At 37.6% G+C, this 44,499-nt stretch carries 40 protein-coding genes; 16 read left to right on the forward strand and 24 right to left on the reverse strand.

What is annotated here, in order from left to right:
* The first annotated feature begins 64 nt into the window (after positions 1 to 64).
* Together C9J34_RS02215 and C9J34_RS02220 are read left to right on the forward strand one after the other, a co-directional pair.
* The gene (locus tag C9J34_RS02215; RefSeq protein ID WP_107838224.1) at positions 65 to 910 is read left to right on the forward strand and encodes a polyphosphate kinase 2 family protein; all 846 of its coding nucleotides are present in this window, start codon (positions 65 to 67) and stop codon (positions 908 to 910) included.
* A gap of 336 nt (positions 911 to 1,246) precedes the next feature.
* Positions 1,247 to 1,792 carry a GNAT family N-acetyltransferase gene (locus tag C9J34_RS02220; RefSeq protein ID WP_411830060.1) on the forward strand — a complete coding sequence of 182 codons (546 nt, stop codon included), beginning with the start codon at positions 1,247 to 1,249 and terminating at the stop codon, positions 1,790 to 1,792.
* A 340-nt stretch (positions 1,793 to 2,132) separates the two neighbouring features.
* Here C9J34_RS02220 and C9J34_RS02225 read toward each other — a convergent pair whose 3' ends face one another.
* The 3 genes from C9J34_RS02225 to C9J34_RS02230 all read right to left on the reverse strand — a co-directional run bounded on the left by C9J34_RS02225 (position 2,133) and on the right by C9J34_RS02230 (position 4,381).
* Positions 2,133 to 2,699 (reverse strand): beta-class carbonic anhydrase, encoded by a 567-nt coding sequence (locus tag C9J34_RS02225; RefSeq protein ID WP_107838226.1) that lies wholly within the window; start codon positions 2,697 to 2,699, stop codon positions 2,133 to 2,135.
* Positions 2,700 to 2,857: 158 nt separating this feature from the next.
* The gene (locus tag C9J34_RS21780; protein WP_193768861.1) at positions 2,858 to 3,016 is read right to left on the reverse strand and encodes a hypothetical protein; all 159 of its coding nucleotides are present in this window, start codon (positions 3,014 to 3,016) and stop codon (positions 2,858 to 2,860) included.
* Positions 3,017 to 3,145: 129 nt separating this feature from the next.
* Complete coding sequence (locus C9J34_RS02230; RefSeq protein WP_107838227.1) at positions 3,146 to 4,381, reverse strand: aminopeptidase; 1,236 nt, start codon at positions 4,379 to 4,381, stop codon at positions 3,146 to 3,148.
* Between the two features lie 182 nt (positions 4,382 to 4,563).
* Here C9J34_RS02230 and motA point away from each other — a divergent pair, with 182 nt between their 5' ends.
* From motA to C9J34_RS02250, 4 genes are all read left to right on the forward strand, one after another.
* Entirely contained in the window at positions 4,564 to 5,364 is an 801-nt protein-coding gene (motA, locus tag C9J34_RS02235) for a flagellar motor stator protein MotA (RefSeq protein WP_107838228.1), read from the forward strand.
* Complete coding sequence (locus C9J34_RS02240) at positions 5,348 to 6,115, forward strand: flagellar motor protein MotB (protein ID WP_107838229.1); 768 nt, start codon at positions 5,348 to 5,350, stop codon at positions 6,113 to 6,115. The genes motA and C9J34_RS02240 overlap by 17 nt, the downstream gene beginning before the upstream one ends.
* Positions 6,116 to 6,275: 160 nt before the next feature.
* A complete protein-coding gene (locus tag C9J34_RS02245; protein ID WP_107838230.1) occupies positions 6,276 to 7,364 on the forward strand; it encodes a carbohydrate kinase in 1,089 nt (362 codons plus the stop codon).
* Entirely contained in the window at positions 7,361 to 8,275 is a 915-nt protein-coding gene (locus C9J34_RS02250; protein ID WP_107838231.1) for a pseudouridine-5'-phosphate glycosidase, read from the forward strand. The genes C9J34_RS02245 and C9J34_RS02250 overlap by 4 nt, the downstream gene beginning before the upstream one ends.
* 56 nt (positions 8,276 to 8,331) lie before the next feature.
* Here C9J34_RS02250 and C9J34_RS02255 read toward each other — a convergent pair whose 3' ends face one another.
* Together C9J34_RS02255 and C9J34_RS02260 are read right to left on the reverse strand one after the other, a co-directional pair.
* Entirely contained in the window at positions 8,332 to 9,030 is a 699-nt protein-coding gene (locus tag C9J34_RS02255; RefSeq protein WP_107838232.1) for a response regulator transcription factor, read from the reverse strand.
* 5 nt (positions 9,031 to 9,035) lie between these two features.
* Positions 9,036 to 12,050 (reverse strand): hybrid sensor histidine kinase/response regulator, encoded by a 3,015-nt coding sequence (locus C9J34_RS02260; RefSeq protein ID WP_238600538.1) that lies wholly within the window; start codon positions 12,048 to 12,050, stop codon positions 9,036 to 9,038.
* A gap of 150 nt (positions 12,051 to 12,200) precedes the next feature.
* Between C9J34_RS02260 and C9J34_RS02265 the strand changes: the two genes are divergently transcribed.
* A complete protein-coding gene (locus C9J34_RS02265; RefSeq protein WP_107838233.1) occupies positions 12,201 to 15,719 on the forward strand; it encodes a leucine-rich repeat protein in 3,519 nt (1,172 codons plus the stop codon).
* A gap of 378 nt (positions 15,720 to 16,097) precedes the next feature.
* Here the strand turns inward: C9J34_RS02265 and C9J34_RS22800 are convergent, their stop codons facing one another.
* A complete protein-coding gene (locus C9J34_RS22800; RefSeq protein ID WP_420799110.1) occupies positions 16,098 to 16,205 on the reverse strand; it encodes a putative holin-like toxin in 108 nt (35 codons plus the stop codon).
* A gap of 325 nt (positions 16,206 to 16,530) precedes the next feature.
* Here C9J34_RS22800 and C9J34_RS02270 point away from each other — a divergent pair, with 325 nt between their 5' ends.
* A complete protein-coding gene (locus tag C9J34_RS02270; RefSeq protein WP_107838234.1) occupies positions 16,531 to 16,923 on the forward strand; it encodes a hypothetical protein in 393 nt (130 codons plus the stop codon).
* 247 nt (positions 16,924 to 17,170) lie between these two features.
* On the opposite strand, the gene C9J34_RS02275 is transcribed toward C9J34_RS02270, so the two are convergent.
* Positions 17,171 to 17,392, reverse strand: coding sequence for a DUF1128 domain-containing protein (locus tag C9J34_RS02275; protein ID WP_107838235.1), 222 nt, complete (start codon positions 17,390 to 17,392; stop codon positions 17,171 to 17,173).
* A 176-nt stretch (positions 17,393 to 17,568) separates the two neighbouring features.
* On the opposite strand from C9J34_RS02275, the gene C9J34_RS02280 reads away from it, so the two are divergent.
* The gene (locus C9J34_RS02280; RefSeq protein ID WP_107838236.1) at positions 17,569 to 17,889 is read left to right on the forward strand and encodes a YtxH domain-containing protein; all 321 of its coding nucleotides are present in this window, start codon (positions 17,569 to 17,571) and stop codon (positions 17,887 to 17,889) included.
* A gap of 26 nt (positions 17,890 to 17,915) precedes the next feature.
* A complete protein-coding gene (locus C9J34_RS02285; RefSeq protein WP_338016180.1) occupies positions 17,916 to 18,854 on the forward strand; it encodes a YihY/virulence factor BrkB family protein in 939 nt (312 codons plus the stop codon).
* 38 nt (positions 18,855 to 18,892) lie between these two features.
* On the opposite strand, the gene C9J34_RS02290 is transcribed toward C9J34_RS02285, so the two are convergent.
* From C9J34_RS02290 to C9J34_RS02325, 7 genes are all read right to left on the reverse strand, one after another.
* The gene (locus C9J34_RS02290) at positions 18,893 to 20,791 is read right to left on the reverse strand and encodes a heavy metal translocating P-type ATPase (protein WP_107838237.1); all 1,899 of its coding nucleotides are present in this window, start codon (positions 20,789 to 20,791) and stop codon (positions 18,893 to 18,895) included.
* Between the two features lie 516 nt (positions 20,792 to 21,307).
* A complete protein-coding gene (locus C9J34_RS02300) occupies positions 21,308 to 22,855 on the reverse strand; it encodes a fumarate hydratase (protein WP_107838239.1) in 1,548 nt (515 codons plus the stop codon).
* Between the two features lie 118 nt (positions 22,856 to 22,973).
* Positions 22,974 to 23,165, reverse strand: a complete 192-nt coding sequence (locus C9J34_RS02305) for an SE1561 family protein (protein ID WP_107838240.1) — start codon at positions 23,163 to 23,165, stop codon at positions 22,974 to 22,976.
* Positions 23,166 to 23,360: 195 nt separating this feature from the next.
* A complete protein-coding gene (gene gnd, locus C9J34_RS02310) occupies positions 23,361 to 24,761 on the reverse strand; it encodes a decarboxylating NADP(+)-dependent phosphogluconate dehydrogenase (RefSeq protein ID WP_107838241.1) in 1,401 nt (466 codons plus the stop codon).
* A gap of 12 nt (positions 24,762 to 24,773) precedes the next feature.
* The gene (locus C9J34_RS02315; RefSeq protein ID WP_107838242.1) at positions 24,774 to 26,120 is read right to left on the reverse strand and encodes a GntP family permease; all 1,347 of its coding nucleotides are present in this window, start codon (positions 26,118 to 26,120) and stop codon (positions 24,774 to 24,776) included.
* Positions 26,121 to 26,138: 18 nt separating this feature from the next.
* On the reverse strand, positions 26,139 to 27,671 hold the full coding sequence (gene gntK / locus C9J34_RS02320; protein WP_107838243.1) for a gluconokinase: 1,533 nt from the start codon (positions 27,669 to 27,671) through the stop codon (positions 26,139 to 26,141).
* Entirely contained in the window at positions 27,664 to 28,395 is a 732-nt protein-coding gene (locus tag C9J34_RS02325; RefSeq protein ID WP_107838244.1) for a GntR family transcriptional regulator, read from the reverse strand. The genes gntK and C9J34_RS02325 overlap by 8 nt, the downstream gene beginning before the upstream one ends.
* A 472-nt stretch (positions 28,396 to 28,867) precedes the next feature.
* Between C9J34_RS02325 and C9J34_RS02330 the strand changes: the two genes are divergently transcribed.
* The 4 genes from C9J34_RS02330 to nagZ all read left to right on the forward strand — a co-directional run bounded on the left by C9J34_RS02330 (position 28,868) and on the right by nagZ (position 34,225).
* Complete coding sequence (locus C9J34_RS02330) at positions 28,868 to 30,055, forward strand: MFS transporter (RefSeq protein WP_107838245.1); 1,188 nt, start codon at positions 28,868 to 28,870, stop codon at positions 30,053 to 30,055.
* Positions 30,049 to 31,764 carry an ABC transporter ATP-binding protein gene (locus C9J34_RS02335; RefSeq protein ID WP_107838246.1) on the forward strand — a complete coding sequence of 572 codons (1,716 nt, stop codon included), beginning with the start codon at positions 30,049 to 30,051 and terminating at the stop codon, positions 31,762 to 31,764. Before C9J34_RS02330 ends, C9J34_RS02335 begins: the two co-directional genes overlap by 7 nt.
* A 166-nt stretch (positions 31,765 to 31,930) precedes the next feature.
* A complete protein-coding gene (locus C9J34_RS02340; protein ID WP_238600539.1) occupies positions 31,931 to 32,194 on the forward strand; it encodes a hypothetical protein in 264 nt (87 codons plus the stop codon).
* A gap of 372 nt (positions 32,195 to 32,566) precedes the next feature.
* Complete coding sequence (gene nagZ, locus C9J34_RS02345) at positions 32,567 to 34,225, forward strand: beta-N-acetylhexosaminidase (RefSeq protein WP_107838247.1); 1,659 nt, start codon at positions 32,567 to 32,569, stop codon at positions 34,223 to 34,225.
* A 91-nt stretch (positions 34,226 to 34,316) separates the two neighbouring features.
* Here the strand turns inward: nagZ and C9J34_RS02350 are convergent, their stop codons facing one another.
* The 8 genes from C9J34_RS02350 to C9J34_RS02385 form a co-directional block, all read right to left on the reverse strand.
* Positions 34,317 to 34,784 carry an NUDIX hydrolase gene (locus C9J34_RS02350; protein ID WP_107838248.1) on the reverse strand — a complete coding sequence of 156 codons (468 nt, stop codon included), beginning with the start codon at positions 34,782 to 34,784 and terminating at the stop codon, positions 34,317 to 34,319.
* Entirely contained in the window at positions 34,777 to 35,403 is a 627-nt protein-coding gene (locus C9J34_RS02355; protein WP_107838249.1) for a histidine phosphatase family protein, read from the reverse strand. The genes C9J34_RS02350 and C9J34_RS02355 overlap by 8 nt, the downstream gene beginning before the upstream one ends.
* A 5-nt stretch (positions 35,404 to 35,408) precedes the next feature.
* The gene (locus C9J34_RS02360; protein ID WP_193768860.1) at positions 35,409 to 36,167 is read right to left on the reverse strand and encodes a class I SAM-dependent methyltransferase; all 759 of its coding nucleotides are present in this window, start codon (positions 36,165 to 36,167) and stop codon (positions 35,409 to 35,411) included.
* A gap of 63 nt (positions 36,168 to 36,230) precedes the next feature.
* The gene (locus tag C9J34_RS02365; protein WP_107838251.1) at positions 36,231 to 37,106 is read right to left on the reverse strand and encodes an ABC transporter permease; all 876 of its coding nucleotides are present in this window, start codon (positions 37,104 to 37,106) and stop codon (positions 36,231 to 36,233) included.
* Between the two features lie 4 nt (positions 37,107 to 37,110).
* The gene (locus C9J34_RS02370) at positions 37,111 to 38,025 is read right to left on the reverse strand and encodes an ABC transporter ATP-binding protein (RefSeq protein WP_107838252.1); all 915 of its coding nucleotides are present in this window, start codon (positions 38,023 to 38,025) and stop codon (positions 37,111 to 37,113) included.
* A 2-nt stretch (positions 38,026 to 38,027) separates the two neighbouring features.
* Positions 38,028 to 38,438, reverse strand: coding sequence for a DUF3021 domain-containing protein (locus C9J34_RS02375; RefSeq protein ID WP_107838253.1), 411 nt, complete (start codon positions 38,436 to 38,438; stop codon positions 38,028 to 38,030).
* A gap of 4 nt (positions 38,439 to 38,442) precedes the next feature.
* The gene (locus C9J34_RS02380; protein WP_107838254.1) at positions 38,443 to 38,898 is read right to left on the reverse strand and encodes a LytTR family DNA-binding domain-containing protein; all 456 of its coding nucleotides are present in this window, start codon (positions 38,896 to 38,898) and stop codon (positions 38,443 to 38,445) included.
* Between the two features lie 248 nt (positions 38,899 to 39,146).
* Positions 39,147 to 39,749 (reverse strand): class I SAM-dependent methyltransferase, encoded by a 603-nt coding sequence (locus tag C9J34_RS02385; RefSeq protein ID WP_107838255.1) that lies wholly within the window; start codon positions 39,747 to 39,749, stop codon positions 39,147 to 39,149.
* Between the two features lie 79 nt (positions 39,750 to 39,828).
* Between C9J34_RS02385 and C9J34_RS02390 the strand changes: the two genes are divergently transcribed.
* Positions 39,829 to 41,043, forward strand: a complete 1,215-nt coding sequence (locus tag C9J34_RS02390; protein WP_107838256.1) for a multidrug effflux MFS transporter — start codon at positions 39,829 to 39,831, stop codon at positions 41,041 to 41,043.
* Between the two features lie 79 nt (positions 41,044 to 41,122).
* Here the strand turns inward: C9J34_RS02390 and C9J34_RS02395 are convergent, their stop codons facing one another.
* Both C9J34_RS02395 and C9J34_RS02400 read right to left on the reverse strand, forming a co-directional pair.
* Positions 41,123 to 42,064 (reverse strand): alpha/beta hydrolase, encoded by a 942-nt coding sequence (locus C9J34_RS02395; RefSeq protein WP_107838257.1) that lies wholly within the window; start codon positions 42,062 to 42,064, stop codon positions 41,123 to 41,125.
* A gap of 349 nt (positions 42,065 to 42,413) precedes the next feature.
* Complete coding sequence (locus C9J34_RS02400) at positions 42,414 to 43,322, reverse strand: aminoglycoside phosphotransferase family protein (protein WP_107838258.1); 909 nt, start codon at positions 43,320 to 43,322, stop codon at positions 42,414 to 42,416.
* A 214-nt stretch (positions 43,323 to 43,536) separates the two neighbouring features.
* Between C9J34_RS02400 and C9J34_RS02405 the strand changes: the two genes are divergently transcribed.
* Complete coding sequence (locus C9J34_RS02405; RefSeq protein WP_107838259.1) at positions 43,537 to 44,430, forward strand: Fic family protein; 894 nt, start codon at positions 43,537 to 43,539, stop codon at positions 44,428 to 44,430.
* Positions 44,431 to 44,499: the final 69 nt, after the last annotated feature.

Below are 44,499 nucleotides of genomic sequence, written 5' to 3' on the forward strand. Positions count from 1 at the left end.
ATATATGATTGTCGTTCTAAATAGGATAAAATAATAATAATTTACTAATTAAGGAGTGGGAAAAATGAAAAAGTTAAGCGATTTAGATTTAACATTAAGCATGGACAAGAAAATGTATAAAAAGAAGTTAAAAGTACTGCAATATGAAATGCTCAATGCACAACAATTTTTATTTAATAATAAAATTGGCTTAATTTTTGTATTTGAAGGAATGGATGCTGCCGGTAAAGGTGGCGCAATTAAGCGATTAACCGAGCGAATCGATCCGCGCGGCTTAGTTGTACATCCCATTTCTGCTCCACAGCCACATGAGCTTCGCTATAATTATTTGCATCGCTTCTGGCGTAAATTACCACAGCATGGACAGATTGCAATATTTGACCGTTCTTGGTATGGACGAGTCTTGGTTGAGCGCTTAGAAGGCTTTGCAACGAAAGAAGAGTGGGATCGAGCATATGGAGAAATAAACAGTTTTGAAAAATTATTAACTGATGGCGATTATATCGTAATTAAGTTTTGGTTACATATCGATGAAGAAGAGCAACTAAGACGTTTTAATGATCGAGCTGCGGACCCTTACAAAGCTTGGAAGTTAACAGACGAGGATTGGCGCAACCGAGATAAATTCAAAGATTATATGGTAGCGGCTAATGATATCTTTGCTAAAACAGATAGCGAGAATGCTCCGTGGATTTTAATACCTGGAAATGATAAATTATATGCACGTGTGCAAGTATTAAAAGAAGCGCTTGCTCATATAGAAAAGGAAGCGGAAAGAAGAGGCCTGCATTTAACGAATCAATTTGTTGTACAGCCAGATGAAGAAGAAACAGAAGTGATTGAGCAAGTCAATGAAGAAGTAGCTAAACCGAAAAACGTAGTGAAAAGCAAAAGGAAGAAGCGTAAATAAAGTGAATCTTCAATCAGTAGGGGCTTCATCCTCCTCTGATTGGTGATAAAGGAGCACAAGCTAAGTGCTTCACATCCTGTGAAAACACTTATTTGACCAATATCATGTTGGCCGAAAGTAGGGTTTTTACAGGCTGTTGATCTCCCACTTAAACATTTTCGTTTCATCTTATATTTTGAAGTGGAAGCCATGTATCCTGCTGCTGACGCTATGTTTTTGGCACGTAAAAGATTGTTAATACGGGATAAATTTTTTGAGGAGAAGGCGCTTGAGTTGAGCGCTGTATAAAAAATGCTGAGAGATTTTTTTAGCTTATTTCAAAAGAAAGGTGATAAGGTGATTACTATTGCGTGTGATCGATGTGATTTACGAACTTTAGTAGAAGCAGATGCACCTAATTTGGCAGTGTTGCTATCTGAAAATAAATATTTTTGGTCAACATATGAGCCACTACATCATCCTAATTTTTATACAGTAGAAACACAACGTAAAAAAATTGTGGAAAGTTTATACTTGTTAGAAGAAAAGCGAGAGTTTTCGTTCGGGATATTTGTCAAAGGGACAAATCGCTTAATTGGGCATATTTCTTTATACGCGGTTAAAAGACTCCCATATTCAAGTGCATTTATTGGCTATTCAATGGATCAGCATTTTGTAGGAAAAGGCATTGCGACAGAGGCAGCAAAGATTGTAGCGAAATTTGCCTTTGAGCAAGTGGGGGTGCATCGTATTGAGGCATATGTAGCACCGACTAATACCCCTTCTATACGTGTATTAGAAAAGGTAGGCTTCCAGAAGGAAGGGCTCTTACGCAAGCTATTATTTATTAATGGTCAATGGGTAGATCATTATATGTTTGCACTGTTGATGGAGGATTTCTAAAGAGAGATTAAGCTAGCGAAATATCATTATCAACAAAGTGAACCTTCAATCAGTGGGAGTTTTCTTCATCTCCTACTGATTGTTAATAAAGGGATACAAGCTAAGCACTTCACGTCCTGTGAAAACGCTTGTGTGACCAATATCCTGTTGGCCTCAATCGGGTTTTTACAGACTGTTGATCCCCCACTTAAATATTTTGGCTTTACCCTATATTTTGAAGTAGGGGTCTTACAGTCTGTTAATACGGGATAACTTAAAATACGAACTATTATGAGGTTTTCATAGAAAATACCATAATAGTTCGTATTTTAGTTTGGCTGAAATTTTTTTGTCTCAGCCTTTATAAAAACTCGCTACCATCTTGAATTAAATCAAGACGTCCTGTGTTTGGATCAATGACAAGACCATGAACAGGTATTCCTTTTGGCATAAGTGGGTGTTGACGGACAAGCTCCACACTTTTTAAAACACTTGTCGTTACATCGCCAAAGCCACGCAGCCATTCGCGTAAATCAACACCTGAGTAGCTAATAATATCGAGTGTTTCTTGAGCAACACCGCGTTCTCTCATGCTATCAAGTACGTGGTCAGGGTCAACTGCACTCATACCACAATCATAGTGACCAATAACATACACTTCATCTGCTTGTAATGCATAAACCCCTACTAGCAAGCTACGCATAATGCCGCCGAACGGATGATTGACAATAGCTCCAGCACTTTTTACGATTTTGACATCCCCATTGCGAAAATTCATCGCTTTTGGCAATAACTCAACTAATCGCGTATCCATACAAGTAAGGATCACGATTCTTTTATCAGGATATTTAGTCGTAATATAAGGCTCATATTGTTTATGTGCTACGAAAAATTCATTGAAATTTAAAATTTCTTTTAATGAAGTCATATAATTGCCCCTTTCCTTTACAACTAAATTGTAAAGCAAAATAGAAAGAATGCCAAATAGTAAAATCACCAGCTTTTCCTTAAAAAATGACAATATTCGTATAGAAAAAGACTGTATCATAAGCCCATACTTATGAACACAGTCTTAAACTTACTTTATTATTTTTTAGCATCGATACGAGTAGAATCAGATGACTGTAAACCTACACGTAAGTAATGAATAAAGAACCATACAGAAAGTATAAGGACTACTGTAAACCCTAATACTGTTGTGTAGAAATAAGATGTCATTGGATGATGATGATCAAAAATAAACATTACTTCTATCTCCCTTCATACAATCATTATTTACTATTATACATGAAAAATTACTAGCAAAGTAGAGCTAATTCATATTATTCAAATTTAATAGTTGAACTTATGTCAACATTTTGAAGGAAATGTCCACTAAAATGCCCAATTCCCGTTGCGGAATACAGGCTCTTTTTGACCTTCAGCTGTAATGCCATCAATATTCATTTCACCAGAGCCGACCATAAAATCAACATGCGTAATGCTTTGATTTAAGCCATTTGCTAATAAATCTTCTGATGACATCGTTTTGCCGCCTTCTAGACAGAATGCATAGGCACTACCGATTGCAAAGTGATTCGATGCATTTTCATCAAATAATGTATTAAAGAATAAGAGACCAGATGCTGAAATTGGTGATTCGTGTGGAACAAGGGCAACCTCACCTAAATAATGTGCTCCCTCATCTGTTTCAACTAATTGTTTTAAAATTTCTTCGCCTTGCTCAGCTTCCACCTTCACAATGCGACCCTCTTCAAAAGTTAGCTTGAAGTTGTCAATAATATTACCGCCATAGCTTAACGGCTTTGTACTAGAAACATAGCCATTTACCCCTTTTTGATGCGGTACTGTAAATACTTCTTCAGTCGGCATATTTGCCATAAATTCATGACCACGCTCATTGACACTACCTGCACCACACCATAAATGACCTTTCGGCAATTCAATTGTTAAATCCGTACCAGGAGCTATATAGTGTAGCTTTGCATATTTTTTGTCATTTAAGTAATCAACCTTTGCATGTAATGCATCATCATGATTTTTCCATGCTTCAACAGGATTTGCTAAATCAGCACGAGTTGCTTTGAAAATAGCATTCCATAATGCATTTACTTGCTCGTCTGCTGATAATTCAGGGAATACTTTAGCTGCCCAATCTTGAGAGGCCGCAGCAACAACTGTCCAGCTAATCTTATCTGACTGTACATACTGGCGATATTTATTTAACGCTGTACCAGCTGCTTTTTGAGTTGCTGCAATTCGCTTCGTGTCAATACCTTTTAATAAATCTGGGCTTTGAGAAACAATTGACATAAATGCAGCGCCTTGTTCAGCTAACCATTCGCGCTCATGCTTTTTCCATTCAGGGAAAAATTCAAATGAATCTTCCGGTGCTAATTCATAGCGCAGACGTGCAATTTCATCATCCGTAAAATCGACAAATACTTGACGAGCGCCATTTTCATAAGCGACTTTTGTAATTAGACGAACAAATGGTGCTACTTCTGTAGAAGCTTGAATAAAAAGGAATTGGTCTTTTTGGATATTTACTCCTATTTTTACAGCGAGTTCAGCGTATTTTAATAAATTTTTTTCAAAAACTGTGCTCATTTTCTCATGTCCTCCATCATTTTTATAATAAAAAGCAATCGTATTGCTACCATCTAATCAAATATACCGAAATTCATAGAAAAATGCATTAATACATCGAAAAAAAATGTAAATAAGCTTATACTAAATGATAGAATATAATTATAAAATAAAAACAGTATAGGTTATTGGAGGTATACATAATGGATCTTTCCTCGTTAATAGGTATAGTTCTAGCATTTGTTTCATTAATTGTAGGTATGATACTTAAAGGGGTAGGCTTAAGCTCACTAGCGAACCCAGCGGCCATTTTAATTATTATTTTTGGTACTATTTCCGCAGTAGTAATCGCCTTTCCGATGAAGGAATTAAAACGAGTGCCAAAACTATTTAAAGTACTATTTACAGAAACGAAATTAACTAGCGACATAGAAATTATTAAAATGTTTTCTCAATGGGCTGATTTAGCACGTCGTGAAGGATTGTTAGCGCTTGAGAGTAAAGCAGCAGAAATTGAAGACCCATTTTTGAAAAATGGCTTAACGCTTGCAATTGATGGTCAAAATGCAGACTATATTCGCGATGTATTATCCGAAGAAGTTGAAGCGATGGAAGATCGTCATACAAGTGGAGCTTTAATTTTTACACAAGCAGGTACATATGCACCGACGTTAGGGGTATTAGGGGCCGTAATTGGTTTAATTGCTGCGTTAAAAGATTTAAGCGATGTTGAGGCATTAGGATATGCCATTTCTGCAGCGTTCGTTGCGACATTATTAGGGATTTTCACAGGTTACGTATTGTGGCATCCATTTGCTAATAAGCTGAAGCGAAAATCTTCTGTCGAGGCAAAGCAAAAGCGTATGATGGTTGAAGGGATTTTATCCGTTCTTGAAGGGGAAGCGCCACGTGTCATTGAACAAAAGCTAGCTTCTTACTTATCTTTAGAAGAACGTAAGCAAATCATGGAAAGCGGGGCGGGTGGCCTTGGCAAAGAAGCATAAAAAACATAAAAAGCACGAAGAGCATATTGATGAGTCTTGGTTAGTTCCATATGCTGACATATTGACATTATTATTGGCGCTGTTTATTGTACTATTTGCTTCTAGCTCAGTAGACCAAGAAAAGCTAGAAAGGGTATCTGAAGTATTTAGCGAAATATTTGATGGCGGTATCAGTGTAATGGACAACCCATCTGTAGTACCAGATCCAAATGCGATAAGTGATGAAGTGACGGATCAAGTAATGAAGTATGTAAGGGATCAAGAAGAGCTACAGGATACGTTAAGAAGAATAGAGGAGTTTATCGCTGTCAATGAGCTAGAAGAGCAGTTTGAAGTGATAAAGGTAGAAGATGGCGGTGTGCAAATTATCATTCGTGATAGCATACTTTTTGACCCAGGAAGAGCAGACATCAAGCCCGAGTATGAAGCCATCGCAGGGGAACTATCAACTATTTTATATTCGGATATACCACGTAGAATTATCATTAGAGGGCATACGGATAATGTACCAATGAATAATGCACAGTTTCACTCAAACTGGGATTTATCTGGGATGCGAGCAACTAGATTTTTAGATAGTATTCTTGAGAGTAACCCAGATTTAGACCCAAGTTATTTTAGTGCAATTGGCAAGAGTGAGTATGATCCAATTGCTGATAATGCAACACCAGAGGGTCGTGCAAAAAACCGTCGTGTTGAAGTATTAATTCAGCCATTAGTGGCAGAAGACGGCAGCGATATTGATGAATAATTGAAGATAGTAAGGCTGTAGGTAAAGCTTGTTTATGCAAGGTTTTTCCTACAGCCTTTTTTGCGTTTTTAATAAAGAAATTTTGCCAACGTCAAAATTTCTTTGACTTCCTCTAAACAAAAGTTTATAATTTAAACAAAAGTTCTTGGAGGGGATTGCAATGAATGACAAGGAGCAGCTTGTCCTACAATCGATTCGAGGAAATCCTTATTTATCACAGCAAGAAATGGCGGAGAAATTAAATATGTCACGCCCCGCTCTTGCCAATATTATTTCTGGTTTGATAAAAAAAGGAGAAATCGTCGGTCGGGCATATGTCTTACCAACAAAGCAAACTATACTTGCGATAGGTGGGGCAAATGTTGACAGGAAACTTTATATTACAAATAAAGTTCAGTTAGCAACATCGAACCCTGTAACAGCCAATGAAAGTGTCGGCGGTGTTGCCCGCAATATTGCAGAAAATCTAGGGCGCCTAGGTAATCAAGTAAAATTGCTAACGACACTTGGGCAAGATGCAGATGCACAAATGATTGAACAAGCGAGTCGCGCTTTTATTGAGCTAGATGTAATAGAAAAGCTGGTGGAGGAGCAAACAGGTTCCTATACAGCCATATTAGATCAACATGGCGATCTTGTTATCGCATTAGCGAATATGGCCATTTATGATGCACTCACGCCAAGTCTTCTCGAAAAGCATATCGCAACATTAATAAACGCTTCAGCAATTGTGATTGATTTAAACTGCCCGAAGGAAACGGTTACGTATGTGCAGCAGCTTGCGAAGGAGCGAGATATTCCATTAGCTATTATCCCTGTTTCATCACCTAAAATGAATCGAATGCCTGATGATTTACAAGGTGTCACTTATTTTATTTGTAATCGAGATGAAGCGGAAACATACTTGCATATGACATTTACAGATGACGCTGGTTATGAAGAAGCAGTAAAAGCATTGCTACAAAAAGGGGCAAAGCATGTTGTTCTCACTTTAGGTGAACAAGGTGTGCTAGTTGGAGATGAGGCAGGCTTACAGCATTATGCCGCATATGAAATAGAAGATGTGAAAGATGTAACAGGCGCGGGAGATGCCTTTGTTAGCGCTACTTTACATGGTGTGATGCAAGGAGACACTCTACATGAAGCGGTGCAATTTGCACTTTATCACGCCGCGAAAACATTGCAAGCAAATACGACGGTACGTCAAGTGACACAAAACGAATATAATAATTGGAGGAATTCACAATGAAACAATATTTATCTTATTCACAAGAGGTTTTAGAGGCAATGGAAAAAGGTTTACCAATCGTTGCATTAGAATCAACAATTATCTCTCACGGTATGCCTTATCCACAAAATGTACAAACAGCGCGTGAAGTAGAGCAAATTATTCGCGACAATGGTGCAGTACCAGCAACGATTGCTTTAATTGATGGACAAATTAAAATCGGTTTATCTGATGATGAGTTAGAAATGTTTGGTAACGCACAAGGTGTAGCAAAAGCTTCTCGCCGTGATTTAGGCTATTTACTTGCGACAAAAAAATTAGGTGCGACAACAGTAGCAGCAACGATGATTTGTGCAGAGCTTGCAGACATCGAACTATTTGTAACAGGTGGTATCGGTGGTGTACATCGTGGTGCTGAAACAACAATGGATATTTCAGCAGACTTAGAAGAGCTTGCAATGACAAATGTAGCCGTTGTTTGCGCAGGAGCAAAATCAATTTTAGATATTGGCTTAACATTAGAATACTTAGAAACAAAAGGTGTACCTGTGATTGGTTATGAAACAGATGTCTTACCAGCATTCTTTACGAGAGAAAGTGAATTTGCTGTAAACTTCCGTGGTAACTCAGCAGAGGAAGTAGCGGCAATGATGCGTGCGAAGTGGAATTTAGGTTTACGTGGTGGAGCAATCATTGCGAATCCGATTCCTGTAGAGCATTCAATGGAAGCAAGTTTCATTAACGGCATTATTGCAGGTGCATTAGAAGAAGCAACTCAAAAAGGCATCGCTGGTAAGGATGTAACACCATTCTTACTAGGCAAAGTAAAAGAGCTAACAGAAGGCAAATCATTAGATGCAAATATTGCATTAGTTAAACATAACGCGAAAATTGGTGCAGGAATTGCTGTAGCTTTAACGGCAAATAAATAATAGAAAATGTCCCCTAGCTGTCCTTGCAATGTGAAAGGATACTAGGGGCATTTTGTTTATTCATCCTCAAAAACTAAGCTGTATCCTTGTCCACGTGTCATAGCAATTTTAGTGTTGTGGTTAGGGACGGCTTCTAACTTTTTCCGCAAATTGCTAATGTGCACTCTTAAAGACTGTGTTTGTCCCATGCTATCCTCACCCCAAATAAGCTGGTAAAGTTCAGAGGCGGGGAATAGTTGACCAGCATGTTGTGCTAAAAAGTATAAAATTTGAAATTCCTTTGTTGCTAATGTCAGCATCGTATCATTGATTGATACTTTTCCAGAGTGAAGATGGAAGTGCAATGAATGGATCGTTTTATGCTCAGTAGATGTTTTAGTACTTGGCGAAAGCTTTTTCCGCTGTCTGATGCGATCAATCGTTTTGAATAATCGATTTTTATCTAAGGGCTTTAAAATATAGTCCGTCGCCTGTACATTAAATGCTTCTAGCGCATAATGCTCATAGGCTGTGACAAAAACGATATCAAAGGTCTGTTCCGTTTGCTCAAGTACAGTAGCAAGCTCAATACCATTCATTTCTGCCATATCGATATCTAAAAATAAAATATCAGGCTTTACAATCGGGATATGTTCTAATGCTTCTAAAGGGTTTAAAAATTTCCCCACAATCTGAACGAGTTCACTTTCCTGTAAAAGTGCTTCTAATAAAGTAATGGCTAAAATTTCATCATCCACAATGAATACTGTTAACATTCAGCTCACTCCTTTCGATTAAAATAAAACGGGAACACAATTTCAAGAGTAGTTCCTTTATTCATCTCGCTATTAATTGTAATTGAGGCATGCTCATACTTCTTCAAACGCTTTGTAATATTGCGCAAACCGACACTTTGACTATGTCCTACCTCATCTCCTAAAAGATGCTCACACTGTTCTTTCTCCATGCCAATCCCATTATCACTTATAATAAAATGAACAGCTTGCTGTTTTTTTTCAATCTGAATTAATAGCTTGCCATCCTCTTTTTTTGTTTTTAAGCCGTGAAGTAAGGCATTTTCTACTAAAGGTTGAAGCAATAGTGGTGGAATCACACAGTTTGTGGCTGCAGGATCTACTTGTATATCAAAATCTAGCTGCGATGGGAACCTTGTTTGATGAATATTTACATACGCTTGTATAAGATCCAGCTCTTTATTAAGTGGTACAAGGCTATTCGTATTTTCAAATGAAAAGCTGTTGCGTAAAAAAGTAGCGAAATTTGTAATCATGGCACGCGCTTGCTCTAAATCGATATAGCTTAGCGACAAAATCGAATTGAGCACATTATAAATAAAATGTGGTTTAATTTGCGCTTGTAAAAATGCTGTTTCCATTGTAACTGCAGTTTCAGCTGATTCCTTTAATAAAACGAGATTGCGCACACGTGTCTTCAGCTCAATGATATCGAGTGGTTTATGCAAGAAGTCATTGGCTCCCGATTGAAAGGCCGCTATCATATCCTCTGGACGAATCGCCGCTGTTAACATTAAAATAGGCAACTCAACGGATGTGTAGCTTTGGCGAACCTGCTGGCAAATCTCATAACCTGAAATATTCGGCATCATAATATCTAAAATTAGTAAATCAATATCGGGATGCTGCCCCAGTTGTTCAAAAACTTGCTGCCCATTATCAATGGCAATCACAGAATAGTTTTCCTGCTCCAAAATATCAATTAACACTTTCAAATTAACTGCATCATCATCCACAATTAACACTTTTTTCATCCCTTTTCTTTCGATGATATAAGGGAATGTTAAAAAAGGTTGTTGATATGTTGGTATTGGTAGAGGAGAAGACTCTTCGTTAATGTGTTGCGCCTTTAATAATTTGACAGAGAAGGTTGTTCCTTGTCCAACGACAGACGTAACATGGATTTGTCCTCCTTGTCGTTCGACAAGCTCCTTTGTAATATGTAGACCTAAGCCTGTCCCACCTATCGAATGCTCAGATTGCTGAAAAGCACCAAAAATATTTTTTAGCTCCTCTTGTGCGATACCATGACCAGTATCTTGAATATTAATGACTAAAAATTCTTTTTCTTCATAACAAGTAATCTCAATTTTTCCTTCATTCGTATATGTCACGGCATTATGAATTAAGTTATATAAAATTTGACGAAGCCTGTCTTCATCAGCTTGGACAAAAGTACCACGTGCAATACGATTATGGATTTTAACGTTTTTAGTAATCGTATAAGACAGCACCTCAACGGTCATATGTGTCACCGAAAATAAATCAACGGATGTCATACGCAATGTTAATTCATTTTCCTTGAGCTTTGAAAAATCAAGTATATCGTTCACTAAATAGGAGAGGCGTTTCGCAATATTAAAAATCAGCGCCATTTTTTCTTCCTGCTCTGGCGTATTTTGTGTATTAAGCATCGATTGTGAAATCCCCATGATGCCATGCAAAGGCGTTCGGAATTCATGCGATGTTTTTGCTAAAAACTCATCCTTTAATTGATCGACGCGAAGCAGTGCCTCTGTCAGCTTCCCTTTTTCTAAATAAGAGTCCGCAAAACGATGCGAAATATATAAAGAAAGCATTGTCAAACAAATAAATGGAAGTAGTGGTGGTAAAGCATTTAACTCTAAGCTAATATGCGTGTTTAAAGTAGCGACAATAAAATAAAGCAAAATCGTTAATGAGCTTAAGGCTAAATACAATATCCCCGTTGCACGATGGTAAATGGCGATAAGTTCTGCATAGAAAATATAAATAAGGTTAGTAAAAATATATAATGAATTGATATTTTGAAATTTCGAGTTAATAGGTGCTGGCAATAGCATGACTAGCAGGAGCAAAATACCAAAAGCACATAGCACTCTTACTACCTGCAGGTTCATGTATTTGTGTAAGACGGTGTAAAAATACAATAATAGAAAAAGGCCAATCAAAACGCTCGACATCATCTGTATTTTTTGAAACGGCACATAATCCATATTAATCAAGGCTAATAGAAACTTCTCTCCATGTGTTAGTGTGTACAATGCACAGGAAAAACAAAATAAGGAAAAATAAAGCTGCTCAATTCCTAATCTTGAATAAAGATATGAGCCTAGAAAGTAAATGAATACGGTTAAGAAGGCAGCCGTTGTAATTAAGTCATAGAAAAGTGCCCCTTCACGAAGCTTTGCAATACTATGCTGATTTCCAAGAAAAATTGAGCGAATAATCCCACCACCAGGTGCATAATCAAAATTTGTCACATGTACAATCAAATCTAACTCCTGTTGATTTGATGGAAAATAAGCTGCATAGGGTGTATTATGTGGGGCATAGCTAGAATCCTCAGCAGGCTCACCGCTATTTCCTACACGCTTCCCATTGATATATATCGCATTCGACATGCGAATCATACTCGTTTTAATCCCTAAAATTTCCTCATCGTCATCGATTAAAATTTTTAATCGATATGTACCACTTGCAAGGGCGGGTAGTGGCTGTCCATCGACCGTATATTTCATCCAAAGAGAAGGGACATCAACAATATAGCTTTGATGGGAATCGAATGTCGAACTATCGACTAATTTATTTGGAATAAATACCCATTCCCCGTCCAATTGAATTGGCGTATGATCTTGAAACTTATGATGTCGTAAATCCATTACACCATCAACTGCTTGGAAATCAGATGAACGAGGTTGTGTAAAGAAAAATGTAACGCCTGCGATTAACATCGAACCAATCAAAATAACGAACAATATCGATAGTTTTTTGATTTCCATCCCTCACTTTATATCGTTTTAGTTGGATTATACAAGATAACTATCTTTATTAATAGATAGAGTTTGAACATTAAGAAATCTTAACGCCATGATGCGACATAATTCTTTTATACTAGATAAAACAATATGTAAAGAAGAGGAGATTTATAGATGATAAAAAAGTGGGGTAGTATTTTCGTCATTATGGTACTTATTTGGTCACAGTTGGGGTTGGTATCTGCAAAGGCTGCGGATGGATTCACAACAAGCTTGAATGTAGATGATACATTAACGATTACTGGTTGGAATGGAGTAGCTCCAACAGGAGAACTGGAAATTCCTCATACACTGTTTCATAGTGGTGTTGAAAAAACGGTAACGATAATAGGGCAACAAGCATTTTTTCTAAAAGAATTGAAAAGTGTAAAGATTCCTTCTACTATTAAAAAGATAGGGCAACATGCTTTTGCTCACAATAGTGAATTAACAGAGATTATTTTTGAGCCATCATCTGAGCTTGAAGAAATAGGAGTAGCTGCTTTTCAAAGCAATGCACTAACAACTGTTACAATTCCTGCTTCGGTTACAAAGATAGATACTGGTGCTTTTGAACAAAATAAACTAATATCTGTAAATTTTAAGCCAGCATCTAACTTAATTGAAATAGGAGATAATGCTTTTGTGAATTATTCGGGGGGAGATAGGAATCAATTAACAACTATTACAATTCCTTCGAGCGTTCAAAAGATAGGGGACTACGCCTTTTCTAATAATAAACTAAAGACAGTAATATTTGAACAAGGGAGTCAACTTGAAAGTATAGGAACAACTGCATTTGGATCTAATGAATTAGAAAGTATTTCATTTCCAGCTAGTATAAAAGTGATAAAAAATAATGCATTTCAATCAAATATATTGAAGAAAATTGAATTTGCAGCACCAGCAAATCCACCTATAACAGTTGGTGCTAGTGCTTTTAAATTCCAAAATGGTATTATAGAAACGCTTTGGTATCAAAATGGAAATGAATTAACGCCTTGGGATCAACTAACTGTAACAACAGCCTTAACAGCTTACTCTGAACCACAAACACTACCATCTGCGCCAACAAATGTAACCGCAGTAGCAGGGAATGGAGAGGCAACAGTGAGCTTCATTTCAACTGAGGATAGTGCAAGTGTAGTTACAGGTGATAGTGCAAACGTGATTACAGGCTATAAAGTAAAGGTTTATGTAAATGGACAGGAACAATCAGCCTTTCAGGTGGCAGGTGTGCAAAGTCCAATTATAGTGGCAGGTTTAACAAACGGTACAACCTATACTTTTAAAGTAGTAGCGACGAGCGGTCTAGTAGATAGTTTGGACTCAGAGGTATCAAATGCAGTTACACCAACAGCTCCAGCATCAAAGCCGTCTGCACCCACAATTCACAGTGTGTCAGCAATATTTGGAGCTGCGATAGTAAACTTCTATCCACCATTAAGTAACGGAGGAAGTGCAATTACAGGTTATAAGGTGAAAGTCTATGAAGCTGGCATAGAAAAGCCAGCATTAGAAACAACCACAACGAATATTACACCAACTATAGCAAACACGTTGACGATGCTAGTACCAAATTTAACAAACGGTCAACCTTATACCTTTAAAGTGGTAGCAACAAATGACGCAGGCGATAGCGAGGAATCAGCAGAATCGAATCCTCCTGTTATTCCGATAGCACCAATCTTTCCACCAATTACACCGACAATACCAACGGCGCCAACAAATGTGACAGCGGTGGCAGGGAATGGACAAGCAAGTGTAAGCTTTGTTGTACCTATCCACATAGGATCTCCGATTCTAGGTTATAAAGTGAAGGTTTATGAGACGGGAGTAGAGAAGCCAGCCTTGCAAGCAACGGGTTCAATGAGTCCAATCACAGTGACAGGTTTAACAAATGGTACAGAATATACTTTTAAAGTAGTGGCATGGAACAGTACAGGCAATAGTGCGGACTCCATAGAATCTAATCCTGTTATACCAAATGCAGACGCTTTGACAGATGACCAAGCTGTGACACAAGCTGAGCTTGCCCTAGAGGTTGGATATACAACAGGAGATAGCGCGGCACATGTTACAAAAAATCTGCACTTACCAACAAGCGGATTATTTGAGACGACAATCAGTTGGTCAACTAATCATCCACTTATTATCAAGTCAAACGGTGAGGTGATACGACCATCTGGCGGCGATAGCATAGTTACTTTAATAGCGACGATTACAAAAGGTAACACGATTAAAACGAAAACATTTATGATAACAGTAAAAGGTATAAGTACAAATATAGCGCCACCGTCTACTGGTGAAGGAACATCAAATAATGACAACGTGACGAGTAATAACGATAATACGAATGCAACAACTGAACAATTAGTGGTGGATGTTCAGGATGGAGATGGTCATGAGGTAGCAAAAACCATCGTGAATCGTACAACGAATACAGATGGTACAGTACAAGATCGTGTCACATTAACTGTACAAAGCACAACAGAGGCATTGGCAAAACTGCAAGAACAAAATTCAGATACAATGCGTATCATTTTGCCAACGGACAATCGTGCCCAGCAAACAGATATTGTCATACCATCAACAGTATTAACGATGTTAAAAGAAGGGCAAGTTCAATTAGAAATTGCGGCGGCTGACGCAAAAATTGCCATTCCACAAAGCTCATTACAGTCCTTTGAAGAAGAATTGTATTTCCGTGTTGTACCAGTGAAAGCACAAGAAACGCAACAACAGCTAGAGGAACGCGCAAAAACAGAGCAAGCGGTACAGCAGCTAACAAGTACAACGGTGACACTACTAGGACAACCAATGACAATTGAAACAAATATGCAAAAACGTCCTGTGACATTAACATTGCCATTACCAGCAGACATCACACAGGAACAATTAGATAGTTTAGTAATTTATATCGAGCATAGCGATGGCACGAAAGAAGTCGTACGTGGTCAAATTGTAGACTTTAAGGAAAGTACAAAAGGCATTCAATTTGAAGTGACGAAATTTTCAACATTCTCGATTTTATATGTGCCACAAGATAAAGTAGTAGAACAGCCAAATATAGAGCAACCAGTGCCTACTTCTGTACCATATATCCAAGGTTATACAGATGGCACATTCCGCCCGAATACACCAGTAACAAGAGCACAAATGGCAAGCATGTTGGCACGTTATTTAACAAACGATGACATTCCAACAGTACAAGCTAGCTTCCAAGATACAACAAAGCATGGTGCAAAAGATGCAATTGAATATGTAAAAGCACAAGGGTTATTCCAAGGAACAACAGCCACAACGTTCAATCCAAACGGTATGATCACGCGTGCACAAATGGCAGCAGTAGTGGTACGTTGGCTAGAGGAGCAAGGTGAAGAGTTAACGGTTGATACAACCTTAGTCTTCACAGATGTTAACCCAACACACTGGGCAGCAGAAGCGATTGCGAAAGTCAATGCACTTGGCATGATGACAGGTACAAGCAATACAACTTTCAATCCAGAAGGAGCATTAACGAGGGCACAAGCAGTTAAAGTGTTAAACCAATTGTTTGAGCGCGAGGTACAAGCGGGTACACAAACACCATTATTCATAGATGTGACACCAGCATATTGGGCGTTTGATGAGATTCAAGCGGCAGCACAATAAAGTGAAACTTCAATCAGTGGAGGTTTTTCTCATCCTCACTGATTGTTGATAAAGGAACACAAGCTAAGAACTTCACATTCTGTGAAAACGCTTGTATACCAACATCATGTTGGCCGAAAGTAGGGCTTTTACGGACAGTTATCGCTCACCTCTCCATTTTGTTTTACTCAAGTCTTGAGGTGGGCGGATAGAAGGGATAGTATTAGTATCTCAACTACACTTGGCTTCAATGTATAAGCATGTTATACTAGTCGTATACTAAAAAAGAGACTAGATGCGCGAACATCTAGTCAATGGCAACATACATGCCGCATAATAGCGGCTGACCGATTTTATTTCATAAAGAAATAGTCACCTAACATTGGTCGTGGGAGGTGGCTATTTCTTTTTGTTTAGATAAACGATAATTGTCACAATAAAAGTTAATAACGCTAGTAACATTAAAGTAAATTGCGCCATCAAACTAAATGCTTCATATACCGTCACCTTGCCTCACCCCCTTTCTACAAGGGAGTTCAGCCGTCACCTACTTATGTATGCTACTACCACTAGTTTAACATATAGAGGACTACTAAATACACACGATTATTCCCAAGTTGCTATAGGACATTTGAAGAAATTCAAGCAATATCATAACAATTAATAAATGACTGAATGTTAAGAAATTTTAACGCTGCTCAATGTCGATTTTTGTAGAATTTATATTGAAGGCTTTTTATAATGGATATATAGTACTACGGAATAAGTTGAATTCAAAATAGTTTAATTGTACTTTGATACAAAAGTAATTTCAAAGGGAGGTATGGTAGTTATGGCATGGACTTTTTATATAGGAATTACAAATGATAAGAAACCAGGTTTAGAGGTGATGGAATCACAACTGTATTGGGGGTACTGGGATACAGATAGTAAAGAAGACAAAGGTTTACAATCTATTAAAGTTGGAGAGGCAATACGAGCATTTAATGTGAAATCGGCTTTTGGACCAAATGGCTATAAATTTTCATGTTTATGGAAGGATGCTAATCAAACGAGTAAAATTCTATATGGAGGTGTCAGTCTTTATACGAATATGTCATACAATGCCTCCATGGAATCTTCACAATTCCTAACGAACGAGAGCGATGTAAATGAAAAATGGTCTACGAGTGAAGGCTCTATTTACATTAGTAGCAATGGTACTTTTTATTATTCAACTTGTTAAGACTAGAACAGGAATTACAATTGGGGATAGTTCTGTTATGGCTGGTATTATTAGAGGATTATGTGTACATCGTTAATATAGCGGTATAGTTTATTATGAAGTATGACAAATCTTCAAGGTTACCTGCATGTAAATAGAAAAGATTTTATGAGTAGCCGTTGTGAGGATAAAAGATAAAAAAACTCTCTGAAAAGGGTTTGTACAAGCATAGCTGTGTGCAAACCCTTTTGTTCTGTCTATCTCGCAATTACTTACGCAAAGACCCTAATTCTGCAACAATCGCATTCATTTCGCTAGGGCTGAAGGAATCGCGTTTCATAACCATTTCGTATAAATAGCATAAATCCTCGTAGTGTTTTTCATCAAAATGCTCTGATTTCATTGCATCGACGTTAACCATGCGTAGCTTTTCTTTAATTTGCTCTACCATATAAATCACATTTTCCTGAGAGGGTATTGTTAAATCCATTGTTAGCCTACCTTTCAAAATAAACGAATTAATTCGACCTATTATAACATATAGAATGTACAACAGCGAGTGTAGGGAAGCTTTCAAAAATAGAGAAATTTCGTTACAATAATAGTAAGTAACGTTTTACTTTGAAGTGACTTGGGAATAATACATGAAAGAGTGGAGGAAAAGTAATGAAAAGCAAATTAGTACCAGCAATTATTTTAGGCGCATTAGCAGGAGCTGCACTTAGTATGCTAGATAAACAAACGCGCCAGCATACAATGGAAACATCTAAAAAGGTGAAGGACACTTTTGCTTATTATTCACAAAATCGTGATGAATTACAGGAGTTAATTGAAACGAAAATGGAGCAGGCACAATCATTATATGCCAATGTGACCAATAATATTGGCTCTATTATGGAGCATGTGGATGATGCCAAAACATTACCGAGCACAGTAAAAAGCTTAGTAACGGAAACAAAAGATGCCTTTTCAAAGAGTAATTCATAAAACAGCAAAGAAGGAGGGATTGCTTGGTGAAAGAGCTTAAAAAGAATGCATCAAGCATGCTAGCCTTCTGGAAATCCTTTGTTGCACCTGCAGAGGCTGATATTGATGTCACAACAACAAAAGGCTTTTTTCAAGATATATTTGTACGTGTGAAGCGTGCGGATATATCAGGTATGGGTGCACAGCTAGCCTATTTTTTTCTGCTATCCTTTTTTCCATTACTTATATTTTTAGTAACATTGCTGCCGTATTTAAACTTACAGCGCCATCAAGTGTTTGAGTTTATGGCAGATATTATGCCAGAGGAAGTATATGTATTGACTGAAAATATTGTAGGCGAGATTTTAACGACTTCAAATAGCGGACTATTATCACTTGGTATTATCGGGACGATTTGGTCTGCTTCACGGGGGATTGACGCATTAATTAAAGGCTTGAATCGCGCGTATGATGTAGAGGGAAGGTCGGGTGTAGTAAATCGCTTATGGGCGCTTCTTTTTACATTAGCTTTTATTGCTCTTATATTAATCGCATTAGTCTTTCCTGTTTTCGGTAAGCAAATTGGTAGCTTCGTATTTTCTTATATTGGCATAGAAAGTTCATTTGAATCAATGTGGACATTGCTACGATGGCTTATGCCAAACGTGATTATTTTTGCCGTCTTAACATTAATGTATTGGGTTATACCAAATACGGAACCAAGATTAACATTGATTAGCATTATTCCAGGTGCCATTTTAGCAACGGCAGGTTGGCTCGCATTATCGTACGGCTTCTCATTTTATGTAGGGAATTTCAGCAATTTTGGTGCGACATATGGTAGTATTGCTGGGGTTATTGTGCTCATGTTATGGCTTTATTTAACAGGCATGATTTTAATTTTAGGCGGTCTATTAAATGCCGCTTTGCAAAATCGTCATCTTGCTAAAAAAGCAAAGCAGGATCAAAAAATATTCCTAGTTTAATCAAAAAGGCTGTCAGGATTTTCTGACAGCCTTTTAATCTATACATTTTTCAACATTCTTAGGCCATTTAAAATGACTAAAATTGTACTTCCTTCATGACCGAGAACCCCGAGAGGTAGGTCGATTACTTGGAAAAAGTTCGAGGCAATTAACAAAACGATAACGCTTAATGAAAATATAATGTTTTGCTTGACGATACGCTGCATTTTGCGCGATAGCTTAACAGCATAGGCAATTTTTGATAAATCATTTTTCATTAATACAACATCAGCTGTTTCAAGGGCAACATCTGTACCACCGCCCATTGCAATACCTACTGTTGCGGTAGCAAGTGCTGGTGCGTCATTAATCCCGTCACCAACCATGCCGACTGCTTTATATTTTGTGAGATAATCTTTAATATAATTTACTTTTACCTCTGGCAAACACTCCGCAATATAAGCATTAACACCAGATTGGGCAGCGATCGCTTTCGCCGTTTTTTCATTATCTCCTGTTAGCATCATTACGTCGATACCTAGCTCCTGTAGTAAGGCCACTGCTTTTTTTGCCTCCTCACGAACAGTATCCTGCATTGCAACAAGTGCTACAATTCCTTCGTGATCCTTTAAGAAGATAACCGTTTTTCCTTGTGAAGCAAGTTTTTCGGCCGCGTGATTAGCAAAGCTTTGTGACTCGCTATAGCCGACAAATTCGGGTTTACCGACTAAGTATTGTTTATTATTAATCATTGCTTTTATACCAAAGCCAGGTACATCTTCAATAGTAGCCTCTATTTTTTCTACTTGTTGCTCATTAGCAAAGGCAGTAATTGCGTGTGCGAGTGGATGATTGGCGTGTGCTTCAATAGCAGCCAAAATGGTTAATGTATGCATGCGCTTTTCCTCATCACGTACGATGAAATCTGTCACAATAGGTGTGCCTTGCGTTAATGTTCCTGTTTTATCAACTGCCAAAGCGCGCAATGCACTCAAATGCTCTAAATGTAAACCACCTTTGAATAAAATTCCATTTCTTGCTCCATTCGAAATAGCAGCTAGTGTTGCAGGCATAATGGCAGCAACTAAGGCACACGGTGAGGCAACAACGAGTAGCACCATTGCGCGGTAAAACGTTGTCGTCCAATCCCAGCCTAATAAAAAGTGGGGGAGAAACATCATGAATGCGACTGCTGTTAATACGCCTTTTACATAGACACCTTCAAAGCGCTCGATAAATTGCTGAGAAGGAGATTTTTCACTTTGTGCAGATTGAACAAGTGTAATAATTTTTTGAAATAAAGTTTCTGAACTTGTTTTAGCTACTTTAATTGTTAAGACACCATTTAAATTCATTGTTCCAGCAAAAACGGCACTCTCCATATTTTTCGTTACTGGCATAGACTCTCCAGTAATCGCTGCCTCATCAACAGCAGATACGCCTTTAAAAACAGTTCCATCCGCTGGAATGCGTTCACCTGGCTTTACTAAAATATAATCGCCAACTTTTAAAGAGGCAACGGGAACATGAATTGGTTCAAGGCCATCACGTATTAGCCATGCTTCCTCAGGCTGTAATGCCATAAGTGAGGATATTTCTTTATGACTTTTATTCATTGCATATGTTTCTAAAGCACCACTTACCGCAAAAATAAAAATTAAGATAGCACCTTCTGTCCAATAACCAATAATCGCAGAACCGATAGCAGCTAAAATCATTAAAATTTCCACATTCAATGCTTTATTTTCGATTGTATCCTCAATACCTTCCTTTGCTTTTGCATAACCACCAATAGCAAAGGCACTTAAGTAAGCGATAATGGCAGCCGTTAATTGACCGTTCTGATCCATGCGCCAAGCAAGAATGATAATTAAACCAGCAACAAGTGCAGCAATCAATTCCTTATGTTCATATATTTTCTCATTTAAAGATGTGTTTTCTCGATTAATCATATTCATATGAGCCCTCCTTGATAATGAATTTCACTTTCATCTAACAAATAATTAGCTATTTGATAATGTTTTTCATTTAGGTTAGTTTTATTTCTAAATTAGAATTATTATAATTAAAGTATAAGGGGAGCTAACCAAGAATGCAATAAAAAAAACTTGCGAAGAGAAATTTTTTCGTAAGTTTAAGGGATATGTATTATTTTTTATTATGATTATATTATTGCTAATTGTATTACATTGTTCTCAGTCCTTTGTTTTTATTTATGTTATTTTAATTGATTTGGCATTACTTCTTCTTGTAGCCAATGTTCACTTGTTTGAACATGTTGTGGTCGTCCAGTATGATAAATTATTAAAAAATGTTGAAGCGAGTGTTTGGGAATTTTTTAGTTCGAAAGTAATAATTCGCCCGCAAGATCTCCAAATTCGCCCGTTAAACAGTGAAGTTCGCCCGCAAGATACCTAAATTCGCCCGCAAAAAAAGGGCGTATCGGACTTTTCCGATACTGCCCCCTCAAATAATTAAAATACGCGTTCTGCGTGTTGTGCTAATTTATCAAGTGAAGATTTTTCAACGTCAGCGTGTAGCGAATTGCCATGTGAATCCATTGTGACAACTGCTGTGAAGCCTTCCACATTTAAGTGCCACATTGCTTCTGGAATACCGAATTCGATTAAATCAACGCCGTCAACGCCTTTAATGCAATCTGCATAGTATTGCGCTGCACCACCGATTGCGTTTAAGTAAACGCCGCCGTGCTCTTGTAATGCTTTTAGTGTTTTTGGACCCATGCCGCCTTTACCCATAACAGCGCGAATACCGAATTTTTTCATGATATCGCCTTGGTATGGCTCCTCACGAATAGAAGTTGTCGGACCAGCCGCTTTTACTACCCAATTGTCTGCTTCGTCTTTTGCCATAACCGGACCACAGTGATAAATGATTTGCCCGTTTAAGTCAACAGGTGCTTCTACACCTTCACCGATTAGGTGGTGGTGAATTGCGTCACGACCTGTGTACATGCGACCAGTAATTTTCACTACGTCACCAACTTTAAGTGAGCGAATTTTTTCCTCTGTAATTGGTGCAACTAATTCGACTACTTGGCTGTCGCTATCAGTTGTTGCCGCTGTTTGCACTTCGTCTTTGAACGTGATTTTTTCACCTTCTTGATAATGCCAATTAATGATTTCACCTGTTGCAGGATTGATATCAATTGCCATACGACGGTATGCCCAGCAGTTATAAGCTACTGATACAAAGAATGAAGCAGGCAAGCGATCCATTACGCCGATTTTACAGCCTAACAATGTTGCCTCACCACCGAAGCCCATTGTGCCAACGCCAAATGTGTTTGATGTTTTCACGATATACTCTTCTAATTTTGCTAAGTCTTCGATTGGGTTGACATCATCTACATGACGGAATAATTGCTCTTTTGCAAGGTCATAGCCTGCTGAGCGGTCGCCACCGATACCCACACCGATGAAGCCTGCTGAACAGCCTTGTCCTTGTGCTTGCCAAACAGAATGTAAAATACATTTGCGAATTCCATCTAAATCACGACCAGCACGACCTAAACCTTCTAATTCTGCTGGTAAAGAGTATTGAATATTTTTATTTTCACAGCCGCCACCTTTTAGGATCAGCTTTACTGTAATATAATCATTTTCCCATTGCTCGAATTTGACAACTGGAAGACCAGCTCCGATGTTTGTACCAGAGTTTTTCCCAGTTAATGAATCTACTGAGTTTGGGCGTAATTTTGCATCAGCCGTTGCAGAAGCAATTGCTGTTTGAATCGCTTTTTTAATTTCAAGTTGGTTGACACCTACTGGAGTGTATACTTTAAATGTTGGCAAACCAGTATCCTGACAAATCGGTGATACATTGTCTTCAGCCATTACGATATTTGTTGTAATTGTATCTAAGCTCATTGCAGCTCGCGTACCAGCGTTTTCTGCTTCTTTGGCTTTTTTAATCGCACGGCGAACATCTTTTGGTAAGTTTGTCGATGTTTCTGTTACTAAATTGTACAGGCTTTTCTCCAAAGTTTCTAAATATGCCATGTTATTTTCCCCCCGAAAAATAGTAATGAATTTGAATTCCGTACTTATTATACTCCTTTCAAACCACTAAAAAAAGGGGAGTGTCTTAAGTGACAAATTTCCCCTTCAAATTGAATCATTATTGTTCATTATCGGTGCGTTGTTGAAATTGCTCCATTTTATCTTCTAAATCATCCATCATTTGGATAAGGCGGTCGATATCGTCAAGCTCTGTCGTTTCTGGATCAATCGCATCCAACACTTCAAGAAAGATTTCTAAGCGTTCTTTTAAATATGTGACTTGCTGTTCTTTGTTTGTAATAGGTTTCATTGCATTCTCCTGTATTGTAGGTTATTACATTGTTATTATACAGCGTTTTGACAGAAAAATCTTTTAAAATTCTAGTTCAAAAGTAATGATTCGATCAACGAACAGCGAAATTTGCTCATTGAAACGTGGTTTTCGCTCAACCACTAGCAAAATTCGCTCAACCATCGCCTGAATTCGCTCAACGAAATAGGGCTATCACCACTCCGTATGGAATGTGCCTTCCATATCATTGCGCTTGTATGTGTGTGCACCAAAATAATCACGCTGTGCTTGTAAAATGTTGGCGTTGGATGCACCTGTGCGATAGCTATCATAATATGCTAATGATGAACTCAAGCATGGCAATGCAACACCTGATTGAATGCCTTCGCAAACGATATTGCGTAAACTTTGCTGATAGCTTGCTGTTTTATCAACGAAATACGGAGCAATCAATAAGTTCGCTAAATCTGCTTTTTCGTCATAAGCTTCACTAATGACATTTAAAAATTCTGCGCGGATAATGCAGCCGCTGCGGAAAATTAAGGCGATATCCTTTAATGGCAAGTTCCAATTATAAATTTCAGACGTCATTTTATATTGCGTAAAGCCTTGCGCATAGGCACAAATTTTACCCATATATAGTGCTTGGCGCACATATTCAATCCACTGCTCTTTCTCTAAGTTTTGCGTGCGCTTGTTAGGGCCTGCTAAAATCGGCTGTGCTTGTACGCGCTCCTCTTTTAAAGCAGATAAATAACGAGCAAACAATGCCTCTGTAATGATGGATGTTGGAATACCATTATCGATTGCTTGTAAGCTTGTCCATTTCCCTGTGCCTTTTTGTCCAGCTTGGTCTAAAATGACATCAACAAGCGGCAAGCCTGTCACAGCATCTTTTTTACGTAAAATTTCAGCCGTAATTTCGATTAAATAGCTTTTTAATTCGCCTGCATTCCACGTTTCAAAAATATCGGCGATTTCTTCAACAGTTAAGCCTAAATTGCCACGTAAAAATGTATAAGCTTCAGCAATTAACTGCATATCTGCGTATTCAATGCCGTTATGCACCATTTTCACAAAATGACCCGCACCCTTTGGACCGATATATGTACAGCAAGGTTCGCCATCTGCTTTTGCTGCAATTTTTGTTAAAATAGGGGCTACTTCATTGTAAAAATGTAAATCACCGCCAGGCATAATGGAAGGGCCTGTTAATGCACCAACTTCGCCACCTGAGACACCGATACCTAAGTAGCCGATGCCATGTGCTTTCAATTCATCATAGCGACGTGCTGTATCTTCATAATGGGAGTTCCCACCGTCCATAACAATATCGCCCTCTTGTAGCAATGGAATTAATGATTGAATCACTGAATCGATTGCTGCACCAGCCGTCACCATCAGGAAAATTTTACGTGGAGCTGCTAAAGATTGCACGAATGCTTCTAGCTCATAATAGGGTGTAAGGATTTGTCCTTCTAACTTCGCCATTAACTTCTCTGTTAAATCACTTGTATAATTATAAACAGCCACTTGCTCACCATTGTTTGCCATGTTTAATGCAATATTGCTGCCCATTACGCCTAAGCCGATTACACCAATTGTATTGACCATCTTTTTCACTCCTTAAATAAATAAGCTTAATAATAGGACGAATCCTAAACCTGCGATAGAAATAATTGTTTCAAGTAATGTCCATGTTGCAAATGTCTCTTTCATGCTTAAGCCGAAATACTCTTTGAACATCCAGAAACCTGCATCGTTTACGTGTGAAGCAACTAAACTACCTGCACCTGTAGCAAGTACAACTAATGCGAGATTCACATCTGATTGCCCAAGCATTGGGATAACGAGCCCTGCTGTTGTTAAGGCTGCAACTGTTGCGGAGCCTAATGAAATACGTAAAATCGCAGCGATAATCCACGCTAGTAAAATAGGGGATAGGTTCGTACCATCGAATAGCTCCGCTACGTAGTCACCAACACCACCGTTAATCAAAACTTGCTTGAATGCACCGCCACCGCCGATAATTAACAGCATCATACCAATATGAGAAATCGCTGTTGTACAGGAGTCCATCACCGTTTTAATTGGAATTTTGCGAGCAATTCCCATTGTATAAACGGCAACTAGTAAGGAAATTAACATCGCTGTCCCCGCATCACCAATAAAGCGAATGATGGCTAAAAAGGTATTGTCCTCAAAGCCCATTGTTTTTTGCAGCAATGTAATAATCGTTGCAATGGACATTAAAATGACAGGTAATAATGCAGTGAAAACACTAATGCCAAAGCTTGGTGTGTCTTCAAGCTTAAATGTTTTTTGTTCACCTAATGAAGCGATGTCGCCTGATTTTGTGAAGGATTCAGGTACTAATTTTTGCGCAATTTTTGTGAAGATAGGCCCTGCGATAATAACGGTCGGTATCGCAATAATAAAGCCGTATAATAGCACCTCACCAATATTTGCCCCAAACTCACCGGCGATAACAGTAGGCCCTGGATGTGGTGGCAGGAAGCCATGCGTCACAGATAAGGCTGCTGTCATTGGAATTCCCAAATATAAAATTGAAACTTTTAATTGTCTTGAAATCGCAAAAACAATCGGAATTAATAAAACTAAGCCAACTTCAAAGAACAGTGCGACACCAATAATAAATGAAGCAACAACAACAGCCCATTGAATGCGTTTTTCACCAAACTTATCAACTAATGTCATGGCGATACGTTGTGCACCGCCTGCATCCGCAATTAATTTACCGAGCATTGCACCAAGCCCGAAGATGAGAGCTAAATGCCCAAGCGTGCCGCCTAAGCCTGCTTCAATCGTTTTTACGATTTCCTCCATTGGCATACCTAATGCTAGTGCGACACCGAAGGATACGATAATAAGTGAAATAAATGTATTGAGCTTAAACGCCATGATTAATATTAATAACGCAATAATCCCAATCCCAACAATAACTAATGGCATATAAAATCCCTCCTAAAATTAAATTAAGCTGCGCTGATAAGCAGCGATGGCTGTGTAATCTTGCTCTAAAGTGCGTGATAAATGGATGAAAATAGGGAGTAGCTGACGATATTCTTGCATAGCTTCTTCCTTTGGTGTGTGTTTATATGTCTCACCGACCATATTCGCTACTACATGTAAAGAGTCAACTTGCTTTGTCGCATATAGTCCTAAAATACAAGCGCCTAGGCATGAGCTTTCATGACTTTCAGGCACTGTAACCTCCGATTCAAAAATATCTGCCATCATTTGACGCCAAGTTTCGGAGCGTGCAAAACCACCTGTTGCTTGTATGCGTGTTACAGGGCCATCCATACATTCACGCAAAGCTAAATAAACCGTGTATAAATTGTAAATAACACCTTCAAGTGCAGCGCGAATCATATGCTCCTTTTTATGTGCCATCGTTAAGCCGAAAAATGACCCACGCACATCTGGATTCCATAAAGGAGCGCGCTCTCCTGCTAAATAAGGGTGGAAAAGCAAACCGTCTGCTCCAGGACGAATGCGCTCCGCAATTTTCGTTAACACCTCATACGGGTCGATGCCTAAACGTTTTGCAGTTTCGATTTCAGAAGAAGCGAACTCATCACGAATCCAACGTAGCACCATACCGCCATTGTTGACAGGCCCGCCGATGACCCAATGATTTTCTGTTAAGGCATAGCAGAAAATCCGTCCTTTATTATCCGTTTGCGGTTTATCAATGACCGTGCGAATTGCGCCACTTGTACCGATTGTTACGGCAACTTCGCCTTTACCAATCGCATTAACGCCTAAATTAGAGAGCATACCGTCACCTGCCCCGATAATAAACGGTGTTTGTGGATCAATGCCCATTTGGTGTGCTAATTGTTCATCGCAGCCTTGGAAGCATTGCGTTGTCGCTACAAGTGTTGACAGCTGTTCTTTTGAAATGCCTGCAATTTGTAATGCTTCTTCATCCCACTCTAATTTTTGTAAATTCATTAATCCCATCGCAGAGGCTAATGAGTGATCAACAACATATTTATCAAAGAGCTTTTTAAAAATATATTCCTTAATACCGATATATTTTTTCGCTTTTTTGGCAATAGCAGGATGCTCATGTGTAAGCCATGCAATTTTACACAATGGCGACATCGGGTGAATGGGTGTACCTGTGCGTAAATAAACCTCATGTCCATTTAGCTCATTTTTAATTTTACGTGCCCAGCCCTCACTTCGATTATCTGCCCATGTAATAACAGGCGTTAAAGGCTGGTCGTTTTCATCTATCGCAATGACGCTATGCAAGGCACTGCTAAAAGAAATAAAGGCAAGCTTTTTGTCAGCATGCTTTGCCATAATAGTTGAAACTGCTCGTAGCACAGCTTGCCATATTTCTTGTGGATCTTGCTGGGCTGTTGAAATATCAGGTGTGTGTAAAGGATAGCCGATATTTGCTTGCTCAATTATCGCCCCTTGAACTGTAAATAAGACGGCTTTTGTGCTAGTCGTTCCAATATCGACACCTAGCATATATTCAGTCATTTTGCTGTTCCACTCCTTTTACTAGCATTTGTTGAGATCTCCATAAATCCTCTACCTTTCCTTGCACATCATCAAAATTATCATGTAACGATTGAACCATTAGCTTTCGATCTTTTGCTTGAATAGCGGCAATGTAGAGCTCATGATTTTTTACGATACGTGGAAAATCCTCATATTTCTCTTGAAAGCGCATGCGCATGGATAAAAGAATAAGCCCCTCCATAACAGGTTTTAAATTATTCCAAATCATTAAAATATAAGAATGGCCAACGGAGCGAATAATCGTTTCGTGAAATAAAACATCTTGATAAGAAAATTCATCAGCATCTTGATATTTGATGGCAATTTTCATCATTTCTACAATTTTGCTTAGCTCCATTGTTAATTCAGTTGTTTCCATTTTTAATAGTCGCTCAAACACAAATGTCTCGATCAATAAGCGGACATCGTAAATTTCTTCAATTTCTTTATCTGTTAAGCCAAGTACAACAGCCCCCATACGCTCCAATCGAATCAAATTTTCAGAGGCTAATGTTTTTAATGCTTCACGAATAGGTGAGCGGCTAACAGAAAACTCCGCTGCTAATTTATTTTCAGAAAGAATGGTACCGCTTTCAATCAAGCCCGAAATGATACGCAATCTTAGCTCAGAAGTTACTTTTTCACCAGTAGAAGCTTTAATAAGCCATTTTTGAGGGTATAGAAAATCTTTGAATTCAGTCATTCTATCATGCTCCCTTTCAGATAAGTATACTTGTATACAAGTATTATAAATGCAAATGACAATAATGCAAGCGCTTTTAAATGATAGACAATTTATAGTAAAGCGCTGAAAAGGCGTCTCTACTGGGAAATTAGGCGAAATAAAAAATTTTTTCCCGAAAATTTTTATTCTGAATATTTACATTATTCTTACTTTGTGTTAAAGTAATCTTAACAAATAAAAGAAAGGGTTGATCGGAAAAAACATGTAGCCAAAATTCGCAATGAATGGGAGGGAGTTTAAACATTTTCTAGCAGAAAGCTAGAGGATAGTTTATACAAAAATACGTGGAGATAAGTGAAATTTAAAACCCTAGTGAACTTTTAGAGATAAAGTTTGCTAGGGTTTTGTTATGCTTAAATTTACTTCGACTTCCGTAGAAAAAATGTTACAATAGTCAACATACTATGAAAATATTTCGGAGGCAACACGAATGGCAGCAACATATGCAAAGCAAAGATTTTGGATTTTAGTAATTATTGTTTCCATTTCAGGATTTTCACAAGGTATGTTATTACCATTAATTGCAGTAATCTTTGAGCAGGATGGTGTTGCTACAACATTAAATGGCTTGAATGCAACAGGCTTATACATAGGAACTTTATTAATTTCTCCTTTTATTGAACAGCCATTGCGAAAATTTGGCTACAAGCCTGTCATTATGGCTGGGGGAGCTTTAGTCTTTCTTTCACTTGCGACATTCCCATTATGGAAAAGTATATTGTTTTGGTTTTTCCTAAGACTGTTAATCGGTATTGGTGACCATGCATTACATTTTGGTACACAGACGTGGCTTACAGCTTCTACACCACAGCATAAATTAGGGCGCAGCATGGCGATTTATGGATTATCGTTTAGTCTAGGCTTTGCGGTAGGGCCATTGTTTGTGCCGCTAATTAAAATTTCACCAGCGCTACCCTTTATTGTTTCTTCAGTGCTTTGTTTAATCGCATGGTCACTTGTGTTCTTTGTACGCAATGAGCATCCAGAGGCTTTAAAAGGAGACAGGAAGCAAACGGGTAGTATGACTCGTTACAAGCTAGCGTTTCGTTATGCATGGATTGCTTTTTTACCACCATTTGTTTACGGGTTTCTAGAAACATCATTAAATGCCATCTTCCCCGTCTATGCATTGCGAAAAGATTTTGATGTGACGATGGTGTCTGTTGTCCTTGCTGCCTTTTCAATAGGAACAATTGTGTTACAGCTTCCCTTAGGTATGTTGGGAGACAAAATTGGTCGACGAAAAGTCATATTAGGTGGCTTGCTAGGGGGTTCGATTATTTTTGCAGCATGTAGCTTTGTGGAGCATTTACCGTGGGGTGTCGTTCTATTCTTTGCGCTAGCGGGAATGTGTGTGGGGACGATGTTTTCACTCGGCATTACCTATATGACAGATTTAACACCGAAAGAGTTATTGCCAACTGGGAATCTACTATGTGGTATTTTCTTTAGCCTTGGTAGTTTAGGAGGCCCGTTTTTCGGAGGTGCTTATTTACAATTAGTAGATAACATAAGCTTTTTACTATTGATTGCAGCTATGCTCGCAGTTATATTTATCATTATTTTATATTTTGGAAGAAATTTACATACGGGAAAAGAGAGGATCGAACAATGCTAGGAAAATTTTTCTCTTATTATAAGCCACATAGACGTTTGTTTATGATTGATTTTTCAAGCGCAATTTTTGTGGCGATTTTAGAGCTTGCCTTTCCACTTGCAGTGCAGTGGTTTATTGATGAACTGCTACCAACAGGCGAATGGGGCATGATTGTTAAAATTAGTGTATTGCTACTTTTAGTGTATGTCTTAAGCACATTTTTAAATTTTATCGTCAATTATTTAGGGCATAAGCTCGGCATTAATATTGAAACAGATATGCGTCAAGAGCTATTTAATCATGTGCAAAGGCAGTCATTCCGCTTTTTTGATAATACGAAAACAGGACATATTATGAGCCGTATTACGAATGATTTGTTTGATATTGGCGAATTTGCACATCACGGTCCTGAGGATTTCTTTATTGCGATTATGACATTTATCGGAGCGTTTGCGATTATGTTCAATGTCAATCCGACATTAGCTTGGATTGCACTTGTGATGGTTCCGTTTTTAACATGGCTTGTAACATTTAGCAATATTAAAATGAATAAAGCGTGGAAAAAGATGTATGGCGAAATTGCAGATGTCAATGCGCGTGTGGAGGATAGTGTATCAGGTTCACGCGTAGTAAAGTCGTTTACAAATGAAGAGTTTGAAATGACTCGTTTCCGCAAGCAAAATGGTTTGTTCCGTTCAGCCAAATTATATGCATATAAAGTAATGGCGGGTACACATTCGGGAATTTATATGATGACACGTCTATTGACTTTGGTTGTATTAGTCGTTGGTGCATGGTTAAGCTATAATGGTAAGCTCACACATGGGGAATTAGTCAGCTTTATTTTATATACGAATGTATTAATTAAGCCGATTGATAAAATTAGTGCATTGCTAGAGCTTTATCCAAAAGGAATGGCAGGCTTCAAGCGTTTCCGCGATTTAATCGAGCAGGAGCCTGAAATACAAGATCGACCGAATGCGGCTGATGTCCCTGTATTGAATGGGAATATTGCCTTTGATCATGTGAGCTTTAATTATGACAAATCCAAGCCCGTGTTAAACGATATTTCATTTTCTTTAAATGCTGGTGAAACAATTGCCTTTGTTGGGCCGAGTGGTGCTGGGAAAACAACGATTTGTTCATTAATCCCACGCTTCTATGATGTGAGTGGTGGGGAAATTACGATTGATGGAATGGATATTCGCGATATGACGCAAAAATCATTGCGCGAGCAAATCGGTATCGTACAGCAAGATGTTTTCTTATTTACAGGGACAATTCGAGAAAATATCGAATATGGTAAACTGGGCGCTTCCTTTGAAGAAATTCAAGCTGCTGCCGAACGTGCGCATTTAAAAGAATTTATTGCGAGTTTACCAGACGGCTATGAAACGCAAATTGGCGAGCGCGGTTTGAAATTATCTGGGGGGCAAAAGCAACGACTAGCCATTGCCCGTATGTTCTTGAAAAACCCACCGATTTTAATTTTAGATGAAGCAACATCTGCTTTAGATACAGAAACAGAAATGATTATCCAAGAGTCTTTGGCAGAGCTAGCTGAAAACCGTACAACGCTTGTTATTGCACACCGCCTTGCAACGATTCGCAATGCGGATCAAGTCTTGGTTGTGACACCAAATGGTATTGAGGAGCAAGGAACATATGACGAGCTTGTAGCAGCAGGCGGCGTTTTCGCGAACTTGCATCATATTCAGTTTAAAAAATAAAGTGTCAGGCACACACACAATTCTCACACAATTTAACAAGGTAGGTGAAAATATTGAATTTTAAGAACTTCACAAAGTCCATCATACCTTGCCTGTAATCATCTATAACACAGTCCTTGAGAGATGATTACAGGCGAGGTCCTAACTCAAGGAGTGTGATGGTCACATGAAACCATATCGAACAAATCGTAGTAGGGCGTATTATCGACATCATCGCAGACGAGCAATCCGACGCAAAATGAATATTGCAAAAGCGCGGCAATGGCAATGGAATCCGCCGATAGCTTTAGGGAAATGGTCAAAAGGGAAAATTCACTGCTCATGCTGGATGTGTGCTGTTAAAACAAAGAAAGATGGCTATTCACATAGTCAGTTCAAAAGGCTTTGTGCTTTACAATGTCAATTGAATGAGTATATAGAAAACAACTAACTAATAATCGAGGTGTCTAAAACGTAGCTTAATGTGCTACTTTTAGGCACCTATTTCTATGCATTCGTTTGAAAGATGGGGGCTGTATAGAAAGTAGTAGATAAATCTACTTTTTAGAAAGTAATTTTTATTTCTTGGATAAATTTTTATTCAATAAAACTGTATCTAGATGCATTATTTTCACGAAGACTTAAAAATTCCATCAACATACGGAGATAAATCAATGTGATTTCCTACATGCTCAACGAGAAACATTGTTGTTTTTTGTATGAGAAATATGGTATAGAAAAATTTCTGTGTATGGTATTTTGGGGTATGCTATATAAAAGGAGTTCAATCATTCAGAAATTAAAACGAAAGCAGGTTTTACACATGTCTAAAACAGGATGGGCTTTACTCTTAGTTGTTGTGCTTGGCATCTTGCTTTTTATCGCTATGATGATGATACAAAAACCTAAAAAATCCGAGCCAGAGCCAGTTCAAGAGGAGGAAACAGAAAGTTTGGAGTCAATCATGCAAAATATTGTTCGTTTAGCGGAAGCAGGAAAAGTACCAGATGTATCATTTACTGCGGGAGAAACAGAGCAGCAAGAGGTTCAACAACAATGGGGAGAGTCTCAAAATGTAGCGGAAATAGGTAATGAAAAATATGAAGATTATATAGCGCAGGATGTGACAATTGGCTATCAAAATGAACTAGCATTTGATATTCGTTCTTTTAAAGCGGATATACAGAGAATTCATTTAGCTGATATAAAAAGTAGTATGGGGGAGCCAACCGAAAGTCGTTATTATCAGGATGAAGCAACGAATCAAATCATTTTAGTTTATCAAGTAAATTCCACATATCAATTAAAATGGATAATACCAAAGCCAACAGAAACCGATTCAAACCCTAGCGTGCACCATATTTCAGTTTATGCAGAAATAAAAGATGAAGTGGCAGATATGATAAATCAAATGACATTGGATGAGAAAATTGGTCAAATGCTGTTTGCAGGTGTTTCAGGTACAGCATTACAGCAAGAAACATCTAATTTAATCCATGATTTTAAGGTTGGCGGGATGATTCTTTATGCCAATAATCTTCAAACACCAGCCCAAGCGATAACTTTGATTAACGACTTAATGGCGGCAAATACGGACAATCGCCTTCCACTTTTCATCGGAACCGATCAGGAAGGTGGAAATGTAGTTAGATTACCGGGAGCATTGAAAAATTTCCCCACAAACAAACGAATTGGGGCAATCAATGAGCCACAATTTTCATATGAAATTGGCAGCTTATTAGGGGAACAGCTCAAGGCATTTGGCTTTAATCTCGATTTTGCTCCTGTACTAGATGTCAACAGCAATCCTAGAAATCCCGTTATTGGCGACCGTGCATTTTCCGATAAACCTCATATCGTTAGTGAATTAGGAATTCAAACGATGAAGGGGCTGGAATCTCAGCAAGTGATTCCTGTTATTAAACATTTCCCAGGGCATGGCGATACATCAGTAGATTCCCATTTAGCGTTGCCAAAAGTCATGAAAAGCTTAGAGGAATTGAATAAGTTAGAACTTATTCCATTTAAAGCAGCGATTGAAAATGGAGCAGACGTGGTGATGGTTGCACATATTTTATTGCCAAAGATTGATGAAACATATCCTTCATCAATGTCAAAGGAAATCATTACAGGCATTTTAAGAGAGCAACTTGGATTTGATGGTGTTGTGATGACAGATGATATGACGATGGGCGCCATTGCGAACCATTTTGAAATGGGGCAAGCAGCTGTCGATGCAGTGAAGGCAGGAAATGACATTGTATTAATCGCGCATGGTTTTTCCAATATAACATCTGCAATCGAAGCTGTGAAAGCAGCTGTCAATAATGGAGAAATTACAGAAGACCGCATTAATGAAAGTGTCCGCCGAATTATTGAGCTTAAACAAAAATATCAGCTTGAAAATAAGCTAGTACCAGCAGTTGATATGGATAAGCTGAATGCAAATATTGAAAAGGTATTAAATACTTATATGAAATAATGAATATAGTTATGAAAAACGGCTGTTTGAAAGGGGGATACCTTTTCAAACAGCCTGTGTTTTTATGTTTAGTTAAGCAAAGTTGCTTGTTTTACGTGTGAAACATGCGCAATTTAATTTTCCCTGTCACTTTTTCGAAAAAGGTCTTTGTATCTTGATGTGTTAATCTTTCCAGTGTTTCATCAAGGCTTACAAACTCAATGTCGCTAATTTCATTGTCTTGTGGGCTTAAATCGTTGCGGTTTCCTGTATATTCAACAAGAAACATTGTTGTTTCTTGTTTGGTATAGCCTGTTTTTTGAGTAAAATCTTGTGAAAACGGAAAAGCAATTTTTTCATCTAATTGCTCTAGCACTTTATAGTGAAGAGAGCCTGTTTCCTCCGCAAGCTCTCTTAACAGAGCGGCTTCCAAATTTTTATCGCTTTGCTCAACGCCACCCTTTGGAAAATCCCATTCGCCTTGTATTTGTGTATCTTTGATTGTACTGATTTTAACTTTATGAACTAGCAATATTTCATTTTTATGAAATATGATGGCACCAACAGCATGTCTAATCATGAAGAAATTCCTCACTTCGATGGATGATATCACCCTCCATTGCGATATTTATATGGTCATTATCAATTTCAATAATGGATAAACTTGTATCATGTATAAAAGGAGGGGACCACAGTTGTTCAATAGAAAGCTTTTTGCAATGCATTAAGAAAGCTTTAATAAAGACAGTATGTGTAACGATTAATATATTTCCATCATTATGCTGTAAAAGTAGCTGATTTAAAAAATTTGTCACCCTTGTTTGGAGCTGCTCAAAGCTCTCTCCAGATACTGGTGCATATAAATGAGGCGTATGCCAAAACGCATGATATTCTTCTGGATGCTGTTGTTCTACTTCCTCATGTGTTTGACCTTCCCATTCACCTAAAAAGATTTCTCTTAAGTTTGACTCTTCAATAATAATTTGCTTGCGATTACCTTTAATAAGAGAAGCGGTTTGTAATGCGCGGTTACTCGGGCTAGTGTAAATAGCATTAAACTCTATGTCTTTTAATCGTTTGCCTAAAGCAAGAGCATTTTTGATTCCATTTTCCGTTAAATCAGAATCTTGCCAGCCTTGTAACCTTCCTTGCGTATTCCATATTGTTTCACCATGTCTAGTAATATAAAGCTTAAGCAAATCATTCAGCTCCTTGTTAATACATAGACAACAGCATCGCTATCTTGCTCTGCAAAAGGTGTTTTATTATAATCAATGAAGGAGCTTTCAATTTGTAATCCAGCTTTAGCTGCGAATGCTTCAAATTCATTAGGTTGATAGTATTTCACATAGAAATCTTCATTTTCACTTTTCGTTTTAATCCCATTTTCAAATAAATCATACGTCATTTTAGAATGGGTAACACCGTTTATAGGATTATAGGATGTTGAGCCAGTTAATTGGATTTCAATGCTTTGCTGTTGGACAGTTCTTGGTGTATCTACAGCCTCAGTTGGCTGTCCGTTCCGATATTCAATATTAGTGAAAACGGTAAGTGCGATTTTTCCGTTTGGCTGTAGCCAATTTTTCAAGTATGTTAAATATAATAATATTTGTTCATGATCAGTAATTAACGAAAAAGAGCCTGCTGCAATAAAAATGAAATCATACAATTTGTTTGGATGGAATGTTGAAAATTCGCATCTTTGTAAAATACCATTATAATGGTTACCTTCTAATTTTTCTTGAAATCTCGTAATCATTTCTTCGGATATATCAAAGCCATCGATATCATATCCATTTTGAATGAACTCTAACATAAATCGTCCAGAACCACACATCGGTTCTAAAATGGACATATCCTTATTGACATAAGACATATAAAAATTCAATTCATCTGTTGGAGCAGTGGGTTTACTAAGATCGTAAAATAAAGAACATAGGCTACCGTAGTAAGTATTCATATTCATTCCTCCTTATTACGGTAATTATACCATATTTCGTAATATTGAATATGCAAATTTATTTTATCGATGTTTTCGTTTGAAAATTGAAATCGCCAATACAGCTAGTATGACAATCGTGCATAAAATAAAAATATAGCTTGTAGCATGGCTTAGCATATTTCCATGTAGCTTATATGTGATGCCATAAATTAATTTATATTGTTCAATAGCTTCAGTAGGTGCATCTGCAAATACTTGGGAGAGCGAGTTTTCCATAAACGCATTGCGCAGCAGTAGCGTTGTATGGCTAACAGGGAAGTACATGACGATATTTTGTGCGAAGCTCGGAAGTACACCGACAGGCACATAAACACCGCATAAAAAGCCAAGCAATGTACCGACGATAGTGCTTAATGTGGCAAAGGAATTTTGTGTGTTAGCTAATAGTATAAAGAAAACATTCATAATGCTCGCTAACAATACGGATAAAGTTAATAACCCAATAACTTTTAGCGAAGAGGAAAAGCTTAATAAAGTACCACCTGTTATAACAATAAATATTTCACAGATGATAAAAGCAATGAAGGTGAAGATAAAGCCTATGATAACGGCATTCAGTACATAACTCATTTGAATTGTGGCACGTGAAATGGGCGCTGTTAAAAAATCAGCCGTTGCTTTGGATTCCATATCTTTTATAGCGATGCCAAATGCCGCAAGTGTTGTAGAAACGGCAATCATTGATAATAGCCCTGCTACGAACCATTCGTTCACCATTGTAATTAGTTCGGGCGTAGCCTCTGTTGTTTGTTTAAGTGAGTCAATTTGCATCTTCTGCAAAAATAATGCATAAAGCCCAATAACGATAATGACGGATAGTAAGGAAAAGAACACAGCTGTTTTATCACGTCTAAACACTTTATTATTGCGCCCTATTAAGCTGAATAATGCTTCCATATGATTACACCTCCTGCTCCATAATATGAATAAATACATCATCCATTGTCCCCTTTATTACTTCAAAGGAAGCAATGAGTGGTTCAATCTGCTTTAATAAGGCTAATGCATGTAATGTGGACTGTACGCGAATTGTAAAGATATTTTGCTTTTCTGTATAGTTAATATTATTTTCTTGAAGCCAATTTGCCCCCTCGGTAAAATCATAAAAAACGAGTGCTAGTTGATCATAGGCATATTGTGTTTTCAACGCATCAGGTGTACCTTCAGCAACAATTTCACCTTGCTTTAGTACAATAACTTTATCGGCCATTGCAGCCTCTTCCATATAATGAGTCGTCAAAAATACAGTCATATTTGTTTCTTCTTGTAACTGTTTAATGGTTTGCCAGACAAATTGACGCGTTTGTGGATCAAGCCCTGTAGTTGGCTCATCTAAAAATAATAGGGTAGGGCGGTGAATAAGTGCTTTTGCAATATCTGCCCGCCTTTTTTGCCCACCAGATAATGTGCCATACTTTTGTTTTTCAATATCGTTTAAATTTAAATAGGAGGATACAAATTGATAGTTATCTATTAGCTCCTGCTTTGATAAATTATACATCTTACCGCGATGGATAATGTTTTCATATACGGTCAAATGTTCATCCAGTAAGCTTTGTTGAAAGACAACACCGATTGATTTACGAATTTCAGCATTGTCATGACTGCTATCAAGCATGTAGCTATTCATATTTATAGTGCCGCTAGATTTTTTTAATAAAGTACATAAAATTTCTATTGTTGTTGACTTGCCCGCTCCATTCGCACCGAGAAAAGCGAAAAGAGTACCTTGTTCTACAGAAAATGAAATACCTTTAATTGCCTCATGCTGTCCATAGCTTTTACGTAAATTTTCTACTTGAATAATCGACTTCACGTTTACTGCTCCTTCCTTTTTTGAATGGCTGTATTAATTTGCTCAACATCCCTTTTCTGTAGTAAATACATCATGCTCCAAACAATGACATAAATAATTGCCTCAGATATGAGTACATTACCGACACCAAAATGTTTGAACCATTGACCGAAGTAACCAGCAATTAATACAAAGGAGGTTACACCCATTAAATGAAGGGCGAGTTGTAATAGAAATGATAGACGCTCCAATTCAAATAGAAGAGATAAAAGGCCAATGGCAGTACCTAGAATAGTAGCAATTAATATTTGGTTAAGCAGCTCCTCACCTGATATAAGGACATTTGCTTTAGGAAGTATGCTAATTGTTACTAAAATATAAGAGCTACTGAGTGCAATGAGTATACCAATAATAATCATGCGCAAAATTTTCATCGTATCAATCCTTTCCAATTCCAAGGTGGCGCTTTAAATCTTTTAAATATTTTCGACTGACAGGAATATTCGTATCGTTTTCTAACAACAATTGTGTAGTGCCGATTTTACCCATTTGAATGGAAGAAATTTTGTGAATATTGACAAGCGTTGATTTATTTACTCTGACAAAATCCTTTGCTAATTGTGCTTCAAGTTCGTACAGCTTTCTTTTGGACTCATATTCTTGCTCATCTGTTTGTAAATAAATTTTGGTACCTTCTGCGTAAATAGAAAAAATATCATTAATTTTGAGCAGATAAATTTCTTGCTGCAAATAACCATCTAATACGTTCATTTGCATGGTCTGCGAAGCTTGTAATTGCTTCATCAATTGCTCGATTTGCTCGTTATACACTTTTGCATGTATATGAATCTCTGTTTCTTCTAAGGCACTATTAATGGTTAAGTGAATTTTCAAGCGGAGGCCTCCTTAGCACGTTCTATCGAATTCGCTAGTAATACTGTAGCATAGAAAAATTTGGTCATGCACAATTTTTAAACAAGAGGTCGAATTTTCAATATGAGGAGTAGATTATATGGAGTAAGATGCATGGATAAGCAGTGAGATAAGTAAAATTGTAAAATACGAAAAAAGCGTTAATATTTCTAAAATGATAAAACGCCAACCTTTTCTGCTGAAGAATGTTGACGTTTTAACGTAATCGCTTATTTTTTGCCATCTAATATAAACATAGAAGCATCCTGTGCCATAAATATTTTTTCACCATGATAAAAGGTTTTCGATTGAATCTGTTGATAGCCGATTTTCGCTAAAAGCGCAGCTAGCTCTTTTTGCTCGAAGCCGTTGTGTACCATATCGGATATGACCTTTTCGTTTTTATCAAAATCGACGATAAGTAAATGTCCGCCTTCATTTAATAGTTCATATAGTTTGGATAGGGCGAATTCCGTATTGTCAATATGCAGCAATACTTGTGCCATAAAAATATAATCAGCACGTAAATTGTTTGTGCTTTCCTTTTCGATATTTACACATTGTGTAGAGGCATTTGTAATATTAAATGTTTCAATTTTTTGCTGTATTTCGTCCACCATATTTTGTGACGCATCTAAAAAAAGCACAGATTGAAAATCATCGAGTAAGTGCATCCCGACAAGTCCTGTACCACAGCCAAAATCAATAGCCGTTTTATTCGTTGCATCAACTAAACGCTCACGAATAGCATTTGCTGCGACTTGAGCAATGGTTATTCTTTCATTTGTATCATAGCTATCCGCCATCATTTCAAAAATATCGATATTTCCCATTAGATAGGCTCCTTTACTGTAAAAATTATGTTATTGTAGTCAAGAGAGTTTGGTGTTACTAGTATAATTCAAATGCTCTCTGAATGGGAAAGGATTGAATCAATTGCATACAAAGTCAGAAAAAATACATAGTAAGAAATTATGGTTTGTTTTAATTTTAGGGTCGCTTACAGCATTTGGTCCGTTATCGATGGATATGTATTTGCCCGCATTGCCGCTTGTCGCAAAAGATTTAGAAACGACAGCATCGCTTGTGCAAATGAGTATTACATCTTGCTTATTAGGGCTCGCATTTGGACAGCTAATTTTCGGTCCATTAAGCGATATTCATGGTCGACGTCGCCCGTTGTTATTTACACTACTTGTTTATGCAGTAGCGTCTTTATTATGTGCATTTAGCACATCCATTTGGATGTTTATTGCGCTTCGCTTTGTGCAAGGCTTTGCTGGGGCTGCGGGAATTGTTATTGCAAGGGCATCTGCAAGGGATATGTATTCAGGTAAAGAGCTGACAAAATTTGTAGCACTGCTGTCATTAGTGAACGGGGCAGCACCTATATTAGCGCCTATTTTCGGTGGTGCTGTACTGCGCTTTGTGACATGGCCCGCCGTGTTTGTGATTTTAAGCTTAATCGGTGTTGTGATGTTTTTAGCAGTTGCTTTGACATTGACAGAAACATTACCTAAAGAGAGCAGGGCAGAGGGCGGTATGCTTGCTACGGTGAAAACATTCCACCTGCTTTTGAAAGACCGCGTTTTCATGGGAATTGCGCTGTCACAGGCATTTGTTTCGATGAGTATGTTTGCCTATATCGCAGGCTCTCCATTTGTCTTGCAAAACATTTACGGTGCAACACCACAGCAATTTTCATTTATCTTTGCTGCAAATGGCGTTGGCATTATTATTGCAGCACAAGTAACGGGGAAACTAGCAAGTAGCATGGAAGAAAAGAAATTGCTACTCTATGGTACGATGATGTCATTTAGTGGAGCATTATTATTCTTGTTAGCAGTTTTGTTACAAGGCCCCCTTTGGTTAGTATTGTTTGCTTTATTTTTCGTCGTTTCGAGTGTTGGTATTGTAGGGACAACCGCGTTTTCATTGGCGATGGAAAGACAAGGAAGAGCGGCAGGAAGTGCATCTGCCTTTTTAGGTATTTTACCATTTGGCGGCGGTGCGCTCGTTTCACCATTAGTTGGTATTGGCGGAGATTTTACAGCCATTCCGATGGGGATTACCATTTTTGTATGTAGCTCACTGGCGATTATTATTTATAGTTTGATTAAAAGCTGAAGAGCGTCCTTCAGCTTTTAAATTCTTGGAAAGAGGCTTACTTGTTTTGAAATCAGCTAGCTCTTTTTCAACATATATTCTATGCTTGCCCAATTGGCATTTTCATCGTATTTTGAATTACCTTAATAACTAAATCGGGATTTTCTAAATGAATCGAGTGTTGGCAATTTGTTTTGATTTGTGTTGTATTTTTAGTTAATTGACTGAGCAAGTTTTGATGCTCCACCCAAGTGAGATCGGTATTGTTAGATGATAAAACAACCACTGGCATATCTGCTTTTAATGCTTGGGCATTTTTAACCTGTAAAGCCGATTTTTCACTATATAAAAATTCCTTATATGCCGTTTCATAAGATTTCGGGTGATAGCCTATATATTGAACATATTTCTGATAAGGCTCTGGTAAATATTTTCTTCCCACTGGTTGCTTTAGCAGTTTCGGAAGACCGATTCCAGAAGTTAGATAACCAAATCGAAACAGATTAAGATTTTTTTTATGTGAATTTTTTCGAATCGTATCCCATTCATTGCTCAAATATCTCTTTTCATGTACAGCATCAATCAAAATTAACGCCGCTACTTTTGCAGGGTATTTACTGGCGAATAGCCTCATATTCAAGCCACCAAAGGAATGACCGACTAAAATGTATGGAGGCTTTAGCTGCAAATTCTCAAGGATATACGTTAAATCACTTACAACATCTTCGCTTGTATAGGCTGTAGGGGTTGTTGAACTCCATCCATAGCCAGCTCGATCAAATGAAAGCACACTTGAAAATTTAGCTAGTTGTGGCTGAATATAGTGCCAATCTAAAGAGCAACAACTTAGTCCAGCATCCAATATGACGGTATACTCGCTGTTTTTTTCATCAGCAACAATTGTGTGAATGAAGCGATCTCCAATGTTAATCCTTTGACCAATTTCTTTTATATATCTACGTTTATTCAAATACATATTTGTTAATGTGAAAGGGAAACCAACGATTTCAATTGCCTGTTTCACTAGTTTATCAAAATTCAAGTATATCCACTCCTTCTATTTAAGTAAGAATCTACCTTCTATGACGCTCATGTTTAAGGAGAGGTTACCAAAAAAGGAAGGATATTAATGAACTACGATAGGGCAAGATAGAAGTTGTCCCAACAGTAGAAAATACCTTTGAATAATGAAAAACCTAGTTTTACTTATTCATGTTAAAAGAAAATACAAAGATGTTGAATCTAGTATTTTCAACATTTTAAAGAAGGCAATATGATACATAAATAATTGCTAGCACTAAGTTTACTATGAGGGGTGTGGAAAAGATATTAACTTTTCAGAGTATATATTAAATATTTGCGAAAAGTCTTGGGGTTTAGAAAAGAGCATATCATTTTTCAGATCTGCTCTTTTCTAAATACCATGTTGGTACAGGGTTATTCATATTATCGAACCATGACAGTATATCTTTTGCTTGATTTTTCATTGTCACAATTTCCTTTTCACCAAATGGAATTGCCCAATACATTGAAGAAAGCGTATTACTTGAAATATAAAATGCTAATAGTTTAAAAAACTCGATAGGGGGCTTGCCATCAAAATAGCCATTAAGCTGTCCAGTTGCAAAATGTGGGCTAGCTGCCGCACTCCACACAATTCGATTGAACTCCTCCCAAGGATCACCAAAATCAAAACGATTGAAATCAATGATTGACAGCGTATTATTCGGGGAAATAATCATGTTCCCAACATGATAATCCCCATGATGAAGAGACTGGGGTCTGTTCAACAATAGGTGGCGATTATTTTCGATATAATGAATGATTTGTTCATCGCCATCAAATTGAATTGGGCAGTCCTTATATGTTTTGATTTTATGGTTTGTTTTGCGATTGAAGCGGGTAGCCCAATCTTCCTGTTCTAGTGGGGCAGGAATAGAATGAATAAGCTTTAGCATTTCCCCAGATTTGATGCCAAGTTCATATTGTTGAATCTCTGTTAATTGTGGCAAAACGTCTTCCGCATCATTCCCATTGCACCAAGTAAAGAGGGAATAGACACTTTGTCCGTCATGACAAATGCCAAAATCCAGTGGCTGTGACATGGATACATCTAATGCGGCAACCTGTTTCATCGTGTCGAACTCAGCTTTTTTATTATTATACTCGGATATATTTGCGATACGGAGAAGTCTTTTTTCATTGTTTATTGTTTCAATATAGTATTTTTTATCGGTTGACCAACCTTTGTTGATTGCTTCGATTTTTTGGAATGTATTGTAGTCTTTAATGGCTTGCATGTTGTCACAACCTTTTTCGTAAGATTTATTTTAATGAAGGGATTATCTTATGGTGAAATGTAGAGATTCTGTTGGTAAATCAATTTTACATGTTGTTTGTTTTTTGTCAAATAAATGAAATTAATCATCGGCAATAATATTTGATATGTTTGTTTTATTTGTTATAATATTGCCGATAATAAGGTATAATATATCTATATCGGAGGTGTGTGATATGGAGTATATGACAGTTGCTGAAACGGCAAAAGAATGGAGGATATCTGAGCGTTCTGTTCGTAATTATGCAACAAATGGGCGTATTGAAGGGGCAAAACTTGACGGAAAAACTTGGTGGATTCCCATATCGGCAAAAAAACCTGAGCGTTTAAATAAGAAAATTCAGAAGCGAACTTTACTTGATATTTTAAAGGAAGAAAAGAAATCTAAGATCAAGGGTGGAATCTATCATAAAATTCAAATTGAGTTAACATACAACTCCAATCGTATCGAGGGCAGTAAGCTTACTCATGAGCAAACTCGTTATATTTTCGAAACGAACACAATCGGAATGGATACTGAACCTTTGAATGTAGATGATATTGTGGAAACAGCCAATCACTTCAATACGATTAATATAATCATCGAATATGCGAAACAACCTCTGAGTGAATCGTTAATTAAGCTACTGCATCAAACTTTGAAAAATGGAACAAGTGATTCAAGAAAAGAATGGTTTGCCGTTGGTGATTACAAAAAGCTACCAAATGAAGTTGGTGGAAAAGAAACAACATTACCAGAGGAAGTTCCAATTAAAATGAAGCAACTGCTAACGGAATACAATGAAAATAAGGTGAAGTCATTTGAAGAAATTATAGAATTTCATTATCAATTTGAATCGATTCATCCGTTTCAAGATGGCAATGGACGTGTGGGTCGATTAATTATGTTTAAAGAGTTACTCAAAAATAATATTGTACCATTTATTATTGACGATGAACTAAAGATATATTATTATCGCGGGCTATCTAAATGGGAACAGGAAAAAGGGTATTTACTAGATACTTGCTTTGCTTCACAGGATAAGTTTAAGAAGTATTTGGATTATTTTAGAGTACATTATGAAGGCTAGGGAGATTTATCCCGTATCAACAGCCTGTAAAAACCCGATTGAGGCCAACATGATGTTGGTCACACAAGC

The sequence above is a fragment of the Metasolibacillus meyeri genome (genome assembly GCF_003049505.1).
Lineage (GTDB): Bacteria > Bacillota > Bacilli > Bacillales_A > Planococcaceae > Metasolibacillus > Metasolibacillus meyeri.

Coding starts and splice junctions, on each gene's coding strand:
- C9J34_RS02215 (WP_107838224.1), top strand. CDS start 65: ATGAAAAAGTTAAGCGATTTAGATTTAACATTAAGCATGGACAAGAAA.
- C9J34_RS02225 (WP_107838226.1), bottom strand. CDS start 2,699: ATGACTTCATTAAAAGAAATTTTAAATTTCAATGAATTTTTCGTAGCA.
- C9J34_RS21780 (WP_193768861.1), bottom strand. CDS start 3,016: ATGTTTATTTTTGATCATCATCATCCAATGACATCTTATTTCTACACA.
- C9J34_RS02230 (WP_107838227.1), bottom strand. CDS start 4,381: ATGAGCACAGTTTTTGAAAAAAATTTATTAAAATACGCTGAACTCGCT.
- motA (WP_107838228.1), top strand. CDS start 4,564: ATGGATCTTTCCTCGTTAATAGGTATAGTTCTAGCATTTGTTTCATTA.
- C9J34_RS02245 (WP_107838230.1), top strand. CDS start 6,276: ATGAATGACAAGGAGCAGCTTGTCCTACAATCGATTCGAGGAAATCCT.
- C9J34_RS02250 (WP_107838231.1), top strand. CDS start 7,361: ATGAAACAATATTTATCTTATTCACAAGAGGTTTTAGAGGCAATGGAA.
- C9J34_RS02255 (WP_107838232.1), bottom strand. CDS start 9,030: ATGTTAACAGTATTCATTGTGGATGATGAAATTTTAGCCATTACTTTA.
- C9J34_RS02260 (WP_238600538.1), bottom strand. CDS start 12,050: ATGGAAATCAAAAAACTATCGATATTGTTCGTTATTTTGATTGGTTCG.
- C9J34_RS02265 (WP_107838233.1), top strand. CDS start 12,201: ATGATAAAAAAGTGGGGTAGTATTTTCGTCATTATGGTACTTATTTGG.
- C9J34_RS02270 (WP_107838234.1), top strand. CDS start 16,531: ATGGCATGGACTTTTTATATAGGAATTACAAATGATAAGAAACCAGGT.
- C9J34_RS02275 (WP_107838235.1), bottom strand. CDS start 17,392: ATGGATTTAACAATACCCTCTCAGGAAAATGTGATTTATATGGTAGAG.
- C9J34_RS02280 (WP_107838236.1), top strand. CDS start 17,569: ATGAAAAGCAAATTAGTACCAGCAATTATTTTAGGCGCATTAGCAGGA.
- C9J34_RS02290 (WP_107838237.1), bottom strand. CDS start 20,791: ATGAATATGATTAATCGAGAAAACACATCTTTAAATGAGAAAATATAT.
- C9J34_RS02300 (WP_107838239.1), bottom strand. CDS start 22,855: ATGGCATATTTAGAAACTTTGGAGAAAAGCCTGTACAATTTAGTAACA.
- C9J34_RS02305 (WP_107838240.1), bottom strand. CDS start 23,165: ATGAAACCTATTACAAACAAAGAACAGCAAGTCACATATTTAAAAGAA.
- gnd (WP_107838241.1), bottom strand. CDS start 24,761: ATGGTCAATACAATTGGTGTAATCGGCTTAGGCGTAATGGGCAGCAAT.
- C9J34_RS02315 (WP_107838242.1), bottom strand. CDS start 26,120: ATGCCATTAGTTATTGTTGGGATTGGGATTATTGCGTTATTAATATTA.
- gntK (WP_107838243.1), bottom strand. CDS start 27,671: ATGACTGAATATATGCTAGGTGTCGATATTGGAACGACTAGCACAAAA.
- C9J34_RS02325 (WP_107838244.1), bottom strand. CDS start 28,395: ATGACTGAATTCAAAGATTTTCTATACCCTCAAAAATGGCTTATTAAA.
- C9J34_RS02330 (WP_107838245.1), top strand. CDS start 28,868: ATGGCAGCAACATATGCAAAGCAAAGATTTTGGATTTTAGTAATTATT.
- C9J34_RS02335 (WP_107838246.1), top strand. CDS start 30,049: ATGCTAGGAAAATTTTTCTCTTATTATAAGCCACATAGACGTTTGTTT.
- C9J34_RS02340 (WP_238600539.1), top strand. CDS start 31,931: ATGAAACCATATCGAACAAATCGTAGTAGGGCGTATTATCGACATCAT.
- nagZ (WP_107838247.1), top strand. CDS start 32,567: ATGTCTAAAACAGGATGGGCTTTACTCTTAGTTGTTGTGCTTGGCATC.
- C9J34_RS02350 (WP_107838248.1), bottom strand. CDS start 34,784: ATGATTAGACATGCTGTTGGTGCCATCATATTTCATAAAAATGAAATA.
- C9J34_RS02360 (WP_193768860.1), bottom strand. CDS start 36,167: ATGAATACTTACTACGGTAGCCTATGTTCTTTATTTTACGATCTTAGT.
- C9J34_RS02365 (WP_107838251.1), bottom strand. CDS start 37,106: ATGGAAGCATTATTCAGCTTAATAGGGCGCAATAATAAAGTGTTTAGA.
- C9J34_RS02375 (WP_107838253.1), bottom strand. CDS start 38,438: ATGAAAATTTTGCGCATGATTATTATTGGTATACTCATTGCACTCAGT.
- C9J34_RS02385 (WP_107838255.1), bottom strand. CDS start 39,749: ATGGGAAATATCGATATTTTTGAAATGATGGCGGATAGCTATGATACA.
- C9J34_RS02400 (WP_107838258.1), bottom strand. CDS start 43,322: ATGCAAGCCATTAAAGACTACAATACATTCCAAAAAATCGAAGCAATC.
- C9J34_RS02405 (WP_107838259.1), top strand. CDS start 43,537: ATGGAGTATATGACAGTTGCTGAAACGGCAAAAGAATGGAGGATATCT.